General features: G+C 46.7%; 43 protein-coding genes and 1 pseudogene. 17 read left to right on the top strand and 27 right to left on the bottom strand.

The window, feature by feature from the left end; genetic code table 11:
- Positions 1-373: 373 nt before the first annotated feature.
- Both murI and btuB read right to left on the bottom strand, forming a co-directional pair.
- Entirely contained in the window at positions 374-1,237 is an 864-nt protein-coding gene (gene murI, locus Xbed_RS15455) for a glutamate racemase (RefSeq protein WP_086113793.1), read from the bottom strand.
- The gene (btuB, locus tag Xbed_RS15450) at positions 1,182-3,011 is read right to left on the bottom strand and encodes a TonB-dependent vitamin B12 receptor BtuB (protein WP_086113792.1); all 1,830 of its coding nucleotides are present in this window, start codon (positions 3,009-3,011) and stop codon (positions 1,182-1,184) included. The genes murI and btuB overlap by 56 nt, the downstream gene beginning before the upstream one ends.
- A 256-nt stretch (positions 3,012-3,267) precedes the next feature.
- Here btuB and trmA point away from each other — a divergent pair, with 256 nt between their 5' ends.
- Positions 3,268-4,368 carry a tRNA (uridine(54)-C5)-methyltransferase TrmA gene (gene trmA / locus Xbed_RS15445; protein ID WP_086113791.1) on the top strand — a complete coding sequence of 367 codons (1,101 nt, stop codon included), beginning with the start codon at positions 3,268-3,270 and terminating at the stop codon, positions 4,366-4,368.
- Between the two features lie 97 nt (positions 4,369-4,465).
- On the opposite strand, the gene Xbed_RS15440 is transcribed toward trmA, so the two are convergent.
- Together Xbed_RS15440 and fabR are read right to left on the bottom strand one after the other, a co-directional pair.
- Positions 4,466-4,843 (bottom strand): YijD family membrane protein, encoded by a 378-nt coding sequence (locus tag Xbed_RS15440; RefSeq protein ID WP_086113790.1) that lies wholly within the window; start codon positions 4,841-4,843, stop codon positions 4,466-4,468.
- 21 nt (positions 4,844-4,864) lie between these two features.
- Positions 4,865-5,527, bottom strand: coding sequence for an HTH-type transcriptional repressor FabR (gene fabR, locus Xbed_RS15435; protein ID WP_086113789.1), 663 nt, complete (start codon positions 5,525-5,527; stop codon positions 4,865-4,867).
- A 205-nt stretch (positions 5,528-5,732) separates the two neighbouring features.
- Here fabR and sthA point away from each other — a divergent pair, with 205 nt between their 5' ends.
- Complete coding sequence (gene sthA, locus Xbed_RS15430) at positions 5,733-7,130, top strand: Si-specific NAD(P)(+) transhydrogenase (protein WP_086113788.1); 1,398 nt, start codon at positions 5,733-5,735, stop codon at positions 7,128-7,130.
- On the opposite strand, the gene oxyR is transcribed toward sthA, so the two are convergent.
- From oxyR to argC, 5 genes are all read right to left on the bottom strand, one after another.
- Entirely contained in the window at positions 7,122-8,039 is a 918-nt protein-coding gene (gene oxyR / locus Xbed_RS15425) for a DNA-binding transcriptional regulator OxyR (protein WP_086113787.1), read from the bottom strand. The genes sthA and oxyR overlap by 9 nt on opposite strands.
- Before the next feature lie 98 nt (positions 8,040-8,137).
- Positions 8,138-9,511 (bottom strand): argininosuccinate lyase, encoded by a 1,374-nt coding sequence (gene argH / locus Xbed_RS15420; RefSeq protein ID WP_086113786.1) that lies wholly within the window; start codon positions 9,509-9,511, stop codon positions 8,138-8,140.
- Between the two features lie 80 nt (positions 9,512-9,591).
- Positions 9,592-10,842: an argininosuccinate synthase gene (locus tag Xbed_RS15415; protein WP_086113785.1), complete on the bottom strand. Its 1,251-nt coding sequence runs from the start codon at positions 10,840-10,842 to the stop codon at positions 9,592-9,594.
- Between the two features lie 51 nt (positions 10,843-10,893).
- Positions 10,894-11,667 (bottom strand): acetylglutamate kinase, encoded by a 774-nt coding sequence (gene argB / locus Xbed_RS15410; RefSeq protein WP_086113784.1) that lies wholly within the window; start codon positions 11,665-11,667, stop codon positions 10,894-10,896.
- 85 nt (positions 11,668-11,752) lie between these two features.
- Positions 11,753-12,757, bottom strand: a complete 1,005-nt coding sequence (argC, locus tag Xbed_RS15405; RefSeq protein WP_086113783.1) for an N-acetyl-gamma-glutamyl-phosphate reductase — start codon at positions 12,755-12,757, stop codon at positions 11,753-11,755.
- Between the two features lie 103 nt (positions 12,758-12,860).
- Here argC and argE point away from each other — a divergent pair, with 103 nt between their 5' ends.
- Positions 12,861-14,018, top strand: a complete 1,158-nt coding sequence (gene argE / locus Xbed_RS15400) for an acetylornithine deacetylase (protein ID WP_086113782.1) — start codon at positions 12,861-12,863, stop codon at positions 14,016-14,018.
- A gap of 155 nt (positions 14,019-14,173) precedes the next feature.
- Here argE and Xbed_RS15395 read toward each other — a convergent pair whose 3' ends face one another.
- Complete coding sequence (locus tag Xbed_RS15395) at positions 14,174-14,983, bottom strand: DUF3800 domain-containing protein (protein WP_086113781.1); 810 nt, start codon at positions 14,981-14,983, stop codon at positions 14,174-14,176.
- 456 nt (positions 14,984-15,439) lie between these two features.
- Here Xbed_RS15395 and metF point away from each other — a divergent pair, with 456 nt between their 5' ends.
- Complete coding sequence (metF, locus tag Xbed_RS15385; RefSeq protein WP_086113780.1) at positions 15,440-16,327, top strand: methylenetetrahydrofolate reductase; 888 nt, start codon at positions 15,440-15,442, stop codon at positions 16,325-16,327.
- Positions 16,328-16,466: 139 nt separating this feature from the next.
- Here metF and Xbed_RS15380 read toward each other — a convergent pair whose 3' ends face one another.
- The 4 genes from Xbed_RS15380 to metB form a co-directional block, all read right to left on the bottom strand.
- A complete protein-coding gene (locus Xbed_RS15380) occupies positions 16,467-17,678 on the bottom strand; it encodes an MFS transporter (protein WP_244182517.1) in 1,212 nt (403 codons plus the stop codon).
- 103 nt (positions 17,679-17,781) lie between these two features.
- On the bottom strand, positions 17,782-20,418 hold the full coding sequence (gene ppc / locus Xbed_RS15375; protein WP_139837502.1) for a phosphoenolpyruvate carboxylase: 2,637 nt from the start codon (positions 20,416-20,418) through the stop codon (positions 17,782-17,784).
- Positions 20,419-20,592: 174 nt separating this feature from the next.
- The gene (locus tag Xbed_RS15370; protein WP_086113778.1) at positions 20,593-23,028 is read right to left on the bottom strand and encodes a bifunctional aspartate kinase/homoserine dehydrogenase II; all 2,436 of its coding nucleotides are present in this window, start codon (positions 23,026-23,028) and stop codon (positions 20,593-20,595) included.
- A gap of 9 nt (positions 23,029-23,037) precedes the next feature.
- Complete coding sequence (gene metB / locus Xbed_RS15365; RefSeq protein ID WP_086113777.1) at positions 23,038-24,198, bottom strand: cystathionine gamma-synthase; 1,161 nt, start codon at positions 24,196-24,198, stop codon at positions 23,038-23,040.
- Positions 24,199-24,494: 296 nt separating this feature from the next.
- On the opposite strand from metB, the gene metJ reads away from it, so the two are divergent.
- A complete protein-coding gene (metJ, locus tag Xbed_RS15360; RefSeq protein ID WP_045967975.1) occupies positions 24,495-24,812 on the top strand; it encodes a met regulon transcriptional regulator MetJ in 318 nt (105 codons plus the stop codon).
- A 97-nt stretch (positions 24,813-24,909) separates the two neighbouring features.
- Here metJ and rpmE read toward each other — a convergent pair whose 3' ends face one another.
- On the bottom strand, positions 24,910-25,125 hold the full coding sequence (gene rpmE, locus Xbed_RS15355) for a 50S ribosomal protein L31 (protein ID WP_086113776.1): 216 nt from the start codon (positions 25,123-25,125) through the stop codon (positions 24,910-24,912).
- A gap of 232 nt (positions 25,126-25,357) precedes the next feature.
- Here rpmE and priA point away from each other — a divergent pair, with 232 nt between their 5' ends.
- From priA to ftsN, 3 genes are all read left to right on the top strand, one after another.
- Positions 25,358-27,556 carry a primosomal protein N' gene (gene priA, locus Xbed_RS15350; protein WP_086113775.1) on the top strand — a complete coding sequence of 733 codons (2,199 nt, stop codon included), beginning with the start codon at positions 25,358-25,360 and terminating at the stop codon, positions 27,554-27,556.
- Between the two features lie 254 nt (positions 27,557-27,810).
- Positions 27,811-28,836: a DNA-binding transcriptional regulator CytR gene (gene cytR, locus Xbed_RS15345; protein WP_086113774.1), complete on the top strand. Its 1,026-nt coding sequence runs from the start codon at positions 27,811-27,813 to the stop codon at positions 28,834-28,836.
- 99 nt (positions 28,837-28,935) lie between these two features.
- Entirely contained in the window at positions 28,936-29,766 is an 831-nt protein-coding gene (ftsN, locus tag Xbed_RS15340; protein ID WP_086113773.1) for a cell division protein FtsN, read from the top strand.
- Positions 29,767-29,845: 79 nt separating this feature from the next.
- Here the strand turns inward: ftsN and Xbed_RS15335 are convergent, their stop codons facing one another.
- Positions 29,846-31,168: an MFS transporter gene (locus tag Xbed_RS15335; protein WP_244182516.1), complete on the bottom strand. Its 1,323-nt coding sequence runs from the start codon at positions 31,166-31,168 to the stop codon at positions 29,846-29,848.
- Between the two features lie 47 nt (positions 31,169-31,215).
- Positions 31,216-31,380 carry a hypothetical protein gene (locus tag Xbed_RS19995; protein WP_208612256.1) on the bottom strand — a complete coding sequence of 55 codons (165 nt, stop codon included), beginning with the start codon at positions 31,378-31,380 and terminating at the stop codon, positions 31,216-31,218.
- Positions 31,381-31,624: 244 nt separating this feature from the next.
- Between Xbed_RS19995 and hslV the strand changes: the two genes are divergently transcribed.
- The 4 genes from hslV (at position 31,625) to rraA (ending at position 35,250) form a co-directional block, all read left to right on the top strand.
- Positions 31,625-32,155, top strand: a complete 531-nt coding sequence (hslV, locus tag Xbed_RS15330) for an ATP-dependent protease subunit HslV (protein WP_038240007.1) — start codon at positions 31,625-31,627, stop codon at positions 32,153-32,155.
- Between the two features lie 14 nt (positions 32,156-32,169).
- Entirely contained in the window at positions 32,170-33,501 is a 1,332-nt protein-coding gene (gene hslU / locus Xbed_RS15325; RefSeq protein WP_086113771.1) for an HslU--HslV peptidase ATPase subunit, read from the top strand.
- 213 nt (positions 33,502-33,714) lie between these two features.
- Positions 33,715-34,632, top strand: a complete 918-nt coding sequence (locus Xbed_RS15320) for a 1,4-dihydroxy-2-naphthoate polyprenyltransferase (RefSeq protein WP_086113770.1) — start codon at positions 33,715-33,717, stop codon at positions 34,630-34,632.
- A gap of 108 nt (positions 34,633-34,740) precedes the next feature.
- Positions 34,741-35,250: a ribonuclease E activity regulator RraA gene (gene rraA / locus Xbed_RS15315; protein WP_086113794.1), complete on the top strand. Its 510-nt coding sequence runs from the start codon at positions 34,741-34,743 to the stop codon at positions 35,248-35,250.
- Between the two features lie 72 nt (positions 35,251-35,322).
- On the opposite strand, the gene zapB is transcribed toward rraA, so the two are convergent.
- The gene (zapB, locus tag Xbed_RS15310; protein WP_086113769.1) at positions 35,323-35,565 is read right to left on the bottom strand and encodes a cell division protein ZapB; all 243 of its coding nucleotides are present in this window, start codon (positions 35,563-35,565) and stop codon (positions 35,323-35,325) included.
- A gap of 314 nt (positions 35,566-35,879) precedes the next feature.
- Between zapB and Xbed_RS15300 the strand changes: the two genes are divergently transcribed.
- The 3 genes from Xbed_RS15300 (at position 35,880) to fpr (ending at position 39,345) form a co-directional block, all read left to right on the top strand.
- Positions 35,880-36,677, top strand: coding sequence for an MIP/aquaporin family protein (locus Xbed_RS15300; protein WP_086113768.1), 798 nt, complete (start codon positions 35,880-35,882; stop codon positions 36,675-36,677).
- A 70-nt stretch (positions 36,678-36,747) separates the two neighbouring features.
- Complete coding sequence (gene glpK / locus Xbed_RS15295; protein WP_086113767.1) at positions 36,748-38,271, top strand: glycerol kinase GlpK; 1,524 nt, start codon at positions 36,748-36,750, stop codon at positions 38,269-38,271.
- A 327-nt stretch (positions 38,272-38,598) separates the two neighbouring features.
- A complete protein-coding gene (fpr, locus tag Xbed_RS15290) occupies positions 38,599-39,345 on the top strand; it encodes a ferredoxin--NADP(+) reductase (RefSeq protein WP_086113766.1) in 747 nt (248 codons plus the stop codon).
- Positions 39,346-39,388: 43 nt separating this feature from the next.
- Here the strand turns inward: fpr and Xbed_RS15285 are convergent, their stop codons facing one another.
- Complete coding sequence (locus Xbed_RS15285; RefSeq protein WP_086113765.1) at positions 39,389-39,817, bottom strand: DUF805 domain-containing protein; 429 nt, start codon at positions 39,815-39,817, stop codon at positions 39,389-39,391.
- Positions 39,818-39,874: 57 nt separating this feature from the next.
- On the opposite strand from Xbed_RS15285, the gene Xbed_RS15280 reads away from it, so the two are divergent.
- Both Xbed_RS15280 and tpiA read left to right on the top strand, forming a co-directional pair.
- Entirely contained in the window at positions 39,875-40,495 is a 621-nt protein-coding gene (locus tag Xbed_RS15280) for a DUF1454 family protein (RefSeq protein ID WP_086113764.1), read from the top strand.
- A 145-nt stretch (positions 40,496-40,640) separates the two neighbouring features.
- Entirely contained in the window at positions 40,641-41,408 is a 768-nt protein-coding gene (tpiA, locus tag Xbed_RS15275; RefSeq protein WP_086113763.1) for a triose-phosphate isomerase, read from the top strand.
- A gap of 82 nt (positions 41,409-41,490) precedes the next feature.
- On the opposite strand, the gene Xbed_RS15270 is transcribed toward tpiA, so the two are convergent.
- The 8 genes and pseudogenes from Xbed_RS15270 to tnpA all read right to left on the bottom strand — a co-directional run bounded on the left by Xbed_RS15270 (position 41,491) and on the right by tnpA (position 48,065).
- Positions 41,491-42,510, bottom strand: coding sequence for a sulfate ABC transporter substrate-binding protein (locus Xbed_RS15270; RefSeq protein ID WP_086113762.1), 1,020 nt, complete (start codon positions 42,508-42,510; stop codon positions 41,491-41,493).
- Positions 42,511-42,781: 271 nt separating this feature from the next.
- Positions 42,782-43,759, bottom strand: coding sequence for a 6-phosphofructokinase (gene pfkA, locus Xbed_RS15265; RefSeq protein ID WP_086113761.1), 978 nt, complete (start codon positions 43,757-43,759; stop codon positions 42,782-42,784).
- A gap of 199 nt (positions 43,760-43,958) precedes the next feature.
- Complete coding sequence (gene fieF, locus Xbed_RS15260; protein ID WP_086113760.1) at positions 43,959-44,864, bottom strand: CDF family cation-efflux transporter FieF; 906 nt, start codon at positions 44,862-44,864, stop codon at positions 43,959-43,961.
- Between the two features lie 108 nt (positions 44,865-44,972).
- Positions 44,973-45,377, bottom strand: a complete 405-nt coding sequence (locus Xbed_RS15255; protein WP_086113759.1) for a type II toxin-antitoxin system PemK/MazF family toxin — start codon at positions 45,375-45,377, stop codon at positions 44,973-44,975.
- A complete protein-coding gene (locus tag Xbed_RS15250; RefSeq protein WP_086113758.1) occupies positions 45,377-45,673 on the bottom strand; it encodes a hypothetical protein in 297 nt (98 codons plus the stop codon). The genes Xbed_RS15255 and Xbed_RS15250 overlap by 1 nt, the downstream gene beginning before the upstream one ends.
- A gap of 203 nt (positions 45,674-45,876) precedes the next feature.
- The gene (locus Xbed_RS15245; protein WP_086113757.1) at positions 45,877-46,821 is read right to left on the bottom strand and encodes a phosphatidate cytidylyltransferase; all 945 of its coding nucleotides are present in this window, start codon (positions 46,819-46,821) and stop codon (positions 45,877-45,879) included.
- The gene (locus tag Xbed_RS15240) at positions 46,818-47,459 is read right to left on the bottom strand and encodes a lysophospholipid acyltransferase family protein (protein ID WP_086113756.1); all 642 of its coding nucleotides are present in this window, start codon (positions 47,457-47,459) and stop codon (positions 46,818-46,820) included. The genes Xbed_RS15245 and Xbed_RS15240 overlap by 4 nt, the downstream gene beginning before the upstream one ends.
- 189 nt (positions 47,460-47,648) lie before the next feature.
- A pseudogene (gene tnpA, locus Xbed_RS15235) lies at positions 47,649-48,065 on the bottom strand (IS200/IS605 family transposase).
- Positions 48,066-48,081 lie beyond the last annotated feature (16 nt).

Raw genomic sequence — 48,081 nt, 5'->3', positions numbered from 1 at the left:
AAGGTTTGATGCTCAAAGAATTGTTTACTGTTAGTTCGTAATGAATTAACTGTTTTAGTCACTCTTCAAGACTTGTTTAATCTTTTTCGCCTTTCGGCGTCAGATAGGGTCTTGCGAGTGCCCACACAGATTGTCTGATTAATTTGTTAAAGAGCGTTGGCAACCGGACATTCGTTCCGGGTTGCGAGGCTGCGTATCTTACGCTTTTCGCCTCCGGAGTCAAGCGTTTATTTTCGCTTTCCTTCCCCTGGCCTTCGCGGCATGTTGCAGCTCAGCGTCGGTCAGTGGTGGCGCATTATAGGGAGTTTTCCGCGCCTGACAATAGTTTTTTTGAAAAAAATTACTGACCGGTGATTATTACACCAAATTGCACTTAAGTTGGTAGTTTTTCGAGCATAAGGAAGCCATATTCGCGTAAAACGGGACACAATGCTTCATTATTTGGTTCTATCTTCGTGCAATAAGCCACGTTATCTACCGTTGTTAAAAACAAATTATCCTGATTTTTAATCAACCACGCCGTTCTACGGGCAATCGCCGCGCCCGAATCAATTAATCTTGTCCCGTCAGGCAGCACTTGTGAAAGCTCTTCTGCTATTAAAGGAAAATGGGTACAACCTAAAATGACCGTATCCGGCGGTTCTTTCATTCTCAACCACGGTTTCAATATTTGTTCCAACTCTTTTAGTGAAACATCCTTACCATGCAGTTTCCTTTCAGCCAATTCCACCAGCTCAGCCGAGCCTATTGAGTAGACCTGACAATCTGTAGCAAATCGGGTAATTAATTCTTTGGTATAGTCACGGTTCACCGTAGCTCGTGTCGCCAATAATCCTACGACACGATTACAACTCAGTTTTGCGGCGGGTTTAATTGCAGGTACAACCCCCACAACAGGAAAGGAAAAACGTTCACGCAAAGCAGGCAAACTGACGGTACTGGCGGTATTACAAGCGATAACGACAACGGCCAAAGGGTGTTTTCTCTGAATAGTATCAACAACCTGAACGACTCTTTCGATAATCACTTCAGCCGTTTTTTCTCCATAGGGGAATGCTTCATTATCGAAAGCATATATATAGTGGAGATCAGGCAGTAACTGTCGGATCTCTTGATAGACAGATAAACCGCCCACTCCAGAATCAAACACCAGAATCGTTGGACGGGCGGTTTTGTTTAAATCAGAAGTTGTAACTGCCAGTGAGGTAATATTCTCTTCCCGGGGTGCGATAGCCATAGGCTGTCTCATAATTTTTATCAAACAGATTAGCTATTCTAGCACGTATTGTAAGGTGGTCAGAGATTGGATATGAAGCGTTGATATCCCATAAACTTACGCCCCCTAACTTCACGGTTTTCGCAGGAAATACGCTATGAACCTGATCGTAACGCTGACCAAGATATTGGTAAGTGATTCCCCAATCGACATTGAGAGCTCCCCAGTCTAACTGGTATTTAACTTGCTGCTTAGCCCTGCGGATTAATGGCTGATTATTGCCATCTCGCGGATCAACATACTGTAAGGTTAATTGATGCTGAAATAGGCCGGTATCGATTGTTCCCGTCCACTCAGCCCCTTTTATTTTTGCTTTACCCATATTTTTATAATGGTTATTGGTAAAATCTATCAATTGTTCAATATCGTTACGATAAGCAGACAAACGCCAATTAAGTGCCCCAGTCAACCCTTCCATTCCGATTTCCCATTGCTTGCTTTTTTCTGGTGCCAGATCCTCACTTCCCCATTTACTATAAAGCTGACTCAAGGTAGGAGCCTTGAATGCCGTTCCATACGAAGTGATAAAACGATAACCATCAGTAAATTCCCAGCCGATTCCGGTTTGCCACGTAGTATTCCAGTCATATTCAGAATGGTGATCTGAACGCACAGCACCTTCTAAAATGACATCCTGAACCTTTTGCTGTGCAGTTAAATATAGTCCCGTATTATCAACATTTTTTTGTACAGGGATGTTATTGGAACCTGCGGCAACCGATTCTCTTTTCCAATCAATCCCACTACTGATTGCACCATGACCAACCTGCCACGTATTTCCCCATTGGGCATTGTATTGTTTTGAATCACTCAGACTGGAGTTTTTACCATAACGCCCATAATTAGGAGCATAATTGTAATCTTTGACATGGCTGTAACTAGTAATGAATTGAGAAGAATAAGTGCCTTGATTAAATTGAATGCCAGCATCATAGGTACGGCTAAATAATTCGCGAGTATCTGTATCGCCGAGATTCCATGCATCATAAGCCGTCCGATTATTAAACCCATAGGCTCTGGCAAATCCGCTAATTTGTTCATTTATTTTATGATCTATTTCCAACCACAGCATTTTACTCATAAAGCCATCACGATCTGGCTGACGATATCCCCCTGTTTTACCATCAACTATCACATCAAACCCTTTGGTATAGATATAACCTGCGGCGGCGGTTAATAACGTATTTTCACCCAATTCTTGTTGTGTCGAACCAGTGTAATTCTGATATCCATTCGAGCCGAATCCCGCACTCAGTGTTGTTCCCCGCTGTTCTCGCTTTGTTATGATATTGATCACCCCACCGATAGCATCAGAACCATATACGGCAGAACGGGCACCACGGATATACTCTATTCTTTGCACCATTGGGATTGGGATTTGGCTAAAATCAGCCGATCCCGTGATGCCAGCCTGATTCAACCGAATTCCATCCACCAGCACCAAGGTGTGACTTGAATTCGTGCCACGGACAAATAAAGAAGAGTGCTGCCCAATACCGCCATTCTGCGCAATATCAACACTGGGCAAACGGCGCAAAACATCCACTAAGCTGCTGGATTGCCAACGATCGATATCTTCACGCGTCACTACCGTCATGGGGGCCAAAACTGAAGAAATGGGCTGCTTAAAGCGATTGGCAGTAACCACCAACGGATCTTGATTATCAGCAACTGCAACATGGCTCCAGCCAGAAAGTACCGCCACAGATAAAAGAATAGGTTTTTTATTTGTCATAAGATTTGTGATGAGAAAGAGTGAATGTAATATCGAATGGCTATATCTCTAACGACTCTGCGCTTAACTATCAGGGTCATGCTACGGTGAAGACCGTAGAGTGTCCAGAGTCCCTACCCTCAAAAAAAGGGGTTGATAGACCAGAAAACTGGACATCCTTTATGCTTCCCCTACCTTTACTCTTCACCTGCCTTTACTCTTCACCTACAATGCCGCTCGGAAATTTTTCTTCACGCGACCCTATGAGAGCCAGATAATGCAGAATGCCTTGCCAACGGAAAATTATGAAAACCAATTGATGGAGAAGGTCCATCGTCTAAAAGGAATGATGATCCCCTTTAGCGCACCTGAGCCTGAAGTTTTCCGTTCCCCTGCATCACATTACAGAATGCGGGCAGAATTCCGTATCTGGCATGAGGAAGATGACCTCTACCATATCATGTTTGATCAACAGACTAAGCAGCGTATCCGTATTGATCAATTTCCCGTTGCCAATCAACTCATCAATAACATGATGCAGGCGATCATTGCTGGCGTAAAAGAGAATCCCGTATTACGTCACAAACTGTTTCAGGTGGATTACCTTTCCACCCGCAGCAACAAAATGATTGTTTCCCTGCTTTATCATAAAAAACTGGGGGATGAGTGGCGTGAACATGCCATCGTTCTGCGCAGCCAATTAACGGCGGAAGGATTTGATGTCCAGCTTATTGGACGTGCTGCAAAAACCAAAATCATGCTCGACCATGACTATATAGATGAAGAATTACCGGTTGCAGGTAAGAACATGATCTACCGTCAGGTTGAAAATAGCTTCACACAGCCGAATGCCAGCATCAATATCCATATGTTGGAATGGGCGATTAATGTCACCAACGGCTCTAAAGGCGATCTGCTGGAACTTTATTGTGGCAATGGCAACTTTTCTCTGGCGCTGGCACAGAATTTTGATCGGGTACTGGCAACAGAAATTGCCAAACCCTCGGTTGCTGCTGCGCAGTTTAATATCGCAGCGAACCAGATTGATAATGTTCAGATTATCCGTATGTCGGCAGAAGAATTTACACAGGCAATGAATGGAGAGCGAGAATTCAATCGACTGCAAGGCATTGACTTAAAGAGTTATCAATGTGACACCATTTTTGTTGACCCGCCCCGCAGTGGTCTGGATGAAGATACGCTCAAAATGGTTCAGGCATATCCATGTATCCTGTATATCTCCTGCAATCCGGAAACACTCTGCCGGAATCTGGAAACACTGACACAAACGCATCAGGTCAGCAAACTGGCTCTTTTTGATCAATTCCCTTATACCCATCATATGGAATGTGGTGTGCTGCTGGAAAAAAGAACCTAACCATCACTCAATTGCCCTCACCTGCTGACTGAAAAACAAAAACGCCACTAGATGAATCTTGTGGCGTTTTTTAGTGATCCGTTTCCGATGAAAACTATCAGTTTTGGTTCTCTGAAGTAAACATCGCTTGTTGTTTGCGCCCTTTCATTTTTAGGTAGATCCAAAACACCAAGACAGTAGCAATGATGACAGGCAGGAAATTAGAACCTATTGCCGGATATTCCATCCGAATAAATGCGCTGTACATAAACATGCCCAGAAAGAAACATCCCGTGGCCAGTTTCGGTAACCCTTCTGCCATCGGATAATTCAAATAACGTTGATGAAGGCCATACAAAGAAAGTGCCAAGGTAATAATAGGGAAAATAGAAAAAGGGACAAACGAATTGAAAAAGGCTGAGAAAGTTCCATGTGTTGCCATTCCAACGATAAGAGCCAGCAACATTGTGCTTTTATCCTGGCGGTATTGTTCCATCGTATTATTCTCCTTTCATTATTATTCAGAAGGTTTAGGGATCGCTTTAGGGACAGTGTTTTTTTCTTGCTCACGACGATACCAATAATAAGCACCTTTGGAAATCATGCGGAGTTGTAAAACTAAACGCTCTTCGAGGCGACGCCTTTTTTCTTCATCAATATCCAGCGCTTCTGCACCGGCACTGAATACGATTGTCACCATCGCCTCGGCTTGTATTTCGGTAAAATGACGTGGCATATGACTGGCTTGTTCAAGATAGTCTGCCAATTCAGCAATAAAATGTTGGATTTCCCGTGCTACAGCCGCACGAAATTCAGCCGATGTGCCGGAACGTTCACGCAGTAACAGCCGGAATGCGTTGGGATTGTTGCCGATGAATTCCATAAACGTGGAAACAGAAGTACGGATAACGCTGCCACCCTTTGCAATACGCTGACGTGCCTGGCGCATTAACTGACGCAACATCAGGCCACTTTCATCGACCATCGTCAGACCTAACTCATCCACATCCCGAAAATGACGATAAAAAGAAGTCGGCGCAATACCCGCTTCCCGAGCCACCTCCCGCAAACTCAAACTGGTGAAACTGCGTTCAGCACTCAGTTGACTGAACGCCGCCTCAATCAGGGAGCGACGGGTTTTTTCTTTCTGTTTTGCTCTAACGCCAGTTACGTTACTCACAACAATCCTGATCTATCTCGACTCTATGATGAGGCAAATATAACAGATTCTGCGGGGTTTGCTGTGATTGTTCTCTGAAAGATATTATCCATTTTTCCTGCTTTAGTTCTAAACAATAAGATAAAAACCATATGCTCATTGGGCTATTACATCAAATAATGTTAAGATAGCGTTGTTATTTTGTGTAAAAACAGGTCATTCCTCTATGCAATATACTCATTTTGATGCCATTGTCATTGGTTCTGGTCCCGGCGGGGAAGGAGCAACAATGGGGTTGGTGAAACAAGGTAAAAACGTTGCTGTTATAGAACGTTACAATAATGTCGGTGGTGGATGTACCCACTGGGGCACCATTCCGTCGAAAGCTCTCCGCCATGCAGTCAGCCGCATTATCGAATTTAATCAAAATCCGCTCTACAGTGATCACTCCCGTATTCTTCGTTCATCATTTTCTGAAATCCTACGCCATGCTGAAGTTGTCATTAACCAGCAAACAAAAATGCGCCAAGGGTTTTATGAACGCAATCGGTGCCGAATGTTTGCCGGTGAAGCAACCTTCATTGATGAACATCGTGTCAGTGTTCGTGATGCCGATGGTAATGTTGAGATATTAAGCGCAGACAAAATCATCATTGCCACCGGTTCCCGTCCTTACTGCCCCCCCAATGTCGACTTCACCCATTCCCGTATTTATAACAGCGATACCATCCTGCAACTGGATCATGAGCCACGCCATGTGATTATTTATGGTGCCGGGGTTATTGGCTGTGAATATGCTTCTATCTTCCGGGGATTGGGCGTTAAAGTCGATTTGATCAACACCCGTGATCATCTGCTGTCTTTCCTTGACCAAGAAATGTCTGATGCCCTGTCTTACCATTTCTGGAATAGCGGTATTATCATCCGCCACAATGAAGAATATGAGAAAATTGAAGGGGTTGATGATGGTGTGATTGTCCACCTGAAATCCGGCAAGAAAGTCAAAGCCGATTGCCTGTTGTATGCCAATGGTCGAACCGGTAATACAGACACGCTGGGTTTGGAAAATGTCGGATTGGAAACCGACAGCCGTGGCTTGCTGAAAGTGAACCGTGTCTACCAAACCAGCAATGAAAACATCTATGCGGTTGGGGATGTGATTGGTTATCCAAGTTTGGCCTCTGCGGCCTACGATCAAGGTCGCATTGCAGCAAAAGCGATCACGACAGGCGACGCGGATCTGCATCTGGTGGAAGATATTCCAACAGGAATTTATACCATCCCTGAAATCAGTTCCGTTGGCAAAACCGAGCAGCAGTTAACCTCCATGAAAATTCCTTATGAGGTAGGGCGCGCTCAATTCAAACATCTGGCAAGAGCACAAATTGCGGGAATGAATGTTGGCAGTATCAAAATCCTGTTCCACCGTGAAACAAAACAGATCTTAGGTATTCACTGTTTTGGCGAACGTGCGGCGGAAATCATTCATATCGGTCAGGCCATTATGGAACAAAAAGGTGAAGGCAATACTATCGAATATTTCGTTAATACTACCTTCAACTATCCCACAATGGCAGAAGCCTACCGTGTTGCAGCACTCAATGGGTTAAACCGGCTATTTTGATGTTTTTCCAAGAGCGTCGAAATAATTACCCATCTTAGCCCGAATCGCCTCTGCCAATTGCTCATAGCGACCGCGCAGAGGTGAACCGGGACGATAAACCAATATCACGGAGCGTTTAGGTTCTGGCGTATCACATTCCAGATAGCAAACACCATCACGTTTTCTCGTCCGTGGAACCGACAACTCAGGCAGTAAGGTAATACCACTGCCCGCCGCAACCATATTGCGCAACGTTTCCAGGCTCGTTGCCCTGAAATGAGTATCTTCTTTGGCTCCCGCCTGAAAACAGAATCCCATCGCCTGATCACGCAAACAATGCCCATCTTCCAGCATCAGTAACTTCTCACCGGATAGCTCACTCATTTTGATCTGATCGCGATCTGCCCACTTATGTTCTTCATATACCGCCAGTTTCATCGGCTCTTCAAAAAGCGGCACTTCAATAAAGGCTTCAGTCTCTTTCACCAACGCTAAAATGGCACAATCCAGCTTCCCGCTATCGAGCTGTGCCAGCAAGTTTTGGGTTTGCGCCTCATGCAGATACATTTCTAATTTGGGGAACAACTTATGCAGTTCAGGAATGATAAGGGGTAGAAGATAGGGAGCGATTGTCGGAATAAGACCGATATGCAGCGGCCCGGACATACTTTCACCTTGAAGGGAGGCCATCTCCTGCAAGACCTTCACTTCACGCAATACCGTTTTAGCCTGTTCCACCAGCAACATACCCTGTTGGGTAAACAATACCTTGCGGCTCGTGCGTTCCAGCAACATCACGCCCAACTCATCTTCCAATTTGCGGATTTGCCCACTCAGGGTCGGTTGGCTGACATGACAAGCATCAGCCGCCCGGCGAAAATGCCGGTATTCAGCCAGTGCCACAAGGTATTCCAGATCGCGGATATTCATTCCCACCTCTGCTTTTGATATCAATGAGAGTATTGATCAATAAATCATTATATCCACGCGGGCAAAAAACTATCAACCGATTGTGATTATTGGTGTTTTTACCTAAATCGTCGCTTCGCTTGGGCAATCGCCTGTTTCACTTGTTTTTGTGCCACCCCCCCTTTTGCCAGACGCTTATCCAGACAGGATTGCAACGACAAAACCTCATAAACATCCACTGAAATAGCATGACTGAATGTTTGTAATTCAGATAGAGAAAGCGCTTCCAGTGCCTTACCTTTGGCGATGGCGGCCACGACAACTTCACCCACAATATGATGGGCCTCACGGAATGGAACACCTTTTGCCACCAGATAATCGGCCAGCTCAGTCGCATTGGCATATCCCTGTTTTGCCGCCTCCTCACAACGGGGGCGTTTCACTTGAATGCCATCCAAGACCAACACCGCCATATGCAAACAATCCCGCCAGGTATCCAGCGCATCGAACAAACCTTCTTTGTCTTCCTGCATATCTTTATTGTAAGCGAGTGGCAGCCCTTTCAGCGTCATCATCATCCCGGTTAATGCGCCCTGAACCCGGCCGCACTTACCACGAATAAGCTCCAGTGCATCCGGGTTTTTCTTTTGTGGCATCAGGGAAGAACCGGACGTTACCCGATCGGACAATTCAACAAATCCCGCTTCGCCGCTGTTAAAGAAAATCAGATCTTCTGCGAAACGTGAAAGGTGGATCATGCTAATGCTTGCATCTGACAAGAGTTCCAAGACATGATCACGATCAGATACGCTATCCAAACTGTTGCGCGTCGCCGAAGCAAAACCTAACCATGACGCCAATTGTTCCCTATCGATATCGTAAGCCGTTCCTGCCAGCGCCCCACATCCCAACGGACTGACATCCAGCCGTTTCAGTGCGTCTTGCAAACGGCTTTCATCACGCGCCAACATTTCCGCATAAGCCAGACACCAATGGGCGAAAGTGACTGGCTGTGCCCGTTGTAAATGGGTATAACCCGGCATCACTGCATCCTGATTATTCTCAGCGGTGAACACTAACGCTTGTTGTAACTCAGCCAGTGCTTGCAAGATATGGGCGATCTGAGCCTTACACCATAATTTCAGGTCAGTGGCGACCTGATCATTACGGCTACGTCCTGTATGGAGTTTTTTCCCTAACTCTCCCACTTTCGTGATAAGTTGCCCTTCCACCCAACTATGGATATCTTCCGCATCGCTTTGCAAAATGGCCTTGGGGTTGATGCGCACTTCATCCAGTAACTCGTTCAGAGCCAACTCCAGCTTTTGCTGTTCTTCGGAAGTTAACACGCCCACCGTAACCAATGCCTTTGACCATGCAACCGAGCCTGTAATATCCTGTTCAGCCAAACGGTAATCAAAACGCAGTGAATCGTTGAATTGCTTGAACCGCTGATCGGCTTCCTGACTGAAACGCCCGCCCCAAAGTGCCATAATATCCGTCCTGTGCTCTCTATTTATTTACCATTGATGATTATTTACCATTGACGACCAAGCCATTGATGACCCAAAAATCATTTTTTACCATTCAACGCACGAATACGCGAAGAAAGCGAATAGAGGCGGATAAAACCTTCAGCATGGCTATGATCGTAAACCTCATCCTCACCAAACGTCGCGAACTCTTCAGAATAGAGGCTATTGGCGGATTTTTTCTGCACCGCAGTCACCTGCCCTTTATAGAGTTTCAGGACAACCTCACCGCTGACACTGGCTGCCAACATTTCTGCGGCGGCCTGAATTGACTGACGCAATGGGGCAAACCAACGGCCATCATAGACAACATAAGACATTTCCAGCCCCAGTTGCTGACGCCATTTAAAACTGTCGCGATCCAGAACCAACTGCTCAATACCGCGCAGCGCTTCCATCATAATGGTTCCCCCCGGCGTTTCATAACAGCCACGGGATTTCATGCCCACCAAACGGTTTTCCACAATATCGATCCGGCCAATGCCGTGCTTCGATCCCAATGCGTTCAATACGTTAAGGCATTGATAAGGAGAAAGAGACTGACCATTCACACCCATCACTTCACCGCTTTCAACCGTTACCGTGACATATTCCGGTTCATTGGGAGCATCTTCTGGCTCTGCGGTCCATACCCAACAATCTTTATTGGCCGCATTCCACGTACTTTCCAACACCCCACCTTCCGTTGAGATGTGCCATGCATTCTCATCACGACTATAAATTTTTTCCAACGTGGCGGTCGTCGGGATATCGCGCTCTTTCAAATAATCCAACAGCGCCTCACGGGAGCGCAGATCCCATTCCCGCCACGGAGCGATAACTTTCAGATGTGGCGCCAAAGCGGTATAAGTGCTTTCAAACCGAACCTGATCATTACCTTTACCCGTTGCACCATGAGCAACGGCATCCGCTCCCACTTTCAGGGCCAGTTCAACCTGCGCCTTGGCAATGATGGGGCGAGCCATTGACGTACCCAGCAAATAGCTGCCCTCATATAACGCCCCCGTTTTCAGCACAGGATAAACATATTCTTTGATGAACTCTTCACGCAGATCAACGACGCAACATTCAGCAGCCCCTGAACGCAATGCTTTCTGCTCCACCCCTTCCAAATCTTCACGACTTTGACCAACGTCAGCAACAAACGCGATCACCTCACAATTGCCATAATGCTCTTTCAACCACGGAATAATGGCCGAAGTATCTAAACCACCAGAATATGCCAGTACGATTTTTTTAATGCTTGTAGTTGTATTAGTTATAGGAGTACGAGTTATAGAGGGAGTCGCCATAGGGATAACCTTTTTTATTTTATTTATCTCAGCCAAAGGCCATGTTCTCAATCAGCCCAAAATTCGTGTGCCGACCGGTATGCCATTAAATAACGCAATCAATTGTTCCGCATGTCGCCAGCTTGCAATATCCACTGGCTGTCCGAGTGTTTTTGCTGCGTCCAATGCCGCATTCACTTTCACTATCATGCCATCAGTAATAATGCCCTGTTCAATGAGCCGTTCGATCTTTTCCGACGTAACTTCCGGGATTTTCTGCCCCTTACCGTCCAAAATACCGCTGACATCAGATAACAAAACCAAATCCGCATTTAACACTTGCGCAATGGCGGTAGCGGCCTGATCCGCGTTCACATTCATCAATTCACCGTGAGCAGTGATGCCAATTGAACTGATAATGGGGATATAGCCCATATCCAGCAAAATTTTCAGAAAATCAGCGTGTCCTGGTTGCGCCTTTCCTGTGTGACCAAACGCTTCATCAAGTTGAGACACTTTCACCATGCCACCGTCTCCCAGACACAGCCCAATGGCCGGCAATTGATATTTTATTGCCCGTGCCAACAACTTCTTGTTAGCCGTTCCCGCCAATGTTCCTGTAATGATATCGATTTGATCTGCCGGCGTGACGCGCAACCCTTGCTTTTTTAAAATCGGCAACTGCAACTTCTGCATCAACTCATCAACCAAACAGCCACCACCATGAACAATGACGAACGGGCGCTTATGGGTCTTTCGATATGACTGCAATGTGGAAAATAACCGTTCCAGTGCTTCTTCACTGTCTAACAACACACCACCCAACTTGATAACTAACGGCTCCATCGGATTTATCCTCTGTCAGTATTAACCTCTGTCGGAATCTTAAGTTTCTGGCATTAAATCTGTAGCAATTTAAAGATTGAATGAATTAAAGCAACGCCTGAGTTTCCCCATAGCCAAAACGAATATTCATGCACTGCACTGCCTGCGCGGCGGCACCCTTCAGCAAATTATCCTCAGCACCCACAATGACCAAATATTGCCCCTGAATAGCGAAACCAATATCGCAGAATGGCAAACCCACTACGGCTTTCAGCGCAGGTACGCCTTTATGATATAAACGCACCAGCGGCTTATCGTGATAAGCCTGCAAATAAGCGTCCCTAACGTGTTCTTCTGTCACACCTGATTTCAATTTGCAGGTAATTGTGGCAAGAATGCCCCGCGCAAAATGACCTAAATGGGGGGTAAAAATCACTTCTGTACCTAAATGTGTCGCGATTTCAGGTTGATGACGATGGTTAAAAATCCCATAAGCCTGCAAGCTGACTTCACAGAAACTGTTGGTCATTGATGCCTTTCTTCCTGCACCACTGACACCACTGACCGCATTGATGACCGGCCAATAATCGGTATCCAGTAAATTTTTTTCCAGCAACGGTTTCAATGAGAGTTGGGAAACCGTAGGGTAACAACCCGGCACCGCAACTAACCGGGCTTGCTTGATTTTCTCTGCCTGCCATTCAGCCAACCCATACACCGCCTGCTCTAACCATGCTGAATTTTTATGTTCAAACCCATAGTATTTCTCATAAAACTGTGTATCTTGCACGCGATAGGCACCTGATAAATCAAACACAATACAGCCCGCTTCCAGAAATATCGGGGCTATGTCATGGCTGACTTCATGGGCTGTCGCAAGGAAAACCACATCAATATCCCTCGCGGCCTCAAACACATCAGTTAAAGGTTGTAAGGGGAAATCAAGAACACCTTTATATTGCGGGTAAAGCGCTGAAAAACATTTCCCTGCATCTGAACTTTGAGAGGAAACCATCAAGCTGGAGAGATGGACATCAGGATGACGTTGCAGATATGCTGCTAACTCAGCTCCGGTATAACCACTGGCGCCAACTATCAGAGTATTCAACATGGATCTATTCACCTTGTAGTATTAACACTCAACGGTATAATTGCATTTTTATTCAATTAAAATGCATTAATATTGATACTATTATGAGGCAGGGCTGTCAAGAATGAATATTAAATTACCGTCATTTATTAAGTTATATCATCAACTCATTGCAGCACCTTCTATCAGTGCAATCGATACTGAGCTAGACCAAAGCAATGAAGTGGTTATCAACCTGCTGGCGGAATGGCTGAAAGAGATTGGTTTTTCCATCGAGATTCAAGCCGTCCCTGAAACCCGAAATAAATTCAATTTGTTGGCGACATTAGGCAGGGGTTCGGGGGGATTGCTGCTATGTGGTCATACGGATACCGTTCCTTTTGATGCGAACCGCTGGACACAAGATCCCTTCACCCTGACCGAACGCGATGGCAAGTTATATGGACTCGGCACGGCTGACATGAAAGGTTTCTTTGCCTTTATTGTTGATGCGTTGCGGGATATTGATATCAGTAAATTAACCCATCCCCTGTATATTCTGGCTACCGCTGACGAAGAGACATCAATGGCGGGAGCACGTTACTTTGCTGCCAATACCCATATCCGGCCTGATTTTGCGATTATCGGCGAACCCACATCATTACAGCCCATCCGCGCCCATAAAGGGCATATAGCCCAAGCGATCCGCATTGAAGGGAAATCAGGGCATTCCAGTGATCCAGCGCGAGGCGTTAATGCCATTGATTTGATGCACGAATCCATTACCCAACTGATGGAACTTCGCAACACCTTGCAGGCGCGTTATCACAATCCGGCCTTCGTCATCCCTTATCCCACCATGAACTTCGGCCATATTCACGGCGGGGATGCTGCAAACCGTATTTGTGCCTGCTGCGAACTGCATATGGATATCCGCCCGCTTCCCGGATTGACCTTACAGGATTTAAACGGCTTGCTGAATGACGCATTGGAGCCGGTGAAACAACGCTGGCCGGGACGCCTGAGTGTAACGGAACTTCACCCTCCGATTCCGGGTTATGAATGCCCGACAGACCACAAACGGGTTGCTGTCATTGAAAAACTGTTGGGAGCGAAAGCCGATACCGTTAATTACTGTACCGAAGCGCCTTTTATTCAGGAGCTGTGCCCGACATTGGTCTTGGGGCCGGGGTCAATTGAGCAGGCACATCAGCCTGATGAATTTTTGGACATGGCGTTTATTGAGCCAACAAGGAAACTGCTTTCACAGCTTGTGGCGCATTTTTGTTTGAGTGCCGATTGAAAACCGTGAATCAAAAATCACTGTTCTCCCAATCATCAAATTACTCATTGATTTTTTCTCCGAAAGTGCTCATAATTAGTACTATAAATGGATTGGGAGTTCCCGGTCGGCGTTATAACCTCGGTGAGTACATCGGGGTTTTTCGCTATTCAGAGTTAAGGAATAATTTTTAACCCCCACTGTTTATACCCGATTCCAACAGCATCCCTTCCCCCTTCACAATAGAACTTTTTCTTCAATATATCGAATGCTTGGTTCGGTTGTTCTGGTTTCAGAACATGCCTGCCAATAGGTCTGGCAACTAAATCTGCAAGTTGTAAACCAGAGGAATTACTTGTTTTGGCTGCCATCCTAATCTTAAAAGGTAAGTCTCTGTGATACTTATTTTCTCCATCACAAATTCGAAGAAACTCCAGTTCGAGGTCGTCGTCCTCTTTGGCGCCCCGTTTTTCCACAATAACGTACGTTTCTCGCTCCTGTTGCCCTTTTTCTACTACAAAATCATATAGAGCCTCTAAACAATGGCGTAATGCAAGGTGGTATGGATTCTGAATCTCATCTTTGTTTACGTGCACTTTATGCTTTTCAATTACGCATGATGACAATATAAAGTTACTTTCACTGATGATAGAACTCAGCCGACCCAGAAACTGATCCTTTTCGTCCCTATTCTTAAAAATTTTAAAATCCCCTTTTTCCTTGCGAATTTCATGTTCATGAAGAATCACAAGGTCATGACCAAAATAGTCAAATTTGAGCTTCTGTAACTTTGGTACCACTTTCGAAAGATAATGTTCCTTGTAAAAAATACAAAAAGCCAAGACAAACACAGGATAATCTTTATCAAGATGTACCAAGCCGTGATCCCCACTTTCATCAACATATACTACAAAGTCACTAAAACCCCTTTGTCCATCTAAGCCTAATTCTTTTTGATTAGTGAGTTGATTTTCAGCACCATTCATAATCTTGCTTTCCTTGTTTTAATTCTTGCTTATCTATTTTTCAAATAAATCAACGTATAAAGCTGAGACTTATTCTTATTACCATAACATTAGTATAAATAGCATCCAACCAAGAGCGTATTCAAATTCCGACCGCATTACCCCAATATGAATTTCTTTCCTGATCATTTTGAATATTCCTCACTGGAAATAAGCCATTTCTCGATTGACTAAAAACCCCGCTTCGACCATTCTACTTTAGACATCTAAACGGATAGACATATAACCATTTAAACATCCAAAATTAAGCGGGTATATACCCAAAATAATTCGAGTTGCATCGCGGCGGCAAGGAAACTCATCCCCGGGAGCATAGCTAACTATGTGACCGGGGTGAGTGAGCGTAGCCAACAAAGAGGCAACTTGAAGTATGACGGGTATCACAAAAAACTCCGCTTGTTCAAGAGGGCACAGGGTATGAGTTTTTTTCACGCTAATCAGCGAGAGGCGCTGAATCAGAATTTGGCTGAACTTGACGGGCAAATTCGTGTTTCCTTTGAATTCTTTCCACCCAGCACGACTGAGATGGAACAAACCCTGTGGAAATCCATTGACCGTTTGAGCAAGCTGAAACCTAAATTTGTTTCCGTCACCTATGGTGCTAACTCTGGTGAACGTAACCGAACTCACAGCATCATCAAGGGAATCAAAGAAAAAACGGGGCTGGATGCCGCACCACACCTGACTTGCATTGATGCCAATCGTGCAGAACTGCGCAATATTGCCCATGATTATTGGCAAAGTGGCATTCGCCATATCGTGGCATTACGGGGTGATTTACCTAATGATGGTTGCAAACCAGAAATGTATGGGGCTGATTTGGTCGAACTGTTAAAAAAAGAGGCGGATTTTGATATCTCTGTTGCCGCTTATCCAGAAGTACATCCAGAAGCCAAAAGCGCTCAGGCTGATCTCATTAATCTCAAACGCAAAATTGATGCAGGTGCCAACCGCGCCATTACCCAATTCTTCTTTGATGTAGAGAGTTACCTGCGTTTCCGTGATCGCTGTGTGGCGACCGGCATTGATGTGGAAATTGTGCCGGGAATTTTGCCTGTCTCGAACTTCCGTCAGTTACAACGATTTGCCACCCTCACTAACGTCCGCATTCCAAGCTGGATGACCAGAATGTTTGAGGGGCTGGATGATGATCCGGAAAGCCGCAATTTAGTCGGCGCATCTATTGCGATGGATATGGTGAAAATTCTCAGCCGCGAAGGGGTAAAAGATTTTCATTTTTATACCCTGAACCGGGCAGAATTGAGTTATGCCATCTGCCATACGTTAGGAGTACGTCCTTGTTAATATTTTTTATTAGCTCACCAAACGCTGAACTGAAACGTTCAGCGTTGTTTTAGATTACATTGTTTTAGATTACATTGTTTTAGATAATATTGTCTTATATAACACTGCCTTAGATAACATTTATGACTTGAAGACGATTTTAGTCTCCATGTCGGGAGTATGTTAATTTTCTATTATAAAAAGACCACGTTATAAATATGAAAATAATAACAACACTAACAATATTCAATATCCCCCAGCCTGTTGGATAACTCATGACGATCCCCACGGACAGAGAAGCGAACATATTCGACAAATAGGTGATTAACGCATTGACGCCCTGTAATTTATGTTTGAATGGGCTACGGGTAAATTCATTCAATAAAAACGTTCCGCCACTAAACATAAATGCCCAACCAAGGCCGATAAAGATCAACGAAAATAAAAAGCCGGGGATTTCGTCCCAAAGAACAGCAATCACCATGCCAATGGCAAACAGCAAAGCACCAGACCGAATCAAATTCACAGTTTTAAACTTATCAACCAGAAACGGCAGGATTAAGGCAGGGGCGTACATCGCAAAAAAATGCCATTGCAGCACCAACGCACTATCTTCCAGGGCAAATTGTTTATGCAGCATTGCCAGTGGGGTCGCATTCATCAGTAACGTCATCAGGGAAAAACCCACGGCACAACTCACTGTCGCCAGCAAAAAAGAGTTCGATTTTAACAGGGCGATGAAAGCAACATTATTGTGGTTATGATGATGTGACGAGGGAAAGTGATTTTCTTTTCGAACGACAGGAGGTCGGATAAAAAGCTGTGTTATCAGTGTCAGGAGGCATATTGCGGCGGATAGCAGAAATGTGCCCAAAAAGTGATAATCAGGCCACAAGTAAGCGCCTTTTGTCGCGATATAAGGGCCTAATACGCCCCCAATAACGCCACCGCCAATAATCAACGAGATCGTTTTTTTCTTGCTTGATTCATCTTCAAAAATCTCAGCCGCCGCAAAACGGTAGTATTGATTGAAAACGGTTGAACCGCCCAAAATAAAAGTACCCAGCACAAAAAAGACGAAAGATTGATAGACCAACGCCATTCCCGCCAGTCCGCTTCCCACTATCCCAATCAGGTTGCCAATGATAAACGCCTTTCTTCTGCCGTATTTCTCCATCAGCATGGAAGCATAATAAACCATCAGTGCCGCACCACACACTGTTGCCGTCACCGGCAAGGTAGATAACGCATTAACAGGAGAAAGCATTTTTCCGGCTAATGTTGACGTTAAGGTTAATAAGGAAATGATTGATCCGGTCAGCCCCTGACCCATAAAAAGCAACATGACATCAACATATTTTCTATTCATCATCTTCACTTTCATAAATGGATCAGTGGGGTTGATAATATTAGTGCCAAGATTAATAAAGCCGAACAGTTCCCCATTCGGCTTTGATTATTCAGAAAGCTCAAAACTAGCCCGTATTGCGCATACCTGCCGCAACACCGGCAATCGTTACCATCAGCGCCTGTTCAAGATGCGGATCAGGGGCTTCCTGCTGGCGGGAGCGCTGTAACAATTCTGCCTGTAGTACGTTCAACGGATCGGTATACACGTTACGCAATGCGATGGATTCCGCGATCCACGGCAAATCCGCCATTAATTGCTTATCCTGCGAAAGTGTCAGTACCGTTTGAATATCCTCCGCAAGCTGATTGCGCAGTGTGCTCCCCAGCGGCCACAATTTCGGTTCCACCAAACGTTGATCGTAGTATTCCGCCAGCCATAAATCGGCTTTGGCAAACACCATCTCCAACATGGCGATACGGGTGTTGAAGAATGGCCAGTCGCGGCACATATCGGTTAACACCGATAATTTATCGGCATCGATGACCCGTTGCAGGGCTGCGCCCGCCCCCAGCCATGCCGGTAACATCAGGCGGTTTTGCGTCCATGCGAATATCCACGGGATTGCCCGCAGGCTTTCTACGCCGCCAGTCGGACGGCGTTTAGCCGGTCGCGAACCCAAAGGTAATTTCGCTAATTCCTGCTCAGGTGTCGCCGCCCTAAAGTAAGGCACAAACTCCGGTTGTTCACGCACATAGTCACGATACATGTCGCAGGAAACGTCCGAAAGCGTATCCATGACCTGCTGCCATTCGGGTTTGGGTTCCGGCGGCGGCAATAAATTGGCTTCCAGTATCGCACTGGCATACAGCGCCAGGCTGCTGATCGTCACCTGTGGCAAGCCAAACTTAAAGCGGATCATTTCTCCCTGCTCCGTGACACGCAATCCACCTTTCAGGCTGCCCGGCGGTTGGGAGAGTAAAGCCGAATGCGCGGGCGCGCCTCCACGACCTATCGTGCCACCGCGTCCGTGGAACAGGGTCAGCGTCACGCCTTCTCGTTCACACAATTTGATCAACGCATCCTGCGCCCGATATTGTGCCCAAGATGCCGCCATCACTCCGGCATCTTTAGCCGAATCGGAATAACCTATCATCACCATCTGCTTGTCCTTAATCAGATCGCGATACCAGGTGATCCCAAGCAACTGCTGAATCACTTTTTCTGCGTTGTTCAGGTCATCAAGGGTTTCGAACAAGGGCGCCACGGGCAATGACAATGGGCAACCCGCTTCTTTCAGCAATAATTTCACCGCCAGTACATCAGAAGGGACTTTCGCCATAGAAATCACATAGGCGGCAATGGCATCCTGTGGCGATTCAGCAATGACTTTGCACGTTTCGAAAACCTCCCGGGTTTCTGCGCTTGGCTGCCAATCACGGGGAGTAAGAGGGCGTTTCGAGTTCAATTCACGCAGCAGAAAGGCTTGTTTCTCCGCCTCAGGCCAGCTCGCATAATCGCCCATTGCCAAGTATTGCGTTAACTCTGCAATGGCATCGGCGTGGCGGGTGCTTTCCTGACGAATATCGATACGCACCAAAGAGAGACCAAAACAGCGAATGCGGCGTAGGGTATCCAACAATTGCCCATTGGCGATGATCTCCATCCCGCAGGCTTTCAGGGATTGATAACAGGCATACAAGGGTTGCCATAACTGCTCGTTATGCAGCAACAAATCTGCGGGCGGCAAGGCTTGTTCACCTTTGAGACATTTCTCCAGATAAGCCAGCGTATTGTTTAACTGTATGCGCAGTTGTTTGGCAATTTCACGGTAAGGTTCTGAAACATGTTCACCCCCTGCCCGTTGGCGCAGTTCCGGCGTACACTCTGACATGGAGAGTTCAGAAACCAGGATCTGAATATCTTTCAGAAACAGATCGGCAGCCTTCCAACGGCTGAGTAACAGAACATGACGGGTAATTTCAGCGGTAACGTTAGGGTTACCATCACGATCTCCCCCCATCCACGAAGTGAAACGCACGGGCACCGCTTCCACCGGCAAGCTATAGCCAATCGATTCTTCCAGTTGTTCGTTGAATTCGCGCAGAAATGCCGGCACACCTTCCCACAGACTGTTTTCGACCACCGCAAAACCCCATTTGGCTTCATCAATGGGCGTGGGACGAATTTTGCGAATTTCATCGGTATGCCATGATTGAGCTATCAACTGACGCAAGCGACGCATGATATTATTGCGTTCATAGTCCGCCAAATCATCATGGTCAAGCTGGGCCAGGCAGCCATTGACTTCAACCAGTTTATGAATCAGAGTACGGCGGGCAATTTCTGTCGGATGTGCCGTCAGAACCAATTCAATCGCTAAGTCATTAACGGCTTTAACCAAATCATCGTTGCTGAATTGTTTGTCTTTAAGACGATTGAACAATGCGGCCAACGCGACCGGATTACTCGCCGCTTCACCGTGGGGTGAAATGCTATGATATTGTTCAGCAACGTTGGTCAGATTTAAAAACTGGTTAAAGGCACGAGCGACCGGCAGTAATTCATCATTGGATAAATTTTCCAGTGTCGATAAAAGCTGCTGACGATGAGCCTCGTTACCTGCACGGGATGATTTGGAGAGTTTTCTGATCGTTTCAACTTTATCGAGAATGTCTTCTCCCAAAGCCTCTTTGATCGTGTCGCCCAGCAACTTACCGAGCATACTGACATTACTTCGCATTGCGGAATATTGTTGATTCATGTGGTTTCTGGCCTTGTGTTGCTGTGTATCGCCCATCGCGCCAGATGACTGGCGCAATCGGCATCTACCCTGTTTCTGTCAAGATGAGAGCGTGTCTTTTTGTTGTTTATTTCTAACGCTCTATTCATATCAGAAAACAAACAGTTTGGGCGGATTTTTAAAATAAAATCTAACCTACAGAAGTTGTGACAACCGGTTTAAGTCTGATTGAATCGCGCCGGCGGTAACATCCCGCCCGGCACCGGGGCCACGGATCACCAGTGGATTATCACGATACCAACGGCTTTCTATCGCAAATACGTTATCCGCCGGCAACAATGAGGCTAACGGATGATCACTGTGTACCGCTTCCACACCCACTTTGGCCTTACCACTGGCATCAAAACGCGCAACGTATCGCAGTACCATGCCCATTTCCCGCGCCGCTTCCAGTCGTTGGAACATTTGTGCATTAATCGCAGCGCTGTTTTCAAAGAATTCCTCAATGGAACCGATGCGCGCCTCTTCTGGCACCAAGGATTCAACACGCACTTGATCTGGTTCTATTTCGTAACCCGCTTCCCGAGCCAGAATAACCAGCTTACGCATCACATCCTGCCCGGAAAGATCAATGCGCGGGTCAGGTTCCGTCAATCCTTGTTGCCATGCCTGTTCGACCAGATCACTGAAAGACACCGAACCATCAAATTGCAAGAACAGCCATGAGAGTGTCCCGGAAAATATCCCGCTGATGGACAAGATGGTATCGCCACTTTCCCGTAAATCCCTGACAGAATAATTGATAGGCAATCCTGCACCTACTGTGGCGTTATATAACCAATGGCGTCCCGTTTTTGTAAAAGCATCCCGGATCATGCGGTAGGTGTTGCTATCGGAAGAACCGGCAACTTTGTTGGCACTGATAACGTGAAATCCATAGCTGGCAAAATCGATGTACTCTTTGGCCAATTCTTCACTGGCCGTCACATCCAGCACCACCAGATCATCATAAGGATGGGCCCTCATCCATAAAAACAGCGTGTCGTCTTCATGCTCTGTCGCCTCATCATCAAAGAAAGCCAGTGCGCGGCTGGCATCAATGCCCTGATAATTCAGCAAACTTCGCCGGCTATCCACGACTCCCGCCAGAATAAATTCAAAATCACTGCGGGCAGAAATGTTCTTCTGTTCACGGGCAAAGAGCTCCAACCAACGTGAGCCAATGTTTCCTTTGCCAAACAGCACCAAACCGATACGTTTTTCTGCGCGAAACAGGCTTTGGTGCAATCCCTGAATCAAATGCGAAGTCTGGTTCAAGCGCAGCACCGCGACAAGGCTGATGCCATCTTCTGCATGCCAGATAAATTCAACCGGCTGATCTTTGAGTTGTTGATAGAAACGATGACTATGCAGCGGATTTTTGCAGACACCCGCACCGACTAACGCCACCAGCGCCAAGCCTTCACGCAGGGAAAGTTTTCCGGGTAAAGTGGCATCCTGCAACACAGCAAAGGCACTGTTCACAATCTCAGAGGTATAGCAGAGCTGGATCAGGTTACAATCCGCATGTAATCCTGTCGCCAATGGCCGGATCTGAGCACGTTTCAGCAGTGAATCAATATCTTTGTAGATTTGCTTAAAATCATGGGCCGAGGAGATATGCAGTTCAATCAGGCAAACATCATCATGGCTGGTCACGATTTTCGCCCCATTCCCGCTCGCCAGCACCCGTTCAATGCGGGTAGAGCCTTGTTCAGGCTGGTAACTGCAACGCAATTGCAGATCAATATTACTGATGGAAACCGGCTGCAAGGTACGGGTATGCAGTACAGGTGCTGCCAAACGCGCCAGTTCGCTGGCTTCATCTAAGCGCAGCAACGGTAGCAGACACGCATCTTTGACCTTACGCGGATCGGCACTATAAACCCCCGCAACATCACTCCAAATAGTGACTTTTTTGGTTCCCGCCAGTGCACCGACCTGTGTCGCGGAATAGTCACTGCCATTACGCCCCAACAGGACGGTTTCACCGTTTTGGTTGCCGGAAATGAACCCCGTGACCACCAAACGTTTATTGGGATTTTGGATCAATAACTGACTGAGCAAGGGTTGGGATAAACTCACATCAACCTGGGGTTGGGCTGCGCGCTCTGCCCGCAGAAATTGACGCGCATCCAGCCAGGCACTGGCGATCCCCTGATGCTCAAGTAGCGCCGCCATTAAACGGGCTGACCAGATTTCACCATGACCGACAACTTCTGCGTAGGTGATATCCGTGACGGGTTTGTCCAACAGTGCACTCAATCTTTCCAGATCAGCGATAAACGTTGCGACCAACTCTTCTGCAACCGTTTCAGGCAATAAACCTCGGATCAACTCTTGCTGATAACGCCGTAGCGATTGCTGGACTTGATGGGCGGATATCCGGTCACTCTGGCTCAATTTCAGCCAATCAATCAACTGATTAGTGGTGCTCCCTGCCGCCGATACCACCATCAAATCCCCCGGCTGGCTATAGTTCGCCATAATGTCCGCAACCCGCTGATAGCATTTCACATCGGCCAGGCTGCTGCCGCCAAATTTATGTAGCTGGCGGCCAGATTCCGCCCCCGCTGTTGCCAGTGCACTCATGATTAATGATTACCTCGTTGCCGCTGCCTGAAACGCATTGTCCAGATCAGCTATTAAATCCTGACTATCTTCAATTCCTACAGAGACACGAAGAAGCAAATCCGTAATCCCTGCCTGAGCCCTTGCTTCTGCCGACATGCCCGCGTGTGTCATGGTTGCGGTATGAGAAATCAACGATTCCACACCGCCGAGCGATTCAGCCAGAGTAAATAATTTTAACGCAGATAAAAAGCGACGCAGGGTTTGTTCATCACCCTCCAATTCAAAACTCAACATCGCCCCAAAACCCTTTTGCTGTTTAACCGCAATTTCATGCCCGGGATGGTTTTCCAACGCGGGATAATAGAGTTTTCTGACTTGGGGTTGCTGTTGCAAATAATCGGCAATGACAGCCGCATTTTTCTGTTGGAGCAACACACGGGCAGATAAAGTACGAATGCCACGCAACAGCAGATAGCTGTCAAAAGCCGCCCCTGTCACGCCAATATTGTTCGCCCACCACGCCAAATCGTCGGCAATCACCGGATCTTTGGCAATGATTGCCCCGGCAATCAGGTCAGAATGTCCATTCAGATATTTCGTGCAGGAATGCACCACGAGATCTGCCCCCAGTTCCAAAGGCTTTTGCAGTACAGGACTCAGGAAAGTGTTATCCACGATAGCCAACGCACCCACTTCATGAGCCAATGCACAAATGTATTGAATATCGACAATTCGCAACAACGGATTACTCGGCGTTTCAATCAACACCAGTTTAGGCTTTTGTGCCAATGCCTGTTTCAAAGCCTGATCATCCGCCTGATCGACAAAAATCACCTGGTATGCACCCCGTTTGCTCAAGCTATCAAACAGTCGGTAACTGCCGCCATAGCAGTCATGGGGAGCCACCAAGAGATCCCCGGGTTGCAGAAATACCGTACACAACAGATGAATGGCAGACATGCCACTGCTGGTCATCACTGCCCCAGCCCCACCTTCCAGTTCAGCCAGAACTTGTTGGACAATATCACGACCGGGGTTGCCACGCCGGGAGTAATCATGTGTTCTTGGCTCATTGAAACCGGTAAAGTTATATGTGCTGGAAAGATAGATGGGCGGAACCACACAGCCATATTGTTCATCAATATTTGAGCCACTGTGAACCGCAATTGTCGCTTGCTTACATCCCATAAACTTTACCCATCACCATTATTATTGACGTCACGCAAGAATAGCGACTGGAGGCATAGACGTCAACACATCTAGACATCCAAAATGATTTACGGTTTAATACCCCTGCCGAATACGACAATCAGGCGATTACCGCTTTATATGTCTTCTGGTTATAATAAGTTAGTGTGGCTGGAGCGATATAGTCAATGAGCGAATTATGCTAGACTAGCGAATTACCGATATGAAAACAGGTCAGAAATTCCCGCCGATTTCTGATCTCAATGACTTGATTTAAAAATTATTTAAGGTATCTCATGGCTGAGTGGAATGGTGAGTATGTCAGCCCTTATGCTGAACATGGCAAAAAAAGTGAACAGGTCAAAAAAATTACAGTTTCAATTCCGTTAAAGGTATTGAAGATCCTGACTGATGAGCGTACCCGTCGCCAGGTGAACAATCTGCGTCATGCAACAAATAGCGAATTGCTGTGTGAGGCTTTTCTCCATGCGTTCACTGGACAACCTCTGCCTAATGATGATGATTTGCGCAAAGAACGTCATGATGAAATCCCAGAGGCAGCGAAAATCATGATGCGTGAGCTCGGTATTGATCCTGATACATGGGAATATTGATAACAAAAAAACCCGATGCAAAACATCGGGTTTTTTTGTTTCAACTATCTTTGCTTCAACTATCCTGCCTGTATTGGTTACAGGCAGAGAAAAGTCATTACTTCTTAGCACCTGGAACGCTGAAACGTTTGTTAAAGCGATCAACACGACCACCTGTCGCAACGTCACGCTGTTTACCTGTGTAGAATGGGTGACATGCACCACAAACGTCCAGGTTCAGGTTGTGATTTACGGTAGAGTTGATTTTGATAACATTACCGCAAGAGCAAGATGCAGTAACTTCTTCGTACTTAGGATGGATACCTTGTTTCATGGGAAACCTCTGTTCAGGCCGTGTCGCTATCCAGCCCTATTGCCGCCAGACACCACACGTTATGTTGATAAAAAGTCGTGTTGATAAAAATAAGTATCGGTAATTTCTATACCAAAGGCGGCGGATCATACAGAATATCTGTTTACTGCGCAATGAAATCCGCTGATTTGCTATGATACCCTTATCGCTATACTTTCTTTTATCTGGTCATTAATTATCCGGAAATCGCCTTATGACAGTTGTTCAGGTTGTGTTGCCTGTCCCCTTAACCCGCGCTTTTGATTATCTATTACCCGAAGGGTTACCTTTGCCGGCTCTGGGTGTTCGGGTACTCGTGCCGTTTGGTAAACGTAATGCCATCGGCATCGTCTCCGGTATTACAGACAACAGCGAGTTTTCTCCCGAACAGCTCAAGTCTGTTTCCGCCATTCTTGATGTCCAGCCCCTTTTTCCTGACGACCTCTGGCAATTGCTTTTGTGGTCCGCCAGCTATTATCACTATCCGTTGGGAGAAGTTCTGTTCCATGCCATGCCGGTCTTGCTACGGCAAGGAAAAGCGGCGGAATTCTCTCCGCTCTGGCAATGGCAAGTCACTGACGCCGGGCGCGAGTTCCCGCTCGAACAACTCAAGCGTTCTGCCAAACAACAGCGGGCTTTGGCTATTTTGCGCCAGAATCCCATTTACCGCCATCAAATCGCTGAGTTGGAATTAAGTGAAAGTGCATTGCAATCACTGAAAAAGAAATCATTGATTGATCTGTATCCCATACAGCCGGAAGCTGAAAACTGGCAGCAAAATTTTAATATCATCGGCGAACGGCTGAAACTCAATACAGAACAGGCCACCGCGATAGGCGCGATCCGCGCAGAAGATCAGACTTTCTCTCCGTGGCTGCTGGCGGGTATCACGGGTTCAGGCAAAACAGAAGTGTATCTCAGTGTGCTGGAGAATATTCTTGAACAAGGTAAACAAGCGCTGGTTTTAGTGCCCGAAATTGGTTTGACCCCACAAACTATTCGCCGGTTCCGGGAACGTTTTAACGCCCCGGTCGATGTTCTGCATTCCGCCTTGAATGACAGTGAGCGATTAGCCGTTTGGCTGCGGGCGAAACGCGGTGAAAATGCCATCGTCATTGGTACGCGCTCTGCCTTATTTACCCCCTTTGCGCATCTGGGGGTCATCATTATTGATGAAGAGCATGACAGCTCTTACAAGCAACAGGAAGGCTGGCGTTATCATGCCCGTGATTTGGCGGTATTTCGCGCTAAAAAAGAGGGTATTCCCATTGTGATGGGCACCGCCACGCCCGCACTGGAGACACTCTATAATGTTCAGCAGGGGAAATATCGCCAGCTCACATTAACCAAACGGGCAGGCCAAGCCCAGCCCGCCACCCAGCATTTGCTGGATCTGAAAGGGCTGCCGTTGACCGTTGGATTATCACAACCGCTCATCAACCACATTGGGGAACACCTCAGGGCGGATAATCAGGTTATCCTGTTCCTGAACCGCCGGGGCTATTCTCCCACCCTGCTTTGCCACGAATGCGGCTGGATAGCGGAATGCCCGCGCTGCGATCATTATTACACCCTGCACCAAAACCATCGCCACCTACGTTGCCATCACTGTGACAGCCAGCGCCCAATCCCGCGTCAATGCCCACAATGCGGCTCGACTAACTTAATTCCTGTTGGTCTGGGTACGGAACAGCTTGAAGATGGCATGACAAAACTGTTCCCAAAGATCCCTGTCACCCGCATTGACCGTGATACCACCAGCCGAAAAGGGGCACTGGAACAGCAACTGGCTGAGGTACACCAAGGGGGGGCGCGCATTTTGATTGGGACTCAAATGCTGGCAAAAGGCCATCATTTCCCCGACGTGACTTTGGTCGCGTTGCTTGATGTTGATGGCGCCCTGTTTTCTGCCGATTTTCGGGCCGCAGAGCGCTTCGCCCAACTGTATACTCAAGTCTCCGGCCGGGCCGGGCGGGCAGGCAAACGGGGCGAAGTCATTCTTCAAACCCATCATCCTGAGCATCCCCTTTTACAGGTGTTGCTGGAAAAGGGCTACGATGCTTTTGCTCAACAAGCCATGGAAGAGCGGCAACAAGTGCATCTGCCACCTTTCGCCAGCCACATCCTGCTTCGCTCAGAAGATCATGATAATCATCAAGCCCCTGCATTTTTGCAGCAACTGCGTCAATTGCTTGAACATCATCCACTGCACGACGACCATTTATGGATCATGGGGCCAGTACCTGCATTACAGGCCAAACGGGGTGGACGTTATCGCTGGCAATTAATGGTTCAGCATCCTTCACGTATTTTCCTACAGAAAATGATGACCGGAATCTATCCGCAAATCACCGCACTACCTCAGTCACGCAAGGTAAAATGGAACATTGATGTCGATCCTACGGAAAACTGATAACAGAAAAACGTAAACCAATAACAGAAATAGAGGGAAAATTTTCCTTAATTTGCGAAGGATCTCTAATAAATGATTCATATCACACTTTTTATGCAAACAAAGTAACGGGTTGACCTCTTAATCAGTTTAAAATGAACTTATTAATTTGGCTGAAGAAAACGAACCATCAGAGTTTCCCTCTCTGTAATAACCCGCGTTTTTAGCAACCAGGAGCAATCGTTTCGCTACCTATAGAAAGTGAGGTGTGAACTATGGAAAAGAAGAATTGCACATTGGCAACCATGAAAGACGTTGCCAAAGTAGCGGGTGTTTCTACCGCAACCGTATCAAGAACACTTATGAATCCTGACAAAGTTTCTACCCGTACACGCCAAAAAGTAGAAAATGCGGTATTGGAAGTGGGTTATTACCCCCACAATCTTGCCAAAAATTTACGCCGCAATGACGCCAGAGCGATCTTGGTTATCGTTCCCAACATCAGTGATCCTTTCTTCACCGAAGTCATTCGTGGCATTGAAGAAACCGCCGCCGGGCATGGCTATCTGGTTCTGATTGGTGACTGCAAGCACCAGCAGCAACAGGAGCATGCGTTTATCCGTCTTCTTATCACCAAACGCATTGATGGCATGGTACTGCTGGGTTCCAATATTCCTTTCGATGTCTCCAAGGAAGAGCAAAAAAACCTGCCACCTATGGTCATGGCCAATGAATTTTCACCGGAGTTAGAACTGCCGACGGTGCATATTGATAACTTAACCGCCGCTTTCAATGCCACTCACCATTTGCAAAAGCTGGGACACAAACGCATCGCCTGCATTACCGGGCCAGAGACCATGCCGCTGTGCCACTATCGGCTGCAAGGGTACATCCAAGCATTGCGACGTACAGGGGAAGAAATTCGCGAAGAGTATATTGCCCGTGGGGATTTCACCCATGAAAGTGGCGCCGAATTAGCGGAAACTTTACTGACTCTGCCAGAGCCTCCGAGCGCGATTTTCTGCCATAGCGATGTCATGGCCATGGGCGCAATGTGGCAGGCTAAGAAAATGGGATTAGAATTACCAGCAGAGCTTTCTGTTGTTGGTTTCGATAATTTAAATCAAGCCCAATACAGTGAACCGGCCCTGACTACCGTAAAACAGCCCCGTTATGAGATTGGTCACTACTCTATGCTTTTGTTACTGGAGCAGCTTCAGGGTCGCCTGGTGTCAAAAGGGTCCCGGTTACTGGATGCAGAATTGATCATTCGTGCGAGTACCTGTTCACCCAGGACATGATCACCTCGTACAGATTCGCCTAAAAGCTAGCCAAATAACAGTAGGTTAAGTAACATTAGTGATCTATTCCTTAATTTTAATCAATCAGCGAATTAAACAGTGGCACAACGAGATTATGTGAGTCGCGGGCGTAGCAATCCCCGTCGGAAAAATACTGGTAAGCAGAAAAATCAGTCTCAAGGGTTACCCAAAACGATATTAGCCGTTGCTGTGGCCTTGGTGATCTTGTTCATTGGTGGCCTTTATTTTATCGTACACAACAAAAAAGAAAGTGTACAAAATGCCCCCCAACCGACCCATCAAACTAAAGGCCATGTTCTGCCTCCCAAACCGGAAGAGCGTTGGAGTTACATCAAAGAGTTGGAGAATCGTCCGGTTAATGGATCTTCGATACAGGAACCTTCTGCGATATTGAATCCGCCATTAAATCACGCCCCACAACTGACGCCAGAGCAGAAACAGCTACTTGAACAAATGCAGGCAGATATGCGCCAGCCGCCTATTTCGTTAAAAGAAGTGCCCTATAACAGTGAGCCTGTTCCACGTTCACACGTTGTGATCAATCCACCGTCACAAGAATATATACAACCGCAATCCGAGCCGTCTTCATCAGAACAAAAAGCAACGGTTGCGCAGGAAAGCAGATCATCAACCTCGTCCCAACAGGCCGGTGAAACTAAACCCAAACCTGAAACCCATGATTCCAGAATGATGCTACAATGCGGCTCTTTCCGCACGATGGCGCAAGCTGAATCCGTCCGGGCCAGCCTTGCATTTGCCGGCATTGAGAGCCAGATTACCACCAAAGACAATTGGAACCGTGTGGTACTGGGTCCTTATAAAAATAAAGCCGGGGCTGAAAAAATGCGCGTTCAAGTTACCGGTGCAGGTGTATCCGGCTGCATTCTCCGCCCTGTCACTGCCTTTTAGTTACATTTCAACCCCAAACCTTATGATATCGGTTTGGGGCTATGTCTTTATTGTTGTGATAGATTAACCCGTAGCACATTCAGGAGCCTGAAGACTGATTCCTTGCAATAGCGTCGGATTGAATAATGTTTTTAGAAACCCTTTCAGGTTCATCCAGAAAATGAGTCATCAAAGCACCGATAAAATAAAGCGCAGCAACGATACAAGTCACTCCACTGGCTCCCAGACTGCCTATGAATAAACCCACGATGGCTGGGCCAATCACCACCGATAAACCCGTCCCCAAATTCAGTACTGACATAACAGCACCTTTGTCTTTTTCTACCATATTGGCGGACATCGCATCCAACGGGATATAGCCTGCGACACCCGCTCCCCAACAAATGCCACATAGGAGTACGATGGCATAATTTGCCCCGACAAATTGTGGGGCGAAAAACAGCAGCAACGAGGCAACGCCGGTCAAAACCCCGCCACACCAAATAATGGTTCTTTTATAACCTATTTTGTCTCCTACAATCCCCCAGACCAAATTAAATAGAATATTACTCGTAAAAGCGGTTCCCCAAATGCTTAACCATTGAATTGTAGTAAAACCCTGAGAAATCATATACACCGGTAAATAAACAGGGAAAGCATACTGAGAAAGTGAATTGATGATCCTGAGGATGCAAGATATAAATAATTTCGGATGTGCTTTAAGAATCGTTATGCCTTTCAGAACCTCTTTAATATTTTCAATGGTATTATTATTACTTTTGGGGTTGATATTATCTCGATTAAGAATCAAGGCAAAAAAAGCACCCACAATAATAAATATCAGTGTCGTCCATAGCGTATTAATATGACCTAATTCTTCTACGGCCCAACTCGCATAAAAAGTGGCTAATACTTGCATTCCGCCTGAAAAAACAAAATAGAACCATCCATATGCTGTGCTGAGTTTGCTGACAGGGCTTCGATAGGCGATCCAGACTGAAAATGAATAGGCAAATAGCGGATAGCCTAAACCTTTAATGATTTGTGCTATCAACAAAAGCGGATAGGACATTTCTCTTAAACCCAGACTAACGAAACCTACGGTGCCAACAATACAAAGAATTGTGCCTAATAGCATGGTTCGCTTAGCACCAAATGCCTCAAAAAATACGCCGGCAAACCAAGAAGATATGGCGACACTGATACCGTAAATACTAAATAATGTAGAAACGTCCTGAATACTTAATCCATTATCGATCAGATAAGGGCTTAGCCAGCCTATTTCTATTCCATTACCCATCATAAAGATCAAAATACCCAAATATCCCCATGATAAGGTACTGGGTATCCCTATTCGCGCTAAAAAAATATTTGTATGCTGCTTCATTTCAAATCCTGCAATTAAATATTTTTCAGCATTCAAAATTTTTAAATGCTTAAGATTGGTTTTATTCCATTATCTGATAGACGTTATTTTGTCGTATGAGCTGGCAGAGAGACAATATTAATAATTGAATCGCCTCCCTGTTTTATCATCACTTTTCCGGCAGCCTGCGCAGTTAAATCTGAAAAACAAATCCGGCCGAATTCACCTAACGTCATTTCACCTTCAAGAATCGGGATCTTACGGCACATCAGGATAAGCCTGAGGGTTCCTGTGAAAGAACCTGATTGGTGGATATTGGCGGGCTAAGTCAATGGATGTCGAGATCTGATCAAGAGACCGCCTGTCAGGGGTTGAAAAGTCAGAAAATTCCCCCATCTTAATCGTTAATAACCTATACACGGTGATTTTATACCCAATGCCTTAAGCAACTGCGGAATAACCCATCAACAGACCGTGTGTACCATCTTCTATTTTGTAACCAGGGGCTAACTCGTGACTACAATCGTAAGTGTTCGCCGTAATGGCAAAGTCGTCATCGGTGGTGATGGACAAGCAACAATGGGTCATACCGTGATGAAAGGCAATGTCCGTAAAGTGCGTCGCCTTTACAATGACAAAGTCATCGCGGGTTTTGCCGGCGGTACTGCTGATGCTTTCACACTGTTCGAACTGTTTGAGCGCAAACTCGAAATGCATCAAGGGCATCTGACCAAAGCGGCCGTTGAACTGGCCAAAGACTGGCGAACGGATCGCATGCTGCGCAAGCTGGAAGCCCTGCTTGCCGTTGCAGATGAAAATGCTTCTCTGATTATTACAGGTAACGGTGATGTGATTCAGCCAGAGAATGATCTTATCGCCATTGGTTCCGGTGGCTCATATGCTCAGGCTGCCGCACGCGCAATGCTGGAAACCACTGAACTCAGCGCCAGGGAAATCGCAGAACGCGCCCTGTCTATCGCTGGCGATATCTGCATCTACACCAACCATAATCACAACTTCGAAGAACTGCCTTCGAAAGCGTAAGGATAGATAGTATTATGTCTGAAATGACTCCTCGCGAAATTGTCAGCGAACTCGACAATCACATCATCGGTCAGAATAAAGCAAAACGAGCGGTGGCCATCGCCCTGCGCAACCGCTGGCGTCGTATGCAGTTGGATGAATCCCTGCGTCAAGAAGTTACCCCAAAAAATATTTTGATGATAGGCCCAACCGGTGTGGGTAAAACCGAAATTGCCCGTCGTCTGGCAAAACTGGCCAATGCTCCCTTTATCAAGGTTGAAGCAACGAAATTCACCGAAGTGGGTTATGTTGGTAAAGAAGTTGATTCCATTATCCGTGATCTGACTGATGCCGCAGTGAAGATGGTGCGTCTGCAATCCATTGAGAAAAACCGCTATCGCGCCGAAGAGCTGGCAGAAGAGCGTATTCTGGATACCCTGCTGCCACCGGCAAAAAATAATTGGGGGCAGACAGAAACTCAGTCCGAACCCTCTTCAACCCGTCAGGCATTCCGCAAAAAACTGCGTGAAGGCCAGCTCGATGATAAAGAAATTGAAATCGAGGTTTCAGCCGCACCGGTTGGTGTTGAAATCATGGCGCCTCCGGGCATGGAAGAGATGACCAATCAGTTGCAATCCATGTTCCAGAATCTGGCAGGCCAGCGTCAGAAAAATCGCAAGATGAAAATCAAAGACGCATTTAAGCTGCTGGTAGAAGAAGAAGCCGCAAAACTGGTTAATCCGGAAGAATTGAAACAGCAGGCCATTGATGCGGTTGAACAGCACGGTATCGTCTTTATTGATGAGATTGATAAAATCTGTAAACGCGGCCAGACCTCCGGCCCGGATGTTTCCCGTGAAGGTGTTCAGCGCGATCTGCTGCCATTGGTAGAAGGCTGTACTGTTTCCACCAAACACGGCATGGTCAAAACCGATCACATTCTGTTCATCGCCTCGGGTGCTTTCCAGGTTTCCAGCCCATCAGACCTGATCCCTGAACTTCAGGGCCGTTTGCCAATCCGCGTTGAATTACAAGCGCTGACGACGGAAGACTTTGAGCGTATTCTGACAGAACCAAATGCTTCACTGACTGAACAGTACAAGGCCCTGATGGCAACCGAAGGCATGGGTATCGAGTTCACGACTGACGGTATCCGCAAAATCGCGGAAGCCGCGTGGAAGGTGAATGAGACGACTGAAAATATCGGTGCCCGCCGTCTGCATACCGTGCTTGAGCGCATGATGGAAGATATCTCTTTCGACGCCAGCGAGAATCAAGGACAATCCGTTGAAATCAATGCGGATTACGTCAAAGAGCACTTGGATGAACTGGTTGCGGATGAAGACCTGAGTCGGTTTATTTTATAATCGATAATACTCATCTGACTTTATTTGACCAAGCGAACTTATTCACGCAAGCAATTCAATGTGAAGAAAACGCGAAGCCAATGAAAGAAAATAGTAACCAAAATCAAAATGGGAGGCTTTTAGCCTCCCATTTTGCGATATTCAGTGATATAAAATTTATCACACTCCAATCACGTAATGACAACCAATCACGTAATGACAAATAGTGACAACATGAACTCAACAACGCCTATCAGTCAGATACAGGCATGGCTGGAAAGTTTACGCCCCAAAACGCTGCCACTGGCCGTCGCTGCCGTCGTAACGGGTTCGGCCCTTGCATCATGGAGCGGTCATTTCAAATGGCCTGTAGCGTTACTGGCTCTATTAACCGCAGCCCTACTGCAAATCCTTTCCAACCTCGCCAATGACTATGGTGATGTTGCCAAAGGCAGCGATACAGAGAAACGTCTTGGCCCAATGCGTGGCATGCAAAAAGGGCTGATTACCCCCGGACAGATGAAGAACGCCTTGAAGATCACAGTGCTGCTCTCCTGCCTGTCAGGGATTTCTCTCATCGCCGTCGCCTGCAACCGCCCAAGCGATGCTATCGGCTTCTTGGTGCTGGGATTACTGGCCATTGTCGCCGCCATCACGTATACCGTGGGAACCCGGCCTTACGGCTATCTTGGGCTGGGCGATATTTCTGTCCTGATTTTCTTTGGCTGGTTGAGTGTTCTTGGCACCTACTATCTGCAAGCCAATACGTTTTCCCTGAGTACCCTCCTGCCCGCCACGGCCTGTGGTTTGCTTTCAGTGGCCGTGTTGAATATTAATAACCTGCGCGATATCGAAGATGATCGTCAAAACGGCAAAAATACCCTGGCGGTCAGATTGGGGGGGAAAAAAGCACGTTACTACCATGCTGCCCTGTTAATCGGTGCCATGTTTTGCTTTGTCGCCTTTACGCTCCAGTACCTGAATGGCGGGTTTAGCTGGTTATTTTTGCTCGCCTTTCCTCTATTATTGAGACATATGCTGCAAGTACTGCGCGATCCGACGCCTGAGGGTATGCGCCCCAAGCTGGTACAAATGGTTAAAGCTGCATTATTAACCAATGTGCTGTTTTCCATTGGATTAGTACTTAATTAGGCGAGTAAACATCAATTTTGACCATACGTTTTGAGATTGATGATTTTGCCAACATCCGCCGGAAAAGGATATACTGTCCGTTCCTTGCATAAACCAGACGTAAATCCCATGAAATATGATACTTCCGAACTTTGTGATATCTATCAAGAAGATATAAACGTGGTAGAACCGCTATTTTCCAACTTTGGTGGGCGTACTTCATTTGGTGGTCAGATCATCACGGTGAAATGCTTTGAAGACAATGGCCTGCTTTATGATTTACTTGAAGAAAATGGGCTAGGCCGTATTCTGCTCGTTGATGGTGGTGGATCGGTGCGCAAGGCACTCGTTGATGCAGAACTGGCCCAACTTGCCGTCACTAATGATTGGGAAGGCATTGTCGTTTATGGCGCAGTGCGTCAGGTCGATGATCTTGCCGAGCTTGATATTGGCATTCAGGCAATGGCCGCCATTCCTGCCGGCTCCAATAGTGAAGGCGTGGGGGAAAGTGATATCAGGGTGAACTTCGGTGGTGTGACTTTCTTCTCTGGTGACTATCTCTACGCAGACAATACCGGTATCGTCTTATCCGATGTCCCACTGGAGATTGAAGAAGAGAGCGACGACGACGAAGCCTAATGCCGAATAAAGGTGAGAAGTCTAAAGAAAGGGCGCAATCATCGCCCTTTTTCAGCTAAGCTGTCGGATACCTTATTGTACATCTTCCATCTTACCCAACAGGGTACGTAAGCGCTCTTGCCATGCTGATTGTTCTTGTTTGAGCTGCTCATTTTCACGTGCCAGCGAATCACGGATGTCTGTCACGCTCTGTACATCCTGAGACAGCACCGCATTCCTTTCTTTTAATTCTTCAATTTCCATTTGCAGCAAAGTGATGGTATCAATCGCCTGCTGAACTTTAGATTCTAGTTTTTCAAAAACTTCAAATGACATTCTCGGACCCTCTTGTAAGCAATCTCTTGATTGTATTTAGCCGATTAGCGCCTGTCTAGTTTCATCCGTTCAATGTGCGGTATAACGAGAAATATAGTGCCTAAAGCAAAATGTAGACAAGATCACATTTTCAGGCCAAAGAAAATCCTAATCAAATGCGAATTCGCTCATTTTGTTGACGCAACACGCAGATTTCAATTTCGCTATTTCTCGTTTACGCGCATTAACGATAAATTCACAGGCACCTTTCTCTTAATATATAAGAAATGGCTAATCATTAATCTCTCCCTGTACTTTTTTTTATAGGATATGAAATGAGCCAGACCACTCGTCCAACATTATCAGGCCAATGTATTTCAGAATTTCTGGGTACTGCATTACTCGTCTTTTTTGGCTTAGGCTGCGTTGCTGCCGCCCGACTCGCAGGAGCACAATTGGGATTATGGGAAATCAGCATCATCTGGGGCTTTGGTGTCGCTTTGGCCGTTTACCTCACCGCCGGAATTTCAGGTGCACACCTCAACCCAGCCGTCACCATTGCGCTCTGTTTATTCGCCAACTTTGACAGAAAAAAAGTCCTCCCTTACATCATTGCCCAAATGTTCGGCGGCTTTGTTGCCGCACTTATCGTCTACATGATGTATTACAGCCTCTTTCTGGATTATGAACACATTCACAGCACGGTGCGTGGTTCACAGGAAAGCCTCTTCACGGCAGGGGTTTTCTCTACTTACCCTGCCGCCCAGATCTCCGTACTACAGGCGTTTATCGTCGAAGTGATCATCGCGGCCGTTCTGCTCTGTCTGATCCTGGCTCTGACCGATGATGGCAATGGCATTCCTCGTGGTCCTTTGGCACCGCTGTTGATAGGTATCCTCATTGCGGTTATCGGGGGTTCATTTGGTGCCCTGACCGGATTTGCCCTGAATCCAGCCCGTGATTTCGGTCCCAAACTGGTTGCTTATTTAGCAGGTTGGGGAGATATTGCTCTGACAGGTGGCCGGGATATTCCTTATTGCCTTGTTCCTTTGGTAGCACCTATCGTGGGTGCGATTTTAGGTGCTTTTGGCTACCGCAAACTGATTACTCGCCATTTACCGCGCGAGATTTAAATTTGCCATACTCAAGCGATGGCAAGCCAATAAAACAATAAAAATGAGTGAACAAAACCAGGTTATCACTATGACAACAGAAAATATCACTGAAAAAAAATATATCGTTGCTCTGGATCAGGGAACAACCAGCTCTCGAGCCGTCGTACTCGATCATGATGCCAATATTGTCTGCATCTCACAACGCGAATTCCCACAAATCTATCCCAAGCCAGGCTGGGTAGAACACGACCCAATGGAAATTTGGGCAAGTCAGAGTTCTACTCTGGTTGAAGTACTGGCAAAGGCAGATATCAGTTCTGATCAAATTGCCGGCATTGGGATTACCAACCAGCGAGAAACGACGATCGTCTGGGAAAAAGAGACGGGTAAGCCAGTTTATAATGCCATCGTATGGCAATGCCGCCGAACAGCGGATATTTGCACTAAATTGAAACAAAAAGACGGTCTGGAAGAGTATATTCGCCATAATACCGGTTTGGTCGTTGACCCCTATTTCTCCGGCACAAAAATAAAATGGATTTTGGACAACGTTGAAGGTGTCCGCAAACGCGCCGAGGATGGCGAACTTTTATTCGGTACCGTCGATACGTGGTTAGTCTGGAAAATGACTCAGGGGCGCGTCCATGTGACCGACTACACCAACGCTTCCCGTACTATGTTGTTCAATATCCATAATCTGGAGTGGGATCAAAAAATCCTCGATGAGTTGGGGATACCTCGCATTATGCTGCCAAAAGTGGCCGCCTCCTCAGAGGTCTATGGTCAAACCAACATTGGTGGCAAAGGAGGGACTCGTATTCCCATCGCCGGTATCGCAGGTGACCAGCAGGCCGCCCTGTACGGGCAATTGTGTGTTCATCCCGGCATGGCAAAAAATACTTACGGCACGGGTTGCTTCTTGCTGATGAACACCGGCAAAGACGCGGTGCGTTCCAACCATGGTCTGCTGACGACCATCGCCTGTGGCCCACGCGGGGAAGTGAACTATGCATTGGAAGGCGCGGTATTCGTTGGGGGCGCGTCCATTCAATGGTTACGTGATGAACTAAAACTCATTGCCGATGCGACAGATTCAGAATACTTCGCAACCAAAGTCAAAGACAGCAATGGCGTTTATGTCGTTCCGGCGTTTACTGGCCTTGGCGCACCCTACTGGGACCCTTATGCCCGTGGTGCGATTTTCGGCCTGACCCGTGGTGCAAATAGCAACCATATTATCCGTGCCACACTGGAATCCATCGCTTACCAAACCCGTGATGTACTGGACGCCATGCAAGCGGATGCGGGTACACGCCTGCAAGCCCTGCGTGTAGATGGCGGAGCGGTCGCCAATAATTTCCTGATGCAGTTCCAATCCGATATTCTCGGCACTCGGGTAGAACGTCCTGAAGTACGCGAGAGTACCGCGTTGGGAGCCGCTTTCCTTGCTGGCTTGGCGGTCGGTTTCTGGCGGGATCTGGATGAAGTGACGAGTAAGGCGGTTATCGAAAAAGAATTCCGCCCGGGTATCGAAACGACTGAGCGCAACCATAAATACAATGGCTGGAAAAAAGCCGTTGCCCGCGCTCAAGAGTGGGAAGACCGCGCCTAACCGCGCGTAACATCAGACAAATAAAAGCGCTGACATTGCGGTCTGCAATATCGTCGTACTGCAATATTGTGGTACTGCAATATCGTGGTACTGCAATGTCAGCGTTCCTTATACCAAAATCTTAATGAAGATATCGCTTTTACCCGCTGAACTTCGTCTGCGAGTTTACGAAGATTATCCGTTATACCAGCAAAAAAACGTCAATTGAGCTGTAACACGTAATCGATAATGCTATTTCAGGTAATCACGTAGAATCGTTACAAAAAATCACCAATGCACTCAATATTCACTCATATTGTAACGTATCGCGTAGAGAGGTTAACCGTAATGGCAAACTGGGTTACAGGAAAAGTTACCGACATAACCGATTGGACAGGCTCACTTTTCAGCATCAAGATACAAGCGCCGATAGAAAAATTTACTGCCGGGCAATTTGCAAAACTTGCGCTAGAAATTGAAGGTGAACGCATCCAGCGCGCATATTCTTACGTCAATTCCCCTGATGACAATAACTTAGAATTTTATTTAGTGACCGTGCCAGAAGGAAAACTCAGTCCCCGACTGGCCGCATTAAAAACCGGGGATGAGCTGCTAGTGACAGAACAAGCGGCGGGTTTTTTTGTTCTTGATGAAATCCCTGATTGCCAGACACTTTGGATGCTGTCAACCGGCACCGCCATTGGTCCCTATCTTTCCATCCTCCAGCAAGGCATTAATCTGGAACGATTTGATAACCTCGTTCTGGTTCACGCAGTGAGGTGGGGGCAAGATCTGAGTTATTTACCGATGATGCAGCAATTAGAACAAAAATTTCAGGGTAAGCTGAGAATACAGACCATCGTCAGTCGGGAAAAGCAGCCTGATTCACTGATGGGCAGGATTCCCGCCTTGATTGAGAGTGGAGAACTGGAATCGGCGGTTGGCCTCCCCATACAGGCAGAAAACAGCCATGTTATGCTGTGTGGAAATCCCCAAATGGTCAGGGATACCCAACAACTCCTGAAAGAGCAGCGTAACATGGCCAAGCACCTGCGCCGTAAACCCGGCCATATCACCAGTGAACAGTATTGGTAAACAGGCTATTTATCTTTAAACAAACTATTTATCTTTAAACAAATTATTTGGCAGAAATGTAATCAACCGTTTCTGCCTTTTCCCCAAAGCGATTGGTGCCTTCCATACTACGGAATACGCCACAATCAAGCATCACCATAACGAAAATCAGGGTCGGTACAAAACGACCAATTCCCCATTGCCATATGGGTGCCATCGCGCTCCAGTCGAGGGACAGCAATATCCAGGCCAATGCCAATAATAATACCCAGCCGCCGGATTTATTGCGGTCATGCAGGCGTTTCGAAAAAATTGCCGCAGCCGGATACAATAGCAAAGCGATAGCCACTGCCGCATAATTCATCGGGAGGACATGCATTCCATGCAGTGTCAGCAGCATAAAAATCAAGGCAAAACAGAGACCAATGCCAATCCAGAACTCCCGACGCCCAATTCGACCTTTGAATGAGAATCCCCATTGTTGTAATGTCATGTATTCTTTTCCAATTGTGGATGCTGTTTTTTCAGTATTAACTCAGTGAGTCGCAAAATGAAAACAGGCATAAATAAACTTCTGGTGACAATATTAATCGCTTTTGGCATCGGTTTGCCATTATCAGCCGTTGCAGGTGAGTTTTCTGTCACACCAGAAATGAACCCACAGTTGATGTATCTGCTGCCCAATTCGCCAACTTTTGAAGACACCATCCCTGTCTTTCGGGAAAAATACAACAAGAAACACCCTGAACTTCCCCTGTACGAATATAAGGTGGTGGCAAGCAAAGATATTTCCCAGCCTTTCATCCGTGCGGCCAGCAAAATCAATGACAAAATTTACTCTTCGGCAGTCCTGGAGCGAGGCAGTGAAAAAATTAAGAGCCTGCAAATTACCCTGCTTCCATCACAAAACAGACACGAGGATGAACAAAACTTCCTACTGGCAAAACAGTATATCACTGCGCTTATCAGCCAATTTGAACCGACGCTTTCCACGGCTCAAGCCAAAATCCAATTGGAAAAACTGTTACAAACGGCGGAAAAACACTCAGCTTTCAGCCATAAAATGGGTGCCGTGCGCTATATCATCGTGAACAGCAGCGAAAATATAATGACCTTCGCAATTGAACCGATTAAGCTATCGCTATCTGATGCCTCAACAAATCAAAATTAGTGACACAGCGCAGAGCTATTCGCGTTGATGATCTTTATACTGTCGGGATTCCGCTTGCAGGGGATGGCATTCTGATTAATGTCATCCAAAGAAAGAATATTCATTCAATTCGCAATTTGATTATTTTCTGGTTGGAGGGAAAAATATGCGACATCCATTAGTGATGGGTAACTGGAAATTAAATGGCAGTACCCACATGGTTAACGACCTGATTGCAGGTCTGCGTAAAGAACTGAGCAACGTTGACGGCTGTGGCGTCGCTATTGCACCACCAACAGTTTATGTTTCTCTGGCAAAAAATGCGCTGGCTGGCAGCCGTATCGCGCTGGGTGCACAAGATATCGGCGTTAACCTTTCCGGCGCATTCACGGGCGAAACTTCCGCAGAAATGCTGAAAGACGTCGGCGCGGAATACATCATTATCGGCCACTCTGAACGTCGCACTTACCACAAAGAGAGTGACGAATTCATTGCCAAGAAGTTCGCCATCCTGAAAGAACAAGGTTTGATCCCCGTTCTGTGCATTGGAGAAACCGAACAGGAAAACGAAGCGGGTCAAACCGAAGCCGTTTGTGCACGCCAAATCGATGCGGTTCTGAACACGCTGGGCGCTGAAGCGTTCAAAGATACGGTTATTGCTTACGAACCTGTTTGGGCAATCGGCACTGGCAAATCGGCAACGCCTGCACAAGCACAGGCCGTGCATAAATTCATCCGTGACCATATCGCAAAACAAGATGCCGCTATCGCTGAACAAGTGATTATTCAATACGGTGGCTCTGTCAACGCCGGCAATGCGGCAGAACTGTTTGCCCAGCCGGATATCGACGGCGCACTGGTCGGTGGCGCATCACTGAAAGCGGATGCTTTCGCTGTGATCGTGAAAGCCGCCGCCGAAGCGAAAAAAGCGTAATGACTCAACCGCCACGCAATAACCCCGTGGCGGTTTTCTCTCACTCTCAATCGCTAATTCAAGACAACCCCACCCCAAATGATTAACGACGGATAATGTCATCAAAAGTCCCGCCGGTGGCGAAATGCGCTTTCTGCGCCTTATCCCAACCCCCGAAAACTTCATCAATCGTAAACAGTTTCAGATCCGGAAAAACAGCGTGATATTTTTCTGCAATGGCATTATCACGGGGACGATAATAGTGCTTGGCGGCAATCTCCTGCCCTATCGGAGAATAAAGATAGTTAAGGTATGCCGTAGCCAGCTCGCGGGTTCCCCGTTTATCAACCACCTTATCAACAACTGAAACGGTTGGCTCTGCCAGAATAGAAATGCTCGGCGTGACGATTTCAAATTTGCCTTTACCCGATTTACCGTCACTCGATTTACCGTCACCTAAGGCATTAATCGCCAGCAGCGCTTCATTTTCCCACGCAATCAATACATCACCAATGCCACGCTCCACAAAAGTATTTGTGGCACCACGCGCACCGGAATCCAGTACTTCGACATTTTTATAGAGTGCTTTCACGAAGTCTTTGGCTTTAGCCTGATCCTGATGGTTATTGGCTAATCCATATCCCCAAGCGGCCAGATAATTCCAACGTGCACCACCGGAAGTTTTCGGATTCGGCGTGACCACAGAAACATCGGGACGGATTAAATCCGACCAATCTTTGATCTGCCTGGGATTTCCTTCTCTCACCAGAAAAACAATGGTTGAGGTATAAGGCGCTGAATTATCCGGCAGGCGCTTAATCCAATGCTTATCAATGCGGCCACGCTCTGCAATCGCATCGACATCATAGGCCAGTGCCAGCGTGACGACATCCGCCTGAAGACCATTGATCACCGATGTTGCCTGTTTGCCTGAGCCGCCGTGTGATTGGCGGATTTTGACATCATCCCCGGTTTTGTTGTGCCAGTATTCACTGAATGCCTCATCATACTGCTGGTAAAATTCACGGGTCGGATCATAGGATACATTCAATAATTGAAGCGCTTTTGCCCATGCACTGTTAAACAATACACTGTTAAATAATAGTGTCAGCGCCAAGGCCATCAAACATAGCGCCGACATCATATAATTTTTTAAAACACGCTCTTTTGAGACTGCCCGTCTTGAGCTTATCCCCATACCCCTTGCATTCATCATCACGGCAACATGCTCCCCAAGCTATTAGGTTTTATGATTTTCACCATCAAAACTGACAGAAAGCGTTATAACGCAGAAATAACTTTAAATTTCTGCTTATGCACAAGAAGAATATGGGAGATGAGACAGCCACATCACATGGCTGTCCCTGAAATAAGATTTGGCAGGTAAGAAAGGATTAATAGAGCTTCTTCGCCGTTTCCAGCCACTCTTTCTTAAAGACACGCTGCATATTTTGCACCGCATCAATAATATCGTGATGAACAAGTTTCTCGTTCTGGATACCCACACAACGCCCGCCGTGCCCTTCCAGCAGAAGCTGAACAGAATACGCGCCCATGCGGGAAGCGAGAATGCGGTCATAAGCGACAGGTGCGCCACCACGCTGAATATGCCCCAATACCGTCGCACGGGTTTCGTGATGAGTTTCCGCCTCGATATATTTCGCCAGTTCAGCAACATCACAAACATGTTCAGTAATCGCCACAATCGCATGGCGCTTGCCTTTTTCAATTCCCGCCTTAATTTCAGACAGCAATTCTTCGCGATCGAATGGACTTTCACCTTCAGGCAGAACAATAAACTCACAGCCACCCGCTATCGCCGCCGATAAGGTCAAATCACCACAGTAACGCCCCATCACTTCCACAATGGAAATTCGTTTGTGGGAAGTTGAGGTATCGCGCAGGCGATCAATCGCTTCAACCACCGTTTCCAGCGCCGTGAAATAACCAATGGTGTAATCGGTGCCGGCAACATCATTGTCGATGGTTCCTGGCAGGCCAATACAAGGGAAACCCGCTTCAGTCAGCTTCTTCGCCCCTAAATAAGAGCCGTCCCCCCCAATCACCACCAGCGCATCAATCCCATTTTTACGCATATTGTCAATGGCCGTTTCCCGCACTTTATCATTTCTGAATTCAGGAAAACGGGCTGATCCCAAAAACGTGCCACCACGGTTAATCATGTCGGAAACACTAAAGCGATCGAGCTTCTTCATGCGGTTTTCATACAACCCCAGATAGCCATCATAAATGCCGTAGACTTCCAACCCTTCGGTTAAAGCGGCACGAACAACACCACGAATAGCGGCGTTCATGCCTGGCGCATCACCGCCACTCGTTAAGACTCCGATTCTTTTAATCTTGTTGATCATGATGACCTCTGACTTGTAAATATTATATTTATCAATCTGCTGACAACTTCCCCCAGGGGGAAACTTTATGGCGATTTTGCAAAACCTGATTGTCACTGCAAAAGCTGAATTGATTCAACAGAACCTATCATACGGAAAAACACCCAGTCTGCATTAAGATTATGTCTATTTTTTGACGATCTTTTGATTATGAATAAATTCATCGCCAATCCCAACGATTTTTATGTTCCTTAGGCACAGTGGAACAAGGATCTTGGTGAATAATAATATCGGCATCCGGGAATCTATTCCGCAATTTATTTTCAATCCCCTCCGCCAAAGCATGAGCCTGCACCAGCGGCAAATTGTCATCTATCTCCAGATGGAATTGAATAAAACGAGTCGGCCCTGATTGACGGGTGCGCAGATCATGACCACCGGCTATGCCGGGATAACGCTGGATAATGTCAATAATTTCCTGCCGTTCTGCCTCCGGCAAGGCGTGATCAAGCAAAGATTGTACGGCATCATACCCCATCCGTAATGCACTGTAGAGGATATAGACCCCGATCCCTAAGGCAAACAACGCATCCGCACGTTGAAAACCATACAGACTTAACAACAGCGCCACCAAAATGGCCCCATTCATCAGGAGGTCAGACTTATAATGCAGCGCATCCGCACGGATCGCCTGACTTTGGGTTTTCTTAATCACCCATTTCTGGAATGTCACCAGACATAACGTAGCAATCAGGGCAACGATGATGACCCAAACACCCACCGCCGCATGCTCCAATGGCTTAGGGGAAAACAGATGCTGAAAGCCGGTCAGAAACAGGAAAATCGCCGAACCGGCAATAAACATACTTTGTGCCAAAGCCGCCAGTGATTCGGCCTTGCCATGCCCGAAAGTGTGTTCTTTATCAGCAGGTTGCAGTGAATAACGCACGGCAAAAAAGTTGGTCAGAGAAGCCGCCAAATCGACCAAAGAATCCACCAGCGCGGCCAATAAGCTCACCGACCCCGTAAACCACCATGCAAAAATTTTCACGATCAACAACACACTGGCCAATACCGTGGCCGCCAACGCAGCACCACTAACCCATCGCCCATAATTTAGATTCATTGATTACCTGTCACGGCTCGCGTTTAAAATCTGCCGGACTCGCATTTATCCCAGCCCGCATTGAGGGTTTACTTCGGATTTTGCTAAACATCTTTTCCGTGTCTTATATCATTTTCTATTGATGCTTCTATACGCTCTTTGTAGGAGCGGGATAGCCAGTGGAGGGATAACGCCGAGTTTTGGCAGAGGGGAGTTTTTGAATATCAGCGGTGCCACATCAAACCAGTCAGAGTCAAAAGGTATGCTCACTGTCGCGCCAAGATTAAACTTTGTTTCCTGCACAAGACCAGACATTTCCCAACCATCAATATCAGGCCCGATAACGAATTCTCCGGGATATACGCGATCTGTTTTCTGTGTTGTGCCATAAACCACGAGAACGGCGTGATCATTATTTAATGTGTTTAAAACTAAAGCGGGACGAGGTTTTGGGCCGGGAGTGCCAACCTCATAAGGAAATCGGCACCAAACAATATCCCCGATCATTGGCAAGGGTTTGAAACGAGAGATCATCAGTTATCTCCCAGAAGAGGCGAACCGATGTCACTCAGATCAAGATGTCCTATTGGTGAAAGTTTACGGATAGTTTCGATTTGGGTATCGGTTAATGGGCCATCATCAGGCTCATAGGCCGGAATCGTTTTTTCTGCGAGATCTCTGAGTGCCTTATGAACAAGCTCTGTTTGATTGAGTGAAAGCTCGTTCATTAAACGATTAAAAGTTTCTTCACTTACCCCAAACTCACTATCACGATGGCGGAGTTTGAAAAGGAACTTTTTGGTTTCGCGACCTTTAGTCATGGCTGCCATAGTAGCCTCCTATTGGTGAATTCAGTGTATGTATAAAATATATACATAACAGGCTTTCAAAGCAAGTCGGTATATATTTTATATATACCGAGAGCATAAAATCTATGGTCACTTTAATTCAATTAGCTATAGGATGAGCAAGTGACTGCTCCCCGCCGTAAACGGTCACTTCTTAGACCGCTACCGCCCGCAATTATTCAGCCTCAGGTATAAAAATAGCGCGTCAGGTGGAAAAATATAGGGGCGGCGAAGCAAAGCGAATCAATTCTATCCAACATGCCACCATGCCCTTCAATCATTCCACCAAAATCTTTCACTCCACTGTCTCGTTTAATCGCCGACATGCACACCCCACCAATAAACCCCATCAACGTGATTGCCAGCGACATCAAACCCGCGACCCACGGTGAAAATGGCGTGACCCAGAACAACGACATTCCCAACAGTACAGAGGCTAAAATCCCGCCCACAAATCCCTCAACCGTTTTATTGGGACTGAGTTTTGGCACAATCGGGCGCTTACCAAAGAGTTTGCCGAATACATACTGCAAAACATCAGACATTTGCACCACAATCATCAAGAACAGCAATAACTTGATATTTTGATCCCCGTACCCTGGAATAGGCAACATCAACAACGCGGGCGCATGACTGATGGCGAATACCGTCACCAGCATCCCCCACTGGATCTTGGCGGTTCTCTCCAGAAAATGCGTTGTATCCCCGACAAAGGCAGCGCGGGCAGGCAGAAACAAGAACACATAGACCGGAATGAATACCGAGAATAACCCATACCATTGCACACCCACCAAGACATACTGCACAGGCATAAAAACAAAGAAACACCAGAACAGCGCTTCATGATCACTACGTCGGGTGGGCGTTAGCGTGATAAATTCGCGCAAAGCAAAAAATGACATCACCGCAAACAAAACCACCGCTCCGACAGGCCCCACCACAATAGCCAGGACACAAATAATACACATCATCCACCAGCCACGGATTCTGGCATTCAGGTTATCAATGGTGGCATTGCGCCTTTCTCCCGCATAGCAAAAAGCCAAAACACCCCCAATCACACTGGCGATAACCAATATGCCAAATATCGCCCCCAGTAACAGCATCAAGTCATGATCGATATTTGTCATAGCACTAACTCCTCTAATGCAGACTGAGCACGTTTCAGAAATTCTGCCTTGCTTTCACTCTCTCCCAATTTATCCAGTGGCTGACCAAATGTGACGGAACAAATAATGGGAACGAGCAATTTCTTTCCTTTTGGCAGAACACGGTTCAAGTTCTCCAGATAAACGGGCACAACTTCAGCATCGGGATACTGATGCACTAAATGATACAGGCCACTCTTGAACGGGTTGATTTGGTCACCTTCCCCCCGGGTTCCCTCCGGGAAGATAATCAAAGATTCCTGTTGTGCCAAAACCCTCTTCAATGGTGCAAGAACCGTTTCTTTCGACGTATTTTCACCCTTGCGTTCAATTAATACCGCACGAAATACCTGATGAACGAGATAGCGACGTAGTTTGGTTTTATCCCAATAATCACGGGCAGCGACAGGATGAACTTTGTGACGCAATGCAGGCGGAAGCCCAAACCAAATCACCAATCCGTCAAGATGGCTGGAATGATTAGCATAATAAATGCGGCTTGCCGTTGAAGGTTCACAACCAATCCATCGTGCCTGTACCCCCGTTAAAAGACGACATAAACTTGATAGCGCGACGCCCATACCTTTCGCCAATAGACTGATTTTATGAGAGTTAGCCATGTTGGGTATCCTTATCCCTTTGATGTGAAATGACAATGATAAGACTTTTTAAATAATGGAGTGAGAGTGTAAGATAATCAAGATTGGTCAAGATAACAACAGGATGAAGAGAGGGGAGACGGTTTATTTATCACGGTGCGCCGTAAAACCCCGTCCTTCAGGATGGGGATATAAGGCGTGGTTTTCCGACTAACGTGGTGTTTGCTGCTGCTCAATGTATTGCCGAATGATCGATATCGGTGCTCCACCACAACTGCCCGCAAAATAGCCCGGCGTCCAAAGAACGCCCTTGTAGTCATCGCGTTGGGCTATATCAGGTCGGTCACGGCGAAGCAATTTGCTTGACACACCTTTAAGGCTGTTGACCAGGTTCGAAATTGCCCACTTTGGAGGGGAGTTGATCAGCAAATGCACATGAGCACGCCCGCCGTCCATCCCGACCAGCTCAACATCAACGTCAGCGCATACACTGGCAAAGTAACGGCGCCGCTTTTCTATAGCATCCTGATCAACTATTTTCCGTCGATATTTGGCAACAAATACCAAGTGGACATGCATCAGGAAAACGCAGTGTCTTCACCGGCGGATATCCGTTTCTTTTGTCATAGACCAAAGTATAATG

This window comes from Xenorhabdus beddingii (genome assembly GCF_002127545.1).
GTDB lineage: Bacteria > Pseudomonadota > Gammaproteobacteria > Enterobacterales > Enterobacteriaceae > Xenorhabdus > Xenorhabdus beddingii.
The sequence above is the reverse complement of the archived record's forward strand: the minus strand, read 5'-3'. Positions and strand labels throughout refer to the sequence as shown.

Bases quoted from the DNA above. Each gene is read 5' to 3' on its own strand.
- murI (WP_086113793.1), bottom strand. From the start codon at position 1,237: ATGGCTATCGCACCCCGGGAAGAGAATATTACCTCACTGGCAGTTACA.
- btuB (WP_086113792.1), bottom strand. From the start codon at position 3,011: ATGACAAATAAAAAACCTATTCTTTTATCTGTGGCGGTACTTTCTGGC.
- trmA (WP_086113791.1), top strand. From the start codon at position 3,268: ATGCAGAATGCCTTGCCAACGGAAAATTATGAAAACCAATTGATGGAG.
- Xbed_RS15440 (WP_086113790.1), bottom strand. From the start codon at position 4,843: ATGGAACAATACCGCCAGGATAAAAGCACAATGTTGCTGGCTCTTATC.
- sthA (WP_086113788.1), top strand. From the start codon at position 5,733: ATGCAATATACTCATTTTGATGCCATTGTCATTGGTTCTGGTCCCGGC.
- oxyR (WP_086113787.1), bottom strand. From the start codon at position 8,039: ATGAATATCCGCGATCTGGAATACCTTGTGGCACTGGCTGAATACCGG.
- argH (WP_086113786.1), bottom strand. From the start codon at position 9,511: ATGGCACTTTGGGGCGGGCGTTTCAGTCAGGAAGCCGATCAGCGGTTC.
- Xbed_RS15415 (WP_086113785.1), bottom strand. From the start codon at position 10,842: ATGGCGACTCCCTCTATAACTCGTACTCCTATAACTAATACAACTACA.
- argB (WP_086113784.1), bottom strand. From the start codon at position 11,667: ATGGAGCCGTTAGTTATCAAGTTGGGTGGTGTGTTGTTAGACAGTGAA.
- argC (WP_086113783.1), bottom strand. From the start codon at position 12,757: ATGTTGAATACTCTGATAGTTGGCGCCAGTGGTTATACCGGAGCTGAG.
- argE (WP_086113782.1), top strand. From the start codon at position 12,861: ATGAATATTAAATTACCGTCATTTATTAAGTTATATCATCAACTCATT.
- Xbed_RS15395 (WP_086113781.1), bottom strand. From the start codon at position 14,983: ATGAATGGTGCTGAAAATCAACTCACTAATCAAAAAGAATTAGGCTTA.
- metF (WP_086113780.1), top strand. From the start codon at position 15,440: ATGAGTTTTTTTCACGCTAATCAGCGAGAGGCGCTGAATCAGAATTTG.
- Xbed_RS15380 (WP_244182517.1), bottom strand. From the start codon at position 17,678: ATGATGAATAGAAAATATGTTGATGTCATGTTGCTTTTTATGGGTCAG.
- ppc (WP_139837502.1), bottom strand. From the start codon at position 20,418: ATGAATCAACAATATTCCGCAATGCGAAGTAATGTCAGTATGCTCGGT.
- Xbed_RS15370 (WP_086113778.1), bottom strand. From the start codon at position 23,028: ATGAGTGCACTGGCAACAGCGGGGGCGGAATCTGGCCGCCAGCTACAT.
- metB (WP_086113777.1), bottom strand. From the start codon at position 24,198: ATGGGATGTAAGCAAGCGACAATTGCGGTTCACAGTGGCTCAAATATT.
- metJ (WP_045967975.1), top strand. From the start codon at position 24,495: ATGGCTGAGTGGAATGGTGAGTATGTCAGCCCTTATGCTGAACATGGC.
- rpmE (WP_086113776.1), bottom strand. From the start codon at position 25,125: ATGAAACAAGGTATCCATCCTAAGTACGAAGAAGTTACTGCATCTTGC.
- priA (WP_086113775.1), top strand. From the start codon at position 25,358: ATGACAGTTGTTCAGGTTGTGTTGCCTGTCCCCTTAACCCGCGCTTTT.
- cytR (WP_086113774.1), top strand. From the start codon at position 27,811: ATGGAAAAGAAGAATTGCACATTGGCAACCATGAAAGACGTTGCCAAA.
- Xbed_RS19995 (WP_208612256.1), bottom strand. From the start codon at position 31,380: ATGTGCCGTAAGATCCCGATTCTTGAAGGTGAAATGACGTTAGGTGAA.
- hslU (WP_086113771.1), top strand. From the start codon at position 32,170: ATGTCTGAAATGACTCCTCGCGAAATTGTCAGCGAACTCGACAATCAC.
- Xbed_RS15320 (WP_086113770.1), top strand. From the start codon at position 33,715: ATGAACTCAACAACGCCTATCAGTCAGATACAGGCATGGCTGGAAAGT.
- rraA (WP_086113794.1), top strand. From the start codon at position 34,741: ATGAAATATGATACTTCCGAACTTTGTGATATCTATCAAGAAGATATA.
- zapB (WP_086113769.1), bottom strand. From the start codon at position 35,565: ATGTCATTTGAAGTTTTTGAAAAACTAGAATCTAAAGTTCAGCAGGCG.
- Xbed_RS15300 (WP_086113768.1), top strand. From the start codon at position 35,880: ATGAGCCAGACCACTCGTCCAACATTATCAGGCCAATGTATTTCAGAA.
- glpK (WP_086113767.1), top strand. From the start codon at position 36,748: ATGACAACAGAAAATATCACTGAAAAAAAATATATCGTTGCTCTGGAT.
- fpr (WP_086113766.1), top strand. From the start codon at position 38,599: ATGGCAAACTGGGTTACAGGAAAAGTTACCGACATAACCGATTGGACA.
- Xbed_RS15285 (WP_086113765.1), bottom strand. From the start codon at position 39,817: ATGACATTACAACAATGGGGATTCTCATTCAAAGGTCGAATTGGGCGT.
- Xbed_RS15280 (WP_086113764.1), top strand. From the start codon at position 39,875: ATGAAAACAGGCATAAATAAACTTCTGGTGACAATATTAATCGCTTTT.
- tpiA (WP_086113763.1), top strand. From the start codon at position 40,641: ATGCGACATCCATTAGTGATGGGTAACTGGAAATTAAATGGCAGTACC.
- Xbed_RS15270 (WP_086113762.1), bottom strand. From the start codon at position 42,510: ATGGCCTTGGCGCTGACACTATTATTTAACAGTGTATTGTTTAACAGT.
- pfkA (WP_086113761.1), bottom strand. From the start codon at position 43,759: ATGATCAACAAGATTAAAAGAATCGGAGTCTTAACGAGTGGCGGTGAT.
- fieF (WP_086113760.1), bottom strand. From the start codon at position 44,864: ATGAATCTAAATTATGGGCGATGGGTTAGTGGTGCTGCGTTGGCGGCC.
- Xbed_RS15255 (WP_086113759.1), bottom strand. From the start codon at position 45,377: ATGATCTCTCGTTTCAAACCCTTGCCAATGATCGGGGATATTGTTTGG.
- Xbed_RS15250 (WP_086113758.1), bottom strand. From the start codon at position 45,673: ATGGCAGCCATGACTAAAGGTCGCGAAACCAAAAAGTTCCTTTTCAAA.
- Xbed_RS15245 (WP_086113757.1), bottom strand. From the start codon at position 46,821: ATGACAAATATCGATCATGACTTGATGCTGTTACTGGGGGCGATATTT.
- Xbed_RS15240 (WP_086113756.1), bottom strand. From the start codon at position 47,459: ATGGCTAACTCTCATAAAATCAGTCTATTGGCGAAAGGTATGGGCGTC.